This is a genomic window from Duffyella sp. Ts4, from assembly GCF_051851875.1.
Taxonomy (GTDB): Bacteria; Pseudomonadota; Gammaproteobacteria; order Enterobacterales; family Enterobacteriaceae; genus Duffyella; species Duffyella gerundensis.
On the sequence record NZ_JBLYPN010000012.1, the window covers coordinates 57,672 to 115,342 of the forward strand.

The following is a 57,671-nucleotide window of genomic DNA, read 5'->3' on the forward strand; positions in this document are numbered from 1 at the left end:
TCACTTATCTGGTGAAACAGCAGAAAATGCAGGCCTACAGCGAAGGCAAAAGCAATCGCGTGACCACGGTGTTAGTGCCGTCGCAGCTGCAGGATAAAAACGGCTCCGCAAGCAGCCAAAAGAAGAGTAACTGATTCGTATGGCAACTTTAATCGCAGAACATCTGGCGAAAGCCTACAAAGGTCGGCGCGTTGTTGAAGATGTCAGCCTTGAGGTCAAATCAGGCGAGATTGTTGGCCTGCTTGGCCCGAACGGCGCTGGCAAAACGACCACTTTTTACATGGTGGTCGGCATCGTGCCGCGTGATGCCGGGCGCATTGTGATCGATGATGAAGATATCAGTATTCTGCCACTGCATGCGCGTGCACGCCGCGGCATCGGCTACTTGCCGCAGGAAGCCTCGATCTTCCGCCGCCTGAGCGTGTACGACAACCTGATGGCGGTGCTGCAGGTGCGCAACGATCTGACCACGGAACAGCGCGAGGATCGTGCTAATGAGCTGATGGAAGAGTTTCATATCGAACATCTGCGTGACAGCATGGGCCAGGCGTTATCCGGCGGAGAACGTCGCCGCGTTGAGATTGCCCGGGCGCTGGCTGCGAATCCAAAATTTATTCTGCTGGATGAGCCTTTTGCCGGTGTCGATCCCATCTCGGTTATCGATATCAAGAAAATTATTGAGCATCTGCGTGACAGTGGCCTTGGCGTGTTGATTACCGATCATAACGTGCGTGAAACGTTGGCGGTCTGTGAACGCGCCTATATCGTCAGCCAGGGCAGCCTGATTGCCCACGGTACGCCGGATGAAATCCTCGCCGATGAACAAGTTAAGCGGGTTTACTTGGGCGAAGAGTTCAGACTCTGATAAGGTGTTGGTAACCGGTATGTTTGTTTAGGAACGTTAATCCTGACTATGAAGCAAGGTTTGCAACTCAGGCTCAGCCAACAACTTGCGATGACACCGCAACTGCAGCAGGCGATACGTTTGCTGCAACTCTCTACGCTTGAGCTCCAGCAGGAGCTACAGATGGCACTGGAGAGTAATCCCCTGCTTGAGCAAGCCGATATTCATGAAGAGATAGATTCACGGGAAACCCAGGAAACCGAGGCGCTGGACACCCGCGAAGCGCTGGAACAGAAAGATATGCCGGAAGAGTTGCCGCTGGATGCCACGTGGGATGAGATTTACACCGCGGGCACACCTTCCGGCACCGGTACCGATTACCACGACGATGAGCTGCCCGTGTATCAGGGCGAAACCACGCAGACGTTGCAGGATTATCTGATGTGGCAGGTTGAGCTCACTCCCTTTACTGATACCGATCGCGCCATTGCGACCTCCATCGTTGATGCTATCGACGACACCGGCTATTTGACCGTCACGCTGGAAGAGATTCGCGATGGCGTAGGCAGCGACGATCTGGCGCTCGATGAAGTTGAAGCGGTGCTTAAGCGCATTCAACGCTTCGACCCCGTTGGCGTTGGCGCCCGCGATCTGCGCGATTGCCTGCTGGTTCAGCTGTCACAATATGATGCTGATACGCCGTCACTGAAAGAGGCGCGTCAGATCGTCAGCGATCATCTTGATCTGCTGGCTAACCACGATTTTCGCAGCCTGATGCGCGTAACGCGTCTGAAAGAAGAGACGCTGAAGTGCGCAATGCAGCTGATCCAGTCGCTGGATCCGCGCCCCGGCCAGTCAATTAATACCTCCGAACCCGAATATGTCATTCCTGATGTGCTGGTGCGCAAGATCGGCAACCGCTGGCAGGTCGATCTCAATGCCGACAGCCTGCCGCGTTTGCGGGTAAATCAGCACTATGCCGCGCTCGGCGGATCCTCACGCAACGATAGCGATAACCAGTTTATCCGCAGCAATTTGCAGGAAGCGAAATGGTTAATCAAAAGTCTGGAGAGCCGCAACGACACGCTGCTGAAGGTCACACGTTGCATTGTGGAGCAGCAGCAGGCGTTTTTTGAACAGGGCGAAGAGCACATGCGCCCGATGGTGCTGGCGGATATCGCGCAGGCAGTCGAGATGCATGAATCGACCATTTCGCGCGTCACCACGCAGAAATACTTGCACAGTCCGCGCGGCATCTTCGAGCTTAAATACTTTTTCTCCAGCCATGTGAATACCGAAGGTGGTGGAGAAGCCTCATCAACGGCGATTCGCGCGCTGGTGAGAAAGCTGATATCTGCTGAAAATCCCGCTAAGCCGCTGAGCGACAGCAAGCTGACTTCCCTGCTCTCCGATCAGGGCATTATGGTTGCGCGCCGCACCGTGGCAAAATACCGTGAGTCTTTGTCTATCCCACCCTCGAACCAGCGCAAGCAATTGGTTTGATCAGCAACGAGAAGGAAGACCTATGCAACTAAATATCACCGGGCAACACGTTGAAGTTACGGCTCCTCTGCGCGAATACCTCAACACCAAGTTTGCCAAGCTTGAGCACTACTTCGACCGAATTAATCAGGTTTACATTGTGCTGAAAGTGGAAAAAGTGATGCAAATTGCTGAGGCAACATTGCATGTCAATGGGGGTGAGCTACATGCGACAGCTGAAGCGGATGACATGTATGCGTCGATTGACAGCCTGGTCGATAAGCTGACTCGTCAGCTGAACAAGCATAAAGACAAACTCAAACAACATTAATTTTATAACCGCATGATGGATCAACGAACGGCAGCTTGGCTGCCCGACGCAAGGGGCGAATTTATTCGCCCCCTTTTTCCATTCAGGCAAAATGCCACCTCAGTTTTTGCTGCTTTTCCCGTCTTAAGGCGCGTAAAGTAAATGGCTGCATCCGTGGCACGTGAACACGTAAGTGAAACTATGATGAATAACGATCTGACCCTGGAACTCCGTTCTGTTCTTTCCATCGACTGTACCCGCAGCGGCGTACATTGCCAGAGCAAGAAGCGGGCACTGGAAATCATCAGCGAACTGGCGGCGAAGCAGCTGAACTTGCCGCACCAGACGATTTTTGAATCCATCCTGACGCGCGAGCGTATGGGAAGTACAGGCATTGGTAACGGCATTGCGATTCCTCATGGCAAGCTGGAAGAGGATACGCTGCGTGCAGTGGGCGTCTTTATTCGTCTCGATCAGCCCATTGCGTTTGACGCGGTGGACAACCAGCCGGTTGATCTGCTGTTTGCGCTGCTGGTGCCAGCAGACCAGTGCAAAACGCACTTACATACCCTCTCTTTGGTGGCCAGGCGTTTGGCCGATAAGAGCATTTGTCGTCGCCTGCGTGCGGCCCAAAGCGATAATGAGCTGTATGAAATCATTACAGAATCTCAGGATGAGTCGCAATCTTAATGCCGGGTTAAACAGGAGAGAGAATTCATGGTGCTGATGATTGTCAGTGGCCGCTCTGGATCGGGCAAATCGGTGGCGTTACGTGCCCTGGAAGACATGGGCTTTTACTGTGTCGATAACCTGCCGGTTGTGCTGCTTCCCGATTTAGCGTCATCGCTGGCGGAGCGAAATATCTCTGCCGCAGTGAGCATTGATGTTCGCAATATGCCGGAATCGCCTGAGGTATTTGAAAAAGCCCTCACCAGCCTGCCGGACAGCTTTTCGCCGCAACTGCTGTTTCTGGACGCCGACCGCAATACGCTGATTCGTCGTTACAGCGATACGCGTCGCCTGCATCCTCTTTCCAGTAAAAATCTCTCTCTGGAGAGCGCCATTGATGAAGAGAGCGATCTGCTGGAGCCTTTACGCTCACGCGCCGATCTGATCATCGATACCTCAGAGATGTCAGTGCATGAACTGGCTGAGATGCTGCGTACTCGGCTGCTGGGCAAGCGTGAGCGCGAACTCACTATGGTGTTTGAATCCTTTGGCTTTAAACACGGTATTCCCATCGATGCCGACTACGTTTTCGACGTGCGCTTCCTGCCCAATCCCCACTGGGATCCAAAGCTGCGACCGATGACCGGGCTCGATCGCCCCGTCGCTGCCTTTCTTGATCGCCATACCGAAGTGCACAACTTTATTTATCAAACCCGCAGCTATCTTGAATTGTGGTTGCCAATGCTGGAAACCAATAACCGCAGCTACCTGACCGTGGCCATCGGCTGTACTGGCGGTAAGCATCGCTCGGTTTATATTGCCGAACAGCTGGCTGATTACTTCCGTTCGCGTGGCAAAAATGTGCAGTCACGTCATCGCACACTGGAAAAACGCAAATCATGACCGTTAAGCAGACCGTTGAGATCAAAAATAAGCTGGGCATGCACGCACGTCCGGCAATGAAACTGTTTGAGCTGGTGCAGAGTTTTGATGCTGAAGTGCTGCTACGTAATGAAGCGGGCACCGAAGCAGAAGCCAGCAGCGTTATTGCGCTGCTGATGCTTGATTCCGCCCAGGGTGGACATATTGAAATAGAAGTACAGGGCCCGCAGGAAGAAGTGGCTTTAGCCGCAGTGATTGAGCTGTTTGAGTCGGGTTTTGACGAAGAGTGATATCGCGCACCGGCAGCCTTCCGGTGCGCGTGGGCCTACATCAGCTTGTGCTGAACCAGAAAACCTTCACCGCCTAACTGGCGCATCTGCTGCATAATCCACTGCTGACGCTGGCGAACGTAGGCGCCCGGCGCGTCGGCACGAAAGCGCAGCGGATTGGGCAATACCGCTGCCAGCAGCGCGGCTTCGGAAATGGTCAGCTTACTGGCGGGTTTGTGGAAATAACGCTGTGATGCCGCTTCCACGCCAAATACGCCTTCACCAAATTCAGCGACGTTGAGATAAACTGTCAGAATACGTCGCTTGCTCCAGACCGTTTCAATACCGACCGTTAAGCCAGCCTCCAGTCCTTTGCGCACCCAGCTGCGCCCATCCCATAAAAAAACATTTTTAGCCGTTTGCTGAGAAATGGTCGACGCACCGCGCATGCGCCCTTTTTCGCCTTTGTCGAGGACTGATTCAATTGCATCAACGTCAAATCCCCAGTGTGTCGGGAACTTTTGGTCCTCTGAAGCGATAACCGCCAGCGACATCCACGGCGAAATCTCATGAGTTCCTGCCCAACTGGAATGCGCAACGTAACTCACATCACCGGTCAACCAGGCCGCAAGCTGTCGTTCAACCATCACGGCTGAAAACGGTACCGGAACGAATGAAAACAGCAAAATGCTAGCAATCCAGATCGCTAATACAGAGAGCACTGTCCGTACCAGCAACCGTTTTATCTTCTCCAGCCTGCCTTCCTTATGTTTAGCCATGTTAACGCTTACCTTTCATGTTGCCGGAGCTTATCAATTACTGAACCTTTTGGAACGTTTAAGCGATGTTATGCATTGATTTTAGGTGAGAAACGCCTGGAGCGGAAGTGCAAATAAACGCCAACGGCATGCGTTGCGTTTGTAATATCTTGTCGTATCTCATGCACTTCCTGAAATAAGGAATCGGTTCCATGCCGTTTTATTAATCAGTACAACGCTTTTTGGTTTTAATGATTACGGTGAAGTCACTGCAAAACGAAACATTCACTTTTCTTATTTATCATGTTGCACCATAGAGGATAATCGTCATTGAAAAGTTGATAAATGGTGTAAAGAAAATCTGCCAGAGACGGCAGAACATCGTTAAACTCTGAGCAAGAAAGCTTATGATAACGATGGATAAGTGTTTTTTAACAGGTAGAAACTTACTTTGTTACGTGGAACATTGTTAAGCCACGGAGCCAACAGCATCGAAACGTTTCTTTATAGAAAAATCATGTTATTCAGATAATTACAAAAAAATAAAGTGGCTTATAACCTGCTGGCATTTGCATATATCCTGTGACGCAGATCCCGTAAGGGAAGCCTTTAACGGCATTTAACAAAATAATTACATTCGCTGAAATTTCAGGCAGAGAAATCAATAAAATGATTCACAGCTTGACTGTGTTGCCAAATTAATGTTTTCTGTACGGAGACGCTGCTCTACATCACAGATTTTAATCAATCTTGTCGCAGCGTTTTACATATTTGCTAAGGTATTTATCAGGCACTACCCAATACCAAACTGATGCCCTGTGATAACAGATATTAATAACGGCTTCAGTACCCTTTTCCCTGGTGTTGGCGCAGTATTCGCGCACCCCAGCTCAGCTGGGGTCATTTTTTTCTACCGTCTCAACCCACGCTTTCAACACGTCCACGTCGTTTCGCCACTCCTGGTTGAGCTCGTCGACCCACTCCTGAACATTGTCCCACCATGCAGGCAATTCCGGGCTTTGAATCTGTTTAGCGAGCTGCTGCAAATGCAGTAATCCCACGGCACCTGCCGCGCCTTTGATTTTATGGCCCTCTTCGGCAATGCCCTTTTGATCGCGCGCCATCATGTTAGAGTCCAGCACCGCCAGATATCCCGGCATCATCTGTTCAAACATCGCCAGGCTTTGACGAATTAACCCCGGCCCGACCAGGTCGATATACTGCTCCAGCACGGGAATATCGAGCAGCGTCAACCGGCTGTCCTCTTCCTCGATCTCAGTAACGTCACCGTCGTCATCATGATAATCCCAGTACTTCTTGATGATCGCCGTCAGCGCCGGTACCGCCAGCGGCTTACTCAGCACATCATCCATGCCCGCTTCCAGATATTCTCGTTTATCTTTGAGCACGTTAGCGGTTAATGCCACCAGCGGTGGCAGCTGCGCCTGAGGATGCTGACGATGGATTTCACGCGCAACGTCCAGTCCAGTCATATCAGGCAGTTGGATATCCAGCAGCACCAGATCAAACTCATCCACCTGGAACATACGCAGCGCCTCGCCGCCGGTCATCGCCACTTCTACGCTACAGCCGAGTTTTTCCAGCACCGAGCGCGCAACGACGACGTTGAGTTCAATATCCTCCACCAACAGGACGTGAAGTGCGGGCAGAGGCATCTCTTCTTCTGACTGTTCATCTTCCACTTCATCCGCAATCCGCGGTGCCTGAACGGTGACGGTAAAGCAGGATCCTGTGCCCGGCGCGCTTTGTACGGTGATATCACCGCCCATGCTTTGCGCCAGCCGCCGCGATACCGCCAGCCCGATACCGGTGCCGGTTGCCGGTTTGCCGCCGTGCTGGTCTTTCACCTGGTAATACATGGCGAAAATTTTATCCTGCTCATCCTGCGGAATCCCCATGCCTGAGTCGATGACATCAAAGCGTAGCGTTTCGTCCGGCTGATAATTGACCCGCACGACAATCTCGCCCTGTTGGGTAAATTTCACCGCATTGCCAATCAGGTTCCACAAAATCTGTCGCAGCCGGGTGCCATCAGTAATGATTTTATGCGGCACCGGCGATTCAGGCTGTAATACAAATTTCAGCCCTTTCGGCTGAGCCAGCAGGCCAGAGAGATTTTCAAGATCGGCGAGGAAGCCGGTAAAGTCCACCGGCTGATTATCAAGCTGCACCTTACGGCGCTCGATTTTGTCCATTTCAATCACATCGTTAAAGATGTTGCCCAGCGTAATAGCCGAGACGTGAATGGTCTTCAGATAATTTAGCTGCTCCTGATTTAGCTCGGTATCCAACAAAATACGACTCAGGCCAACGATGCCATTAAGCGGCGTACGCAGTTCGTGGCTGATCGTAGAGATAAAGGTGGTCTTCTCACGGCTGGCGTTCTCCAGCGCGTCCTGATAACGCTTACGTTCGGTAATATCGCGTCCAAAGCCCATCAGGCCACTGCGTTTGCCGACGCGATCGTAATAAGGCACCTTACGAATTTCGAAACAGGCTTTGCGGCCATCGGGATATTGCAGCCACTGTTCATAGGTGAGCGAGACATTATGACGAAACACCTTCTCATCGGTTTCCAGCACCTTAGTCGCCGCTTCATCATCATAGACATCTTCCGGCGTCAGCCCGATCAGCTGCTTTTCACTTTTGCCGGTCAATAATTCCATGGCGCGATTACAGCCGGAAAACTGCTTGTCGATGTTGCGATAAAACACCAGGTCAGGCGAGGCATCCAGAAATGAGCGTAAAAAAGAGGATTGCTGTTCAAGTTCGATTTGGGCCTGCTCGCGGCGCGCCATCTCTTCAGTGAGCTTTTCCATCGCCTGACGTCGCGCTTTTTCCGCCTTGATACGATCGGCGATCTCCTGATTCAGCTGGGTAATGGTGAGCTGCATCTGTTGGTTTAACTCAAGGTCGCGATTGCGCATCTCCTCCAGTTTATCTACCAGCCGCGCCAGGCGCTGTCGCGACTCTTCCAGTTGCTCCACCACCACAGAAAGAAAGTAGACCGCCCAGGGAGTAATCAGCAGGCCAAAAAAAACAGAACGTACCATGTCGATGCTTTCTACGTGACCGCGCAGCACCAGGGTCACCGCCATTTGCACAATCATCGCCAGCACCACCAGCGCCGATGCCAACAGCAGAGAAAAACGCACCAGGCCAAGTTTGACCATCAAATCAACATAGTACTGTGCCAAAAGGCGAATTTGTTTCATGATTAATCCCTGTTCAAAGCAAGTCACCATCATAGCGTATTTTATTATCGGCACCATTGACGCAAACCCGCGCCGTTGCACTCTTTAAGTGCATTGCCGGCTTAGTTTGCCTGCTGGCAACGCTCTGGAGACAAAGGGCTTGACTAATTATGATGACCGCTTACATTGATAACCCGCTCGTTTGTGAGCAATCTCGCTGTAATTCCACTCTTTTTGTGCAGTAACGCCGTTACCTGCGCCTGATTCTTATTTTCCGAACGAATAAAAATTCATCTTTTTCGCTGTTTTAATCACCCACTACGTAATTAATTTTACTAATGCAAAAACGCAGTTTGATTCAAAACGATGCCCGGGTGAAAAACAGATTGTTAGCAGGCAGCGACGCAGCTAATCAGTGTATTATGCTGTAAAACACGCCAGCACCAGCATGGTGCAGAGATTCCGGCGCTGCACTACAGTGGGACGATTCACTCTGCACCGAATTGAAATAGACCTTCGATTGCCACTAATTTCATCTTAAATACTTTTAAAATCAAAATCATACGCACACAAAGAGCGATAAACAGCTGATTAACGTCGCTATTTGACCTGTGTGCGCTTTCCCGATAAGTTGGAAATCCGCTGGAAGCTTTCTCGACGGATGTTCCATCCGCCATAATTATGCAGTAATTGAGATTCCCTCTGAAGCAAGTCCGCAATACTTGTGACACCGACATAAAAGGCCATCAGGAAAGAGGCGAGTAGCGAAGTGACTATCCCTTCGCCATAACAATCGCGCCTCTTTGCTACGCCTGAGCGCCGTCGGAAATGGGGATCCACAGAGCCTGGGGAGGTTCACTGATATGTTGTACGATAAATCCCTTGAAAAGGATAACTGTGGTTTCGGCCTGATCGCCCACATAGAAGGCGAACCTAGCCATAAGGTGGTGCGTACCGCTATTCACGCGCTCGCCCGTATGCAACACCGTGGCGCGATCCTTGCTGACGGCAAGACCGGCGACGGCTGTGGTCTGTTATTACAGAAACCCGATCGCTTTTTCCGCGTAGTGGCCGAAGAGAAAGGCTGGCGCCTGGCAAAAAACTACGCCGTTGGCATGCTGTTCCTTAACCAGGATCCGGAAAAGGCTGAGGCGAGCCGCCGCATTGTGGAAGAAGAAGTTCAGCGTGAAACGCTGTCGGTAGTGGGCTGGCGCGATGTGCCGACCAATCAGGATGTGCTGGGTGAAATCGCCCTTTCCTCTCTGCCACGTATTGAACAACTTTTTATCAATGCTCCGGCTGGCTGGCGCCCGCGCGACATGGAGCGCCGCCTTTATATGGCGCGCCGTCGCAGCGAAAAACGCATCGAAGCGCTGGCTGACAAAGAGTTCTACATCTGTAGCTTCTCTAATCAGGTCAATATTTATAAAGGGCTGTGCATGCCCGCCGACCTGCCGCGTTTTTATCTCGATCTGGCAGATCTGCGTCTGGAATCGGCCATTTGCCTGTTCCACCAGCGCTTTTCTACCAACACCGTTCCGCGCTGGCCGCTGGCGCAGCCGTTCCGCTACATGGCGCACAACGGTGAAATCAATACCATCGCCGGTAACCGCCACTGGGCGCGAGCGCGTGCCTATAAATTCGATACGCCGCTGATTCCCGATCTGCAGAACGCCGCGCCTTTTGTCAACGAGACCGGCTCTGACTCCAGCTCAATGGATAACATGCTGGAACTGTTCCTGAGCGGCGGCATGGATTTGATCCGTGCGATGCGCTTACTGGTGCCGCCAGCCTGGCAAAATAATCCGGACATGGATCCGGAACTGCGCGCCTTTTTTGACTTCAACTCCATGCACATGGAACCGTGGGATGGCCCGGCGGGCATCGTGATGTCCGATGGCCGCTATGCGGCCTGTAACCTGGATCGTAACGGTCTGCGTCCGGCGCGCTATGTCATTACTAAAGACAAGCTGATTACCTGCGCCTCGGAAGTGGGCATCTGGGATTATCAGCCCGATGAAGTGATCGAGAAAGGTCGCGTTGGCCCTGGCGAACTGATGGTCATCGATACCCGTGCTGGCCGTATTCTGCACTCAGCGGAAACCGACAACGATCTGAAAAGCCGCCACCCTTACAAAGAGTGGATGGAGAAAAACGTCAAACGTCTGGTGCCGTTTGAAGATCTGCCCGACGATCGGGTGGGCAGCCGCGAGCTGGATGACAACCTGCTGGTGACCTTCCAGAAGCAGTTTGGTTACAGTGCCGAAGAGTTGGATTCGATTGTTCGCGTACTCGGCGAAAACGGTCAGGAAGCGGTAGGATCGATGGGCGATGACACGCCATTTGCCGTGCTCTCCAGCCGACCGCGCATTATCTATGACTATTTCCGCCAGCAGTTTGCGCAGGTGACTAACCCGCCGATCGATCCGCTGCGTGAAAATCATGTGATGTCGCTGGCGACCAGCATCGGTCGCGAAATGAACGTGTTCTGTGAAGCAGAAGGCCAGGCGCATCGCGTAAGCTTTAAATCGCCTATCCTGCTCTATTCTGACTTCCAGCAGCTCACGACCATGCAGGGCGAATACTATCGCGCCGATACGCTGGATTGCACCTTTGATCCGGCGCTGCAGTCGCTTGAGCAGACCATTCACCAACTGTGTGAGCAGGCGGAAAGCATGGTGCGTAACGGTACCGTGCTGCTGGTGCTCTCTGACCGCGCGATTTCGGCCACGCGTTTGCCGGTTCCGGCACCGATGATTGTCGGTGCGGTACAGGCTCGGCTGGTGGATAAAAATCTGCGCTGCGACGCCAACATCATTGTCGAAACGGCCAGCGCCCGCGATCCGCACCATTTCGCTGTGCTGCTGGGCTTTGGCGCGACGGCAATTTATCCCTATCTCGCCTATGAATCGCTGGCGAAGATGGCCGACAGCGGCGTAATCGAAAAAGATTACCGCAGCCTGATGTTGAACTACCGTAACGGTATCAACAAAGGCCTCTACAAAATCATGTCCAAAATGGGCATCTCGACCATCGCCTCTTATCGCTGCTCGAAGCTGTTTGAAGCGGTGGGTCTGCATGCCGATGTCTCTGGCATCTGCTTTAACGGCGTGGTCAGCCGTATCAGCGGTGCGAACTTCGCTGACTTTGAGCAGGATCTGGTTAACCTGGCGAAACGTGCCTGGCTGGCGCGTAAGCCGCTGGATCAGGGTGGATTGCTGAAATACGTTTATGGCGGTGAATACCACGCCTATAACCCGGATGTTGTTGGCACGCTGCAAAAAGCGGTGAACAGCGGCGAGTATGCGGATTATGAACTTTACGCGAAGCTGGTTAACGAACGTCCGGTTGCAGCGTTACGCGATCTGCTGCAGCTGCAATCCTCCGGTGAATCGGTGCATATCGATCAGGTGGAATCTGCCAGCGAATTGTTCACACGCTTTGATACCGCAGCAATGTCGATCGGTGCGTTGAGCCCTGAAGCTCATGAGTCGTTGGCTGAAGCGATGAACAGCCTCGGCGGTTACTCTAACTCCGGCGAAGGCGGCGAAGATCCGGCACGTTACGGCACCAATAAAGTGTCACGCATCAAGCAGGTGGCTTCTGGCCGTTTTGGCGTTACGCCAGCCTATTTGGTGAATGCCGATGTGATTCAAATTAAAGTTGCTCAGGGTGCAAAACCGGGCGAAGGCGGCCAGCTGCCGGGCGATAAAGTTACGCCGTATATCGCTAAGCTGCGTTATTCCGTGCCTGGCGTTACGCTGATTTCGCCACCGCCGCATCACGATATCTATTCCATCGAAGATCTGGCGCAGCTGATTTTTGACCTTAAGCAGGTCAATCCAAAGGCAATGATTTCGGTGAAGCTGGTTTCCGAACCCGGCGTTGGCACCATTGCCACCGGCGTGGCAAAAGCCTATGCCGATCTGATCACCATTGCTGGCTATGATGGCGGCACCGGTGCCAGCCCGCTGAGTTCAGTGAAGTACGCGGGCTGTCCGTGGGAGCTGGGCCTGGTCGAAACCCAGCAGGCGCTGGTTGCTAACGGCCTGCGACACAAAATCCGTCTACAGGTTGATGGCGGTTTAAAAACCGGTCTTGATATCATCAAGGCAGCCATTCTTGGTGCCGAAAGCTTCGGCTTTGGTACCGGTCCGATGGTGGCGCTGGGCTGCAAATACCTACGTATTTGTCACCTCAACAACTGCGCAACGGGCGTGGCAACGCAGGATGAGAAGCTGCGGAAAAACCATTACCACGGCCTGCCTTATCGCGTGACGAACTATTTTGAGTTTATTGCGCGTGAAACTCGCGAGCTGATGGCGGAACTGGGCGTGAAGCGCCTGGTTGATCTGATTGGTCGCACCGATCTGTTGAAAGAGCTGGATGGTTTTACCGCTAAACAGCAGAACCTCGATCTGTCGGCGCTGCTGAAGACCGCGGAGCCAATGCCGGGCAAAGCAGTATATTGCACCGAAAGCAGTAACCCGCCTTTTGATAATGGTGTGCTGAACAAAGCGTTGCACGATCAGGCGCTGCCGTATGTTGAAGCGAAGCAGAGCAAAACGTTTTACTTTGATATTCGCAACACCGACCGTTCGGTAGGCGCGACATTGTCCGGTGCGATTGCCGCATTGCATGGCGATCAGGGCCTGGCTGCCGATCCGATCAAGGCACATTTTTCTGGTACTGCCGGTCAGAGCTTCGGCGTCTGGAATGCGGGCGGCGTAGAGTTGACGCTTACCGGTGATGCCAATGACTATGTCGGTAAAGGTATGGCGGGCGGCATGTTAGCCATTCGCCCACCGGTTGGCTCAGCTTTCCGTAGCCATGAAGCGACTATCGCGGGCAACACCTGCCTGTATGGCGCAACCGGCGGCAAGCTATTTGCTGCAGGACGTGCCGGTGAGCGCTTCGCCGTACGTAACTCTGGTGCCATTACCGTGGTGGAAGGCATTGGCGATAACGGTTGTGAATACATGACCGGCGGCATTGTCTGCGTGCTGGGTCGCACCGGCGTTAACTTTGGCGCAGGTATGACCGGTGGTTTTGCCTATGTGCTGGATGAAGATGGCGAATTCCGCAAGCGCGTAAACGCCGAGCTGGTGGAAGTGCTGAGCGTGGATGATCTGGCGATTCATGAAGAGCACCTGCGCGGCCTGATTACCGAGCACGTCCAGCAGACCGGATCTTCACGCGGTGAAGAGATCCTCGCCAACTGGCATGCATGGTCAGCGAAGTTTGCTCTGGTTAAACCGAAGTCCAGTGATGTTAAAGCATTGTTGGGTCACCGTAGTCGTTCCGCAGCAGAGCTGCGGGTGCAAGCGCAGTAAGAGGTTGAGATGAGTCAAAACGTTTATCAATTTATCGACTTGCAGCGCGTTGATCCGCCGAAAAAACCGCTGAAAATCCGTAAGATTGAGTTCGTAGAAATCTACGAACCCTTTTCCGAAAGTCAGGCCAAGGCGCAGGCAGATCGTTGCCTGTCCTGTGGCAACCCTTATTGTGAATGGAAGTGTCCGGTACACAACTACATTCCTAACTGGCTGAAACTGGCCAATGAAGGCCGCATTATTGAGGCCGCTGAGCTGTCGCATCAAACCAACAGCCTGCCAGAAGTGTGTGGCCGCGTCTGTCCGCAGGATCGTCTGTGTGAAGGATCCTGCACGCTAAACGATGAGTTTGGCGCCGTGACCATCGGTAACATCGAGCGCTATATCAATGATAAAGCGCTGGAAATGGGCTGGAAGCCCGATCTGTCTCACGTGAAACCTACCGGCAAACGGGTGGCGGTCATCGGTGCCGGTCCGGCCGGACTGGCGTGCGCCGACGTCTTAACGCGTAATGGCGTGAAAGCGGTGGTTTACGATCGTCATCCTGAAATCGGTGGTCTGCTGACCTTCGGCATCCCGGCCTTTAAGCTGGAAAAAGAGGTGATGATTAAACGCCGCGATCTCTTCACCGGCATGGGTATTGAGTTTCAGCTCAACACTGAAGTTGGCCGTGATGTGCAGATGAGCGACCTGATCAATGACTTCGATGCGGTATTCCTCGGCGTCGGCACCTATCAGTCGATGCGCGGTGGTCTGGAAAACGAAGATGCGCCGGGCGTTTACGATGCGCTGCCGTTCCTGATTGCTAACACGATGCATACCATGGGCTTCGCTGAAAAAAGCGAGCAGCCTTACACCAGCATGGAAGGCAAGCGCGTGGTGGTACTGGGCGGTGGCGATACTGCGATGGACTGCGTGCGTACGTCAATCCGTCAGGGCGCAACGCACGTAACCTGTGCCTATCGTCGTGATGAAGAGAACATGCCGGGTTCACGTCGCGAAGTGAAGAATGCGCGGGAAGAAGGCGTAGAATTCCAGTTTAACCTGCAACCGCTGGGTGTGGAAATCAATGCCAACGGTCGGGTAAGCGGCGTGAAAGTTGCGCGTACCGAAATGGGCCAACCGGATGAGCATGGCCGTCGTCGTGCAGAAATCGTGCCGGGCTCTGAGCATCTGCTGCCTGCGGATGCGGTGGTGATGGCGTTTGGTTTCCGTCCACACAAAATGCACTGGCTGGCCGACTTCAGCGTCGAGCTTGACGGTCAGGGACGTATCATCGCACCGGAAGGGCCTGAAAAAGCGTTCCAGACCAGTAACCCTAAAATCTTTGCTGGCGGCGATGCAGTGCGCGGCTCCGATCTGGTGGTGACCGCCATTGCTGAAGGCCGTAAAGCGGCAGAAGGTATCATGGATTATCTGGAAGTGTAATATGTTCACGGGCGGCGAGTGCGTCGCCCAAATCTGCGGATAAAGGCCATAAAAAAACGGACCCTGAGGTCCGTTTTTTATTTCACAACACGCAGTGCCGGTCGTCCACCACCGCGCGGCGGCGGCTCGTCATCAGAATGATCGTCTTCGTTACTGCCCGCATCGTCAGGCTTGTCGCCATCAATCACAGACATTACGGTTTCATCCTGAGCCGTATCATGATCCAGCTCATCAGCCCCTTCGTAAGCCGGTTCCGGTTCAAACATCGTTCCGGCTCCGTTTTCACGCGCATAAATTGCCATCACGGCCGCCAGCGGCACGGTCACCTGACGCGGCACGCCGCCGAAGCGCGCGTTAAAACGCACATCGTCGTTGCCCAACTCAAGGTTGCCGACGGCGCGTGGCGCGATATTCAATACGATTTGACCATCGCGCGCATATTCCAGCGGCACCAGCACGCCTGGCAGATTGATATCCACGACCAGATGTGGCGTCAGCTGGTTATCCAGCAGCCATTCATAGAATGCACGCAGCAAATAGGGACGACGAGCGGTAAGTTGCGTCATATCCATAGCGTTAGCCTCGGGCTTGCAGGCGCATTTCACGTTCAGCTTCAGTCAGAGAAGCGAGGAAAGAATCACGTTCAAACACACGATTCATATAGCCTTTCAGATCTTTCGAGCCGGTACCGACCAGTTCAATGCCCATTTGCGGCAAACGCCACAGCAGCGGTGCAAGATAGCAGTCAACCAGGCTGAACTCTTCGCTCATGAAGTATGGCGTGCGTGCAAACAGTGGCGCGATAGCCAACAGCTCTTCGCGTAGTTGCTTACGCGCGCCTTCTGCTTCCTGCGCCGAACCGTTAACGACAAGGCGCATCAGGCTATACCAGTCTTGCTCGATGCGATGCATCATCAGACGGCTCTCGCCACGCGCAACCGGATAAACCGGCATCAACGGTGGATGCGGAAAACGCTCATCAAGGTATTCCATGATGATGCGTGATTCATACAGGGTCAGCTCACGATCTACCAGCGTTGGCACGGTGCGATACGGATTGAGGTCAATCAGATCCTGCGGCAGATTATCCGTTTCAACCTGCTCGATCTCTACGCTGACACCTTTCTCAGCCAGTACGATACGTACCTGATGGCTGAAAATGTCAGTCGGACCAGAAAACAGCGTCATTACCGAACGTTTGTTGGCAGCGACAGCCATGAAAACCTCCAAGTTTATCCAGAAAAGTACTGCGAGTAGCCAGCCATAAGGCAGGTAACCTGCTTGACATCACCGCACGCAGCCGGGTTGCTGCTGTCCCCTATCCTGACAGGACGTTTGTATTCAGCAGACGGGCTAAGCGGGCGCAAAGTGACAGAGAGTTTACCAGATTTTAAGTACGTTGTGGGCGCGGCACGCAATATTTGCGCGGCAGGCCGCACACAGTGCCTTTAGATTCAGCAGGTTAGCGTTTTTGCTGCGTGCATAAAAAAACCCGCCGAAGCGGGTTTTTCGTAACAATCCTCTGCCGAAGCAGGAATTATTAACGCTTGGAGAACTGAGGACGACGACGTGCTTTACGCAGGCCGACTTTCTTACGTTCAACCTGACGAGCATCACGAGTAACGAAGCCTGCTTTACGCAGTTCGCCACGCAGAGATTCGTCATATTCCATCAGAGCACGAGTGATGCCGTGACGGATTGCGCCTGCCTGACCAGAAATACCACCACCTTTAACAGTGATGTACAGGTCAAATTTACCAACCATATCAACCAGTTCCAGCGGCTGACGTACTACCATGCGCGCAGTTTCGCGGCCGAAGTACTGTTCCAGTGTACGCTGGTTGATTACGATGTTACCACTGCCCGGCTTGATAAAGACGCGAGCGGCAGAGCTTTTGCGGCGACCAGTGCCGTAGTTTTGAGTTTCAGCCATTGCCTGTAATCCCGATTAAATGTCAAGAACTTGCGGTTGCTGTGCCGCATGGTTGTGCTCGTTGCCCGCGTAAACTTTCAGTTTACGGTACATAGCACGGCCCAGCGGGCCCTTTGGCAGCATGCCTTTAACCGCGATTTCAATCACACGCTCAGGACGGCGGGCAATCATCTCTTCGAAGGTCGCCTGCTTGATACCACCGATGTGGCCGGTGTGATGATAATAGATCTTATCGCTACGCTTGTTACCGGTTACGGCAACTTTCTCAGCGTTAAGAACGATAATGTAATCACCAGTATCGACGTGCGGAGTATATTCCGCTTTATGCTTGCCACGCAGACGGCTCGCCAGTTCAGTCGCCAAACGACCTAAAGTTTTGCCTGTTGCGTCAACAACATACCAGTCACGTTGGACGGTTTCTGGCTTAGCTGTAAAAGTTTTCATCTAAAAGCTTACCCAAATTAAGTTACACGTTGGTGAAATCCCAAACGCTTGAATAAACGGTTGAGGCTCACACGACCATCTTGACCAGCAAGCCCACCCCTTCGGATAGAGTTACCGGAGCACATCGAGTTTTGGGAAAAAAACTGATGTCGTAACGTGGGGTCGCAAGATTATAGGGAAGTCGGTGCTAAAGATCGAACCTTTTCTGCGTTTAATTTATACCTTTCTGCCGCGGCATTTTAGGGCAGATGCGGCAGGCGCAAATACTCTTCGCTTTGCATCTCCTGAAGACGCGATACGCAACGCTGATACTCAAATTTCAGCCGCGTACCCTGATAGATTTCAAACAGCGAGCTTTCCGCGGCGACCACCAGTTTTACGTGGCGTTCATAGAATTCATCCACCAGCGCCAGAAAGCGGCGCGCCTGATCTTCGGTTTTATAAATCATCACCGGCACATCAAACAGCAGCACGCTGTGAAAACGCCGCGACAGCTCAATGTAATCATGCTGGCTGCGCCCTTCCCCGCAAAGCGTGACAAAATCGATCGCCAGCACGCCCTCACGAACCCCTTTGGTCGGCATCGCGCGATGATTGATCTCCAGCACTGGCGCTTCTTCCCGTCCGCCGCCGGAAAGCGCTTTAAACATTCGATCCATCTCTTTTGCGCTCGCCTCGTTCAGCGGCGCATTCCATAAATGCGCCGAGGTCAGCGTGCGCAGGCGATAATCGATGCCGGCATCAACGTTCATGATGTCGCAGTGCTGCTTGATCTGTTCAATGGCTGGCAGAAAGCGCGCGCGCTGCAGGCCGTTGCGGTAGAGATCGTCTGGCGGAATGTTCGAGGTGGCAACCAGCGTGATACCGCGCGCAAACAGCGCCTCCATGAGCGTTCCCAGCAGCATGGCATCGGTGATATCAGAGACAAAGAACTCATCAAAGCACAGCACGTCGGTTTCCGCCTTAAAGCGGTCGGCGATGACGTTTAGCGGATCGCTCTGGCCCTGCAGCTGTGTCAGTTCCTGATGCACGCGCAGCATAAAGCGATGGAAGTGCAAACGTAGCTTACGGTCGCCAGGAATTGACTGAAAAAAGAGATCCATAATCCAGGTTTTACCGCGACCCACGCCGCCCCACATATAGAGGCCACGCACGGGCGTTTGCGCCGCGCTTTTCTCTTTGCCAATCAACTTATTTAGCCGACCAAACAGCCCTTTTGCAGGCGCAGCATCGGCAGGTTTTAAAGCGACTAACGCCTGTTGAATCGCGTCCAGACGGCTAATCGCCTCACGTTGAACCTCATCAGGTTTGAATTCATTACTGGCCAACGCCTGTTCGTAAAGCGCTAAAGGTGACGGGCTATGCATGATGCTCTCTGCTTCCATGAAAAATGGGTCAACGCCGGGTTGATCGTCGAAAAAAAGGCCGTTCTACACTAAGCGATACCGCGGCAGGATTCCACATCGGTAAGATTACCGGTTATAGTGACACTGTGGTATGCCCTACGGACAACGAAGACAATATGGGAGTCATTATGACCTGGGAATATGGGCTGATTGGTTTAGTGATTGGCATTATTATCGGCGCGGTTGCTATGCGCTTCGGCAACAAGAAGCTGCGCGAGCAGCGTAGTTTGCAGTATGAGCTGGAAAAATCTAAATCGGAATTAGCAGATTACCGTGAAGAGCTGACCAATCATTTCGCCCACAGCGCTGAGCTGCTGGATAATATGGCGCGCGATTATCGTCAGCTTTACCAGCACATGGCAAAAGGTTCGAACGATTTACTGCCTAATTTACCGGGTGAGAAAAATCCCTTTGCGTATCAACTGACCGAAGCGGAAGCGGATAACGATCAGGCGCCGGTGCAGATGCCGCGCGACTATTCTGAGAGTGCGTCAGGCTTGCTGCGCAGCGAACGTTCACCTCGCGATTAAGCAGATTTTCAGGGCGCCTTCAGCGCCCTTTTGCATACCGGATACCACAGTGTTTGCCAATGTAAGGCGAACCTTCGTTATATTCCACCTTACGCAGCGAGAGCGTTGTCACGATGAAAAAGAAATCACTTTTGTTTAGCGCATTAGCATTGAGCATCGGCATCAATCTCGGTGCGATGCCGTCAGCCATGGCGACATTACCGGCGCAGATTCAGGGTCAGGCGCTGCCAAGCCTGGCACCGATGCTGGAGAAAGTCCTGCCTGCGGTGGTCAGCGTGCATGTTGAAGGCACCGCCACGGAAGACCGCCAGGAGATTCCTGAACCGCTGAAGCGTTTCTTTGGCCAGCAGCCGGGCGATAATCAGCCGCAGCCTTTTGAAGGCTTAGGTTCCGGCGTGATCATTGATGCGGCTAAAGGTTATGTGTTGACCAATAATCACGTGGTCAATGGCGCAGACAAAATCAGCGTTCAGCTCAGCGACGGCAATGAATATGATGCCAAACTGATCGGTCATGATGAGCAGACCGATATCGCGCTGATTCAGATTCAGGGCGCTAAAAACCTGACGCAAATTAAAGTGGCTGATTCTGATGCGCTTAAAGTTGGCGACTTTGCCGTGGCTATCGGCAATCCGTTCGGCCTGGGCCAGACGGCAACCTCGGGCATTATCTCTGCGCTGGGCCGCAGCGGGTTGAACCTCGAAGGGCTGGAAAACTTTATCCAGACCGATGCGGCGATCAACCGGGGTAATTCTGGTGGCGCGCTCATCAATCTTAATGGCGAACTGATTGGTATTAACACCGCCATTCTCGCCTCCAGCGGCGGCAACATCGGCATTGGCTTCGCCATTCCGGGCAACATGGCGGTTGAACTGGCGAAGCAGCTGATTGAGTTTGGCGAGGTTAAACGCGGTCAGTTGGGCATCAAAGGCACCGAACTAACGCCAGACATCGCCAAAGCATTTAACGTCGATGCGCAGCGCGGAGCTTTTGTCTCAGAAGTGCTGCCGCAGTCAGCGGCGGCAAAGGCGGGCATCAAAGCAGGCGATATCATTACCTCGCTGGATGGCAAAACCATCAGCAGCTTTGCTGAGCTACGCGTGAAGATTGGCACCACCGCGCCGGGCAAACAGGTAAAAGTCGGCCTGGTACGTGAAGGCAAGCCGCAGAGCGTCACGGTGACGCTGGAACAGAGCGCGCAATCTACCGCCAGCGCGCAGCTGATGTCGCCAGCGTTGCAGGGTGCAACCTTAAGCGATGGTCAGACCAAAACCGGTGACAAAGGTGTGAACGTTGATGCCGTCGACAAAGGCACGCCGGCTGAACAGATCGGTTTGCAGAAAGGTGACGTTATCGTCGGCGTTAATCGCAGCCGCGTGCAGAATCTGGCAGAGATGCGTAAATTCCTCGATGCCAAACCGGCGGTCATGGCGCTTCACGTCGTACGTGGCGAAGAGACCATTTATTTACTGTTGCGATAAGTCTCAGGAAGCGGACACAACAAGGTGTGTGTCCGCTTAACTCATGTTATTCTGCCTTCCGTTCATTCCTGGCTTAAATTACACCATGTTTATCAAACTATTGCGCTCAGTGATCCTTGGCCTGATTGTCGCAGGCATTTTGCTGTTGGCTCTGCCTGCCCTGCGCCTCGGCGGCACCCTCGTGCCCGCAAGTGAAGATAGCGCAGACGAAACGCCGCTAAGCTTTAACCAGGGTGTACGCCGTGCCGTGCCAGCGGTGGTGAACGTCTACAACCGCAGTGCCGGCAATGGCGGCAGCGCACGCGCTACCACGGTGCTCGGCTCTGGCGTAATCATGAACGCCAAAGGCTATATCCTGACCAATAAACATGTCATCAATGATGCCGATCAGATTATCGTGGCCCTGCAGGATGGCCGCTTTTTTGAAGCGATGCTGGTGGGTTCTGACAGCCTGACCGATCTAGCCGTGCTGAAAGTGACTGCATCGACCCTGCCGGTCATCCCCATCAATACGCAGCGTGTCTCGCATGTTGGCGATATCGTGATGGCGATTGGTAACCCTTACAATCTTGGACAAACGGTGACGCAGGGGATTATCAGCGCTACCGGCCGCGTTGGACTCAGCCCATCCGGGCGCCAAAATTTCATCCAGACCGATGCTTCCATCAATCACGGCAACTCTGGCGGTGCACTGGTCAATTCACTGGGCGAAATGGTGGGCATTAATACGCTCTCTTTCGACAAGAGCAACGACGGTGAAACACCCGAAGGTATTGGCTTTGCCATTCCCACGCAGTTAGCCACCAAAATTATGGATAAGCTGATTCGCGACGGTCGGGTCATTCGCGGCTATATCGGCATTACCGGCCGTGAGGCGCCACAGCTGCACGGCCAGGGCAGTAATATCGATCGTATTCAGGGCATTATTGTCAGTGAGGTTGCGCCGAATGGCCCCGCCGCGAAAGCCGGCATTCAGGTCAACGATGTGCTGGTTAACGTTAACGGCAAACCGGCGATTTCTGCGCAGGAAACCATGGACCAGGTTGCCGAGATTCGCCCCGGTTCTGTGATCAACGTCGACGTGATCCGCAACGAACAAAAACTGACGCTGCCGGTGACTATCCTCGAATACCCCACGCAAAATTAGCCTTCAGGCATAAAAAAAGGAGCCCCGCGGCTCCTTTTTATTTCTGGCTAGCGCTTACTTAACAAACTCTTCGCCCTGCTGAATATCTTTTTTCAGCGTATCCAGCATGCCATCCAGCGCCTGCTGTTCAGCACTGCTCAGCGTGCCAATGGGCTTGCGCTCAACGATACCGTTTTTGCCCAGCAACAGCGGCTGAGAAAAGAAGCGCGCGTGTTCGCCATCGCCTTCGACATAGGCGCATTCCACCACGTTGCTTTCACCCTGCAGCGCACGCACCAGCGCGAGACCGAAACGTGCCGCGGCCTGGCCCATCGACAGCGTGGCCGATCCGCCACCTGCCTTGGCTTCCACCACTTCGGTACCGGCATTCTGAATGCGTTTAGTCAAATCGGCCACTTCCTGCTCGCTGAAGCTGACGCCTTCTACCTGCGACAGCAGCGGCAGAATGGTTACGCCAGAGTGACCGCCGATCACCGGCACGTTAACCTGATCTGGCTGCTTACCCTTCAGTTCGGCAACGAAGGTGTTGGCGCGAATAATATCCAGCGTGGTGATGCCAAACAGACGGTTTTTGTCATATACGCCCGCTTTTTTCAGTACTTCAGCGGCGATCGCCACCGTGGTATTGACCGGGTTAGTGATGATGCCGATCAACGCTTTCGGTGCCGTGGCCGCAACCTGCTCAATCAGGTTACGCACAATGCCAGCGTTGACGTTAAACAGATCGGAACGGTCCATGCCTGGCTTGCGTGCCACACCGGCGGAAATCAATACCACATCCGCACCTTGCAGCGCTAGCGTTGCATCTTCACCACTGAAACCGGTAATTTTTACCGCCGTTGGGATATGGCTCAAGTCAACCGCCACACCCGGTGTCACCGGCGCGATGTCATAGAGAGTGAGTTCTGAACCCGCGGGTAACTGGGTTTTAAGCAGGAGCGCGAGCGCCTGTCCAATGCCGCCTGCTGCGCCGAGAACTGCAACTTTCATCCTAAACTCCTTATAATGGTGAGGCGGAAAAGTGCGAAGAATCCCTTTTCACAGGACCCCCGTCAACCTGAACGCCAGTGGCGAGTGCGACAGGTGCTTTTGTCTGTTGTCGCACTCATTCAGACAATCGGTATTTATCTGTCTTGATTGTGAGCCGGTGTGAATGCCATGCCGTCCCACTGAATGAACATCAGCAATTTTATAACAATTTGTTCACTTTTTCCTCTGACCCAGCGCACAGTTAACGCACTTGATTCATAAAACATTTTTGTTAAGATGCGCCGCCTGAATAATTTCCTCGTAATACCCAGCAGACTGTTTGCATAAAAATTCATTTATATGCATAATAATACAGTAACCACCCCGTGAACTGGCCCATTTCACTCTTAATTTCGGTAAAATATGCGTAATCCATCCAAGCAGGAAGATCTGGTCAAGGCGTTTAAAGCCTTATTAAAAGAAGAGAAATTTAGCTCTCAAGGCGAGATCGTATTAGCGCTGCAGGAAGAGGGCTTCGAAAATATCAATCAATCCAAAGTGTCGCGCATGCTGACCAAGTTTGGTGCCGTACGCACGCGCAATGCGAAAATGGAGATGGTTTACTGCCTGCCCGCTGAGCTGGGCGTGCCCACCACCACCAGTCCGCTGAAAAATCTGGTGCTGGATATTGACTACAACGATGCACTGGTCGTGATTCATACCAGTCCAGGTGCAGCGCAGCTGATTGCCCGCCTGCTGGACTCACTGGGTAAAGCGGAAGGCATTTTGGGCACCATCGCCGGAGATGACACCATCTTTATCACGCCAGCACGCAGCTTTACCGTGAAACAGCTGTATGACGCAATCCTGATGCTGTTTGAACAGGAACTGTAATTGCTCTGCCGACAGCCAGGCTGTCGGCGCCCTTTTCGCATCTGCCTCTTTCTTTACCTCCCTTTCACCACTACCACGCTAATACGCTGCTTCACGGGCTAAAAAGCAGTGTAATCTTCCATGATCTGCCTCAACGCAGATCAATATATGGCAGCAGAGAGCACAAATAGCGCAATTTAACTATCTTCATGATTTTTGAAGGATTGATGAGCAGCAGTGCGAAATATAAGCATTTTTTATAACCTGTAGTTATTAAAAATCGACAACCGCCTAAAGTATCCCACCAAAATATTATTAGCCGAATAATGATTTCCTGCGTTATTAGATATACACTTATTTTCGTGATGAGAATCACAGTAAGCAATCTAATAAAAAACATTAACGAGGAATCTCACATGAACGTTAAAACCACTCTTGCTGCACTAAGCGTACTTTCTGTGCTCTCTTTCGGCGCCAGCGCAGCCGACCTGGTCACCCGCGAGCAGGCACAAAATCTGCAGTCTGCGGGCACCGTGAGCGTTAGCGGTCTCGACAGTTCGCCAATGACTATTCGTCAGGCGCTGTCCGATAAAGCCGATGCGCAGGGCGCCAGCAAATATCGCATTATTGAGGCGTATAACAACGGCAACTACCACGCTACCGCTGAACTCTATAAGTAACAGCGCGCGGTAGTTTTTTGAACGACATCACTCTCTCTGACGACCTGACCTACTCTGTTTAGCCTGCAGGTTGTTGACCCGAATGAGGAAAGACACCATGAAAATTAAAGCGACACTTGCAACGTTAAGTCTGTTATCCCTGCTTAGTTTTGGCGCTTCGGCGGCTCAGCTGGTGACCAGCCAGCAGGCAGCGGATCTGCAGCCAGCAGGAACGATCAGTATCAGCGGCATCGGTGGTGCGCCAACAGATTACCGTGCGGCCCTGTCACAAAAAGCTGATGAGCAAGGCGCCAGCGCCTATAAAGTGATTGAAGCACGCACCGGTGACAGCTACCACCTGACTGCTGAACTCTACAAATAAGTTTCCCCGTCACCTTGTGACGAAGATTTTGCCCCGCCATGCGGGGCATTTTTTTGCGTGGTGTTAACGAATGGAAAACAGCAGGCGGCCTTCCAGTTCCGCTTCGGCCTCTTCAAACAGCAGAATCAAAGCGCCATAGCGACGTTTCTGTCCGGCGCCAAGATGGATAAACTCAACTTCCATTGGCAGCGGCATGGCAGGCCCCATCACCGCATCCCATAGTTCATCGAGATCGTAAAATGTCTCTCCATGCGCAAAGCGTTCGCTAAACTGCCGCAAGAAATGGCTCTGGTCGACAATCTCGTTAAAATCAAATGTCGTTTTATTCATGATGGCCGCTCCCGCCATACAATCGGGCAGCTTGCGCTGCCCGGGATTTAGAGTCCGCCGATGTGCAGCGCTTTGACCTGTAAATACTCTTCCAGCCCCAGCACCGATCCTTCACGACCCAGTCCCGACTCCTTAACGCCACCAAACGGCGCCAGCTCGGTAGAAACGGCACACTCGTTGATACCCACCATGCCACTTTCCAGCGCCGCAGCGACCCGGAACACGCGCTGCAGGTTCTGGGTGTAGAAGTAGGCGGCCAGGCCATATTCAGTGTCATTGGCGCGACGAATCACCTCTTCTTCGTCATCGAAGCGGAAACAGGCAGCCACTGGTCCGAAGGTCTCGTCGCGGGCCAGCTTCATATTTTCACTGGCGTCGGCAATCACCGTCGGCTGCCAGAAGTTGCCGCCCAGCGCATGCCGCGCGCCACCTGCCATAATGCGTCCGCCGTTAGCCACGGCGTCCTGCACATGTTCTTCAACTTTTTCCACCGCTGCCGCATTGATTAACGGCCCCACGACTACCCCTTCCTCCATGCCGTTGCCGACCTTGAGTGCCTTAACTTCATCAGCCAGTTGGGTCACAAAGCGATCGTAGATAGCGTTATGAATAAAGAAGCGGTTCACGCTAACGCACACCTGACCTGCATTGCGGAATTTATTGGCAATCGCGCCTTTTACTGCCGCATCGATATCAGCATCCTCAAACACGATGTAAGGCGCATTTCCACCCAGCTCCATTGAGACTTTCTTCATGGTTTCCGCCGCGTTGCGCACCAACAGCTTGCCAACGGCGGTAGAGCCGGTGAAAGAAATTTTGCGTACTACGCTGCTGGCCATGATTGCATCGCTGATGGCATGCGTATCGCCGGCCACCGCATTCAGCACGCCGTCCGGTATGCCCGCCTGTTTTGCCAGCTCAAGCAGCGCAAAGGCGGAAAGCGGCGTATTATTGGCTGGTTTGATCAGGCCGGTGCAGCCCGCGGCGAGCGCCGCACCCAGCTTGCGTGTCAGCATGGCCATCGGGAAATTCCAGGGGGTGATCGCGGCGACCACACCTACCGGTTCCCGCGTGGCCAGAATGCGCGATCCCGCTTTGGCCGGAGGAATAATCTCGCCGTTGGCGCGCTTTGCCTCTTCGGCAAACCACTGAATAAAGCTGGCAGCATAGTCCACTTCCCCTTCTGCCTCTTTCACCGGCTTGCCCTGCTCGGCGGTCATCAGCTCTGCCAGCCAGCGCTTGTTCTCGATTATCAGCTCGTACCAGCGATACAGATATTCAGAACGCGCCTTGGCGGTTTGTGCACGCCATCCGGGGAAAGCCTGCTCAGCGGCAGCAATCGCCTGCTCGGTTTCCTGTTTGCCCGCGTTGGCAACCCGGGCAATGACCTCGCCGGTGGCCGGGTTCAATACATCAAAGGTGCTGCTCAGGCTCTGCCAGCGGCCATTGCTAAGGTAGCCGGTCTGGAAAAGCGGGTGATCGTGCAGGGACTGTGACATTTCTCCTCCTGGCGGAATTTACCATCATGTTTTCATCATTATAGTGGTGAATCGTGACGGCCGCGGCAGTGAGGCTGGCAGTGCGGCAAGAAAGTGGACAAAAAAAAGCCGCCCGCAGGCGGCTGACGATCATATTTTTATCATGGTGCTTTGATAGCGCTGCAGGATATCTGCCAGCCGGTGCACCGGTTCGGTGACGGTTGGCGGCGCGGCATACTGTGCCAGCTTTTGCTGGTAGATCTCCAGCTCTTGCAACAGCCGCTGATAATAGTACAGCCGTTTATCGTCGCTGCGTGCGGCAATGACCCGATCGGCGGTGTAGCGCATCTGCTTATGCCAGGCGGAGAGATCGTCATTCACCGGAATCTCCGCCGCACGCAGCCGCTGATGGCCGATAATCAGGGTCAGCGCCAGACGGAACTTGTTAATATCACCGGGAAACAGGTTCAACAGCAGGAACAGCTGTTGATAAAGCGCCGGTAGATGATTTTCACGACGACGCGCCTGATTGGTGGTCATCGCCGCCACCGCAGCATACATAAAGCGGTTCAGCAGCTTGCGGCCGGTGCGCGCCTTCGACTTATCGCGAATCAGCAGAATCACCAGCAGCGCCACAAAACAGCCAATCACCTGGCCAAGCGCATTGTCGAGAAACACGTTGACGCGAAACGTCATTGGGTTATCCAGCACCAGAATATTGAGCGTGCCGACCAGTGCGCCCAACGTGCCGATTTGTCGCCGCTGGATAAAAATTCCCCCCACAAACGCCAGCAGGCCGATCGCAATCGACAGCAACAGCGCGCTCTGCTGCGTAGCGGGCAGAATATACATGAAGTAGATGCCGCCCAACGGCAGCGCGACGGTCATACCGTAAAGAAAATCTTTGGCGATCATCAGGGGATTCGGCATGCGCATGGCTAACGCAGTGATCACCGCCAGCATCACCATACAGCCGCTGCCCGAGGTCCAGCCGGAATAGAGCCAGAACAGCGAACCCGCCGCCGTGGCAACAAAGGTGCGAATGCCGTTAATCATCGCGTGATGGGTTTCTGCCGAGCGGGCTTTTATCACCACTTCGCCCTGCAAAATCTGCTCTTCGATATGGCTGATACGGCTGTTGGTTTGAATGCCTTTCATCAGCAGCGTGTACTGCGATGCAGCGCCCACCCAGCTGGCCAGCGTAAGCGGCAGGGATTTACTGCTACTGGCGGTAATCACCCGGCGCAACACCTTCAGCCGTTTGCGCACATCGTTAACATCGTTGACCTCGCGATCCAGCAGCAAGCGATACTGCGGCGCGATGTAATCCGGACGGCTGTTCTGCACCAAAAAAGTTTCAGCAGCCTGAGTAATCAGCGTGAGCGAGAGCGTATTCAGCATATGTAAGCGGCGACTGACCCGCTGCCAGCGTGCCGATTCCATCATCAGCTGGCTGCGCATGCCGCCCAGCGCGGTGGTCCGACGCACCAGCCCGCTCCACGCCTTATCCACGGCGTCTTTATCGTCGTGCGCAACGCACAGTTGTAGCAGTTTATAATGATCGACCAGCAGCGATTCCACTTCGCGATCGATCACTTTTTTGATCGATCGCGGGGAGAAGATCATGTCCGCGACAATGGCGCAAACAATACCCAGCACGATCTCGCTACAGCGCTCCACCGCATATTGCGGCGCCAGCGTCAGCGCGCCATTGGCGTCGGCGGTGACCACGATAATCAGCGCCGTATAGCCCGCCAGGCCAAGTGCATAAGAGTTTTCTACCCGAATCAGTGACGACAACCAGACGCAGATGCCCGCCCACAGACAGCAGAGCAGTAGCATTACCACCGGTGCGCGAATCGTGCCAATCATGATGGCAAGTGCCGCGATACAGCCGAGAAACGTGCCGATAATACGCAGCACGCCACGGTAACGCAGCGCGCCCGAATAGGGATCACCACCGGCAGCAAAAGCCGTACCGCCAGCCACAATGGCAGCGGTCATCACCGCCCAGCGCGGCGTTTCCAGATTGAAATGAAATCCAATCATCAACGCCGCAACAACGGCAAAGGTCAGCTTGATCGGAAAGCGCAGCGTTTCAAGTTGCATCATCGCCCGGCCTAACCAAACTCACGCAGGCGATTGAAAAAGCGCATCACCGGCGAAGCAGGTTTTTGCTGGCGATCTTCCGGCCCGGTCACTACAACGGTTGCCGTGGTGCCCGAAGGATAGAGATTGCCGATCTGCTCATCAAGATGGATACGCACCGGCACACGCTGCGCCAGACGAACCCATTCCAGATTAGAATCGACCGTGGCCATGCCTTTGCTATCGACGCTGCTGCTGCTGTTGGTAATACCTGCTGCGATGCTGTTCACCGTGCCATGCAGCACGCGGTTACTGCCCAGCGGCGTGATTTCAGCGCGGTAGCCAGGGCGAATGCCATCGAGCTTGGTCTCTTCCATATACGCCAGCACGTAGAACGAATGTTGTTTCACCAGCGCGACGGCAACCGATCCGCGAGTGATAAACTCACCCTCGAAGGCGTTCAGGTTGGTTACCCAGCCGTCAGAAGGCGCACGCACGGTGGTACGTTGCAGATCCAGCGCGGCTAAATCACGCGTAGCGGCAGCTTTTGCCAGCTGATGCTCGGTGGTTTGCAAATCGTTATTGGCCTGCTCAATCTGCTCGCGTGACATCGCCTGCACGCCAAGCTGGTTGCGACGTGACGCTTCTCGCCGCTTTTCACTGGCGATAGCCTGGTAATACGCGACGTCGGCCTGGGCTTCATCCAGCGCCTTCTGAAAACGTGGACGATCGATCACAAACAGCACATCGCCTTTCTTCACCAGCTGGTTGTCATGCACCGGCACTTCGGTGATCAGCCCAGTAACATCGGGCGCAATGGCCACCACATCGGCGGTAAATTTGGCATCCCGCGTCCACGGCGATTCGGTGTAGAACACCCAGGCACGAAAAATAATGACGGCGGCGATGATCACCAGAATAACGGTCACCGCATAACGCGCGACTTTTCTTATAAGCGCTTTCACTTAAACCTCAGACCAGCAGACAGGAAACGACGTAAAACACACAGCAGTACAGCGCCGTATTGAACAGGGCCGGATGCCAGACCATATCGTAAAGACCGGTAGGCGTTAACACACGGCGTACCAGCCAGAACAGCGCCAGCGACAGAATCAACTCAACGAAAATGGGCGGGAAAGAGAGCCCAAATACAACGATAACCGGAAGCACACTCATCTTTTATCCTTAAACAAACCATGCCGGGAACGCCCTGCGATCGACGCGCTCTCCTGGAATCAGGATAAATACGCACAGCGGTAACTGCATACACTGCAGTAAAGGGATTACCGTGACGCAATGAATAATAGCTTAGCCTCAGCCAACTAAAACGAGAGAAAAGCGTAAAGGGTTTTCGCGGCGTTGCTATAGTAACGCGGCTGACTATATGTTTTCTACCAATTGTGATCTAAATCACTTTTAAGCCAGAGTGAATAATGGAACGACTAAAAAGTATGTCGGTGTTTGCCAAAGTGGTTGAATTAGGTTCGTTTACCGCTGCTGCGCGCCAGATGCAAATGAGCGTCTCGTCAGCGAGCCAAATCGTGGCAAAACTGGAAGATGAGCTACAGGTAAAGTTGCTGAACCGCAGCACACGCAGTCTTGGCCTGACCGAGGCGGGCAAAATTTATTATCAGGGCTGCGGTCGAATGCTGGCGGAAGTACGGCAGGTCCATGAACAGCTCTATGCCTTTAACAACATGCCGATTGGCACGCTGCGCATTGGCAGCTCCTCGACCATGGCACAGAACGTGTTATCGGTGATGACGGCAGATATTCTGCGTGAATATCCGGGCCTGACGGTCAATGTAATGAGCGGCATTCCCGCGCCCGACCTGATCGCCAACGGGCTCGATCTGGTGATTCGGGTTGGCGCACTGCAGGATTCCAGCCTTTTCTCACGGCGGCTTGGTTCGATGCCGATGGTGGTGTGCGCCAGCAAACACTATCTCAGTCAGCACGGCACGCCGGAAAAACCTGCCGATGTGGATAAGTTCTCCTGGCTGGAATACAGCGTGCGGCCCGATAACACCTTTGAACTGATCTCGCCAGAAGGTCTGGTCACGCGCCTGGCACCGCAGGGACGCTTTGCCACCAACGATTCGCAAACGCTGATTCGCTGGCTGAATGCCGGTGTTGGCATCGCGTATGTGCCGCTGATGTGGGTAATTGATCAGATTAATGCCGGTGAAATCGACATTCTATTTCCGCATTATCAGTCGCATCCGCGGCCGGTCTACGCGGTGTATACCGAAAAGGATAAGCTGCCGCTCAAGGTGCAGGTGTGCATCGACTATTTAACGGATTATTTTCAGCAGGTGGGAGCGGTTTATCAGGCTCATCGGGCAGGATAATAAAACGGCGGGCAACATGCCCGCCGTAGTTTGTCAGGCGGTGCCGCCGACGGTGAGTTTGTCGAGCTTCAGCGTTGGCTGACCAACGCCCACCGGCAAACTTTGTCCCTCTTTACCGCAAACGCCCACGCCTTTATCCAGCGCCAGATCGTTGCCGACCATAGAGATTTGCTGCATCGCTTCGATGCCGGAACCGATCAGAGTTGCGCCTTTCACCGGCTTCGTCACCTTACCGTTTTCAATCAGATAGGCTTCAGAGGTCGAGAAAACGAACTTGCCGGAGGTGATATCCACCTGGCCGCCGCCGAAGTTAGGCGCGTACAGGCCGAACTCCACGCTTTCGATGATCTCCTGCGGCGTGGATTGACCCGCCAGCATATAAGTGTTGGTCATACGTGGCATCGGCAGATGTGCATAGGATTCACGACGGCCGTTACCGGTCGGCGGAACGCCCATCAGACGCGCGTTCAGCTTGTCCTGCATATAACCTTTGAGAATGCCGTTCTCAATCAGCACGTTGTATTGGCCGGGAACGCCTTCATCATCAATAGCCAGCGAACCGCGCAGGCCGTCAAGGGTGCCGTCATCAACCACGGTACAGAGTTCAGACGCCACCAGCTTGCCCATCTGGCCGCTAAACATCGAGGTGCCGCGACGGTTAAAGTCGCCTTCCAGGCCGTGTCCAACCGCTTCATGCAGTAGTACGCCAGGCCAGCCAGCGCCCAGCACCACCGGAATCGATCCGGCCGGGGCGGCGACAGCAGAGAGATTAACCAGTGCCATGCGCACCGCTTCGCGCGCCCAGGCTTCCGCCCGCACTTCGCCATTTTCATCGGCGAGGAAAAACTCATAGCCGGAACGACCGCCGCCGCCACTGGAGCCACGCTCACGCTTGCCGTCATCTTCGACCTGCACGCTCACGGAGAGGCGCACCAGTGGACGCACGTCGGTAGCCAGCGTGCCATCAGTGGCGGCAACCAGCACCAGTTCATAGACGCCGCTCAGGCTGGCGCTGACTTCCTGCACGCGCTTATCGGCGGCGCGTGCCGCACGATCGACCCGGTGTAACAGATCGATTTTCTCTTCGCGGGTCAGGCTGCTCAGCGGATCGCGCGTGGGATACAAGGCGCGATGGTTCACTGCCGACAGCGTATGCGCTTTGCCGTTGCCCTGTTCACGTACGATGCTGCGTGCTGCTTCAGCACTCAGCGTGAGCGCATTCAGGGTGATCTGGTCCGCATAGGCAAAACCGGTTTTTTCACCGCTGACGGCGCGTACCCCGACGCCCTGATCGATATGATAAGAGCCATCTTTAATGATGCGATCTTCCAGCACCCAGGATTCATGGTAGCTGGACTGGAAATAGAGGTCGGCATAATCCAGGCGACGTTCTGAAAGCTGCCCCAGCAGGGCATACAGATCTTGCTGATTAATATTGTTAGCAGTCAGTAACTGCTCACTTACCAGATTCAGACTCATCGTTTCTCACTTGTTAATTAGCCATCAGTACAGCCTGCGGGAATTCCTCAGCGCCGTCAAATCACTTCGCGGAGGCGCCTTTGGTTTCGCGCGGCGCCCGCGATACTTCATCAATTTCAGGTTTATCAACCGGCCCGCTGATGTGATAACGCAAGACTGAAATTTTGTTCCAGAGCGGTGCCAGCGCTTTGCTGGCGGCGTACACCGCGGCACCGACTACCGGATTAATAGCAAAGGCGGTAGCGACGCCCACCGTGGCGGAAATTTCTGGTGCGACCACCGCTTCCATATCAATGCGGCGCCGCACTAAATCGACCTTGCCCTGCATCGCAATATCGGCTTCGATGCCGTCAACGAGCAAATTATCGGTTTGTAACTGACCGTCTTTAATCCACGCGGTACCGTTAATACTATCAAAATAGAACCCCTGGCCGAACGTATCGCTGAAATCGAGACGAAGCTTACGCACCAGCGAATCGACGCTGATCAGCCGCAGCACCTGCCCGGCGCTGCCGGTATCGACATCAGCAACATAGCCTTTGCCAAGATGGGATTTTAATACACCGGTTAATGTCGCTTCCGAAGGTTGCCACGGCGTAGAGCGCCAGTGCAGATCGTAGTGCAGGTTGAACGGCGCATCGTGCAACGGCGAGTTAACGCCGAACCAGTTAGCCGCCTCATTGATGCTTTTACCGCTGAGCTTGCCTTTCAGCGAGGTGCGCTGGTTGCCTGGACGGTTTACCCATTCACCCTCAACCGCCAGCTTCGCGCTACCGGTGTCGATCAAACCGTTAGTAAGCGCTAACGTATCACCATTGATGCGTGTCTCAGCCTGAATGCGACCCACATTCTGGCCGCGCAGCCAACACTCATCACACGCGAGACGCAGCGCGGGCCAGCCGCTGAAATCAATGGTGCTGTCGCCGCCGCCGGTGCTGCTGGCCTCAGCCGTTTTCCATTCAGGATTGTAGTAAAGATAGTCGAGATGCAGTTGCCAGTTGTTGCTGCCCGGAGCCGCGAGACTGCCGCGAATCTCTTTGCCTTTTGCCGTGGCCTGCATGCCGCCCGCCATCAACTGATTCAGGGTAATTTCCAGATCGTGCCACTGCTGGCCGCCGAGGGTCAGCGCTGGCGTACGTAATACTATGTCGCCCGGCAGGCCCTTGCCCGGTAAGGCTTTATCGCCGCCGGACGTGCCGCCAGCCTTGCTTAATCCTGCCATCATGCCCAGCCAGGCTTCACCGTTCAGCGCCGGGAGATTGACGATCATAGCTGGCCGTTCCGGCAGTGCAGGCGTGCTTTTTGCCTCGTTCAACCAGATGCCACGTTCAACGCGCAGGCCATTCTGCAACAGCCAGCGGCTGTTAAAGCGGTGGCGGCGATCGACGCTGCCGCTGAGGGTAAAGCTGTTCAGGTCGCCTTTGACACTGACCTCAACCGGCAAAGCACTGCCCGCTGCTTTATCGAGTGGCGCAGGTAAGTGACTACTTACATTTTTACCTTCCGCCTTCACATCCACGCGATAGCTGGCGCCGCCCTGATGGGGCAGATCGACCGCTACCGTGCCCTGCCACGGCAAATTGCCCTGAAGTTTTTGCGCCACTGCCGCAGGCAACAGCGTGACTTTGCCCGGTTGCCAGTCACCCAGCAGATTGACGTTGATCGCCATATCCTGCTTGTTTTCCTGGGTAGTAAATTTCACGCTCAACGGTTGACCAAACCAGTTGCCGTTCAGCTCTTCACTCTCAAGATTGCCATTATTGAAGCGGAAACGGCCGCTGAGGTTCTTTACCGTGCTGTCGAGCGGCTTGATATAGAGATCGTTATTGTTCAGCACCACGTTGCCGCTGGCGTGCACCTGCTGACCATCCAGCGGGATGTCGAGATTGAGCTTTCCGCGGGTTTTGCCTTTGACCTGCAGTTCCTCCAGTGCGCTGCCCAGTGAGCTTTTCAGCGGCGTTTGCTGGAAATAATCGCCGATATCCTGCCCTTCACCGCTGACGTTACCGGTGATAATCAGTTTCTCTTTCAGGTAATCGGGAATGATGGCGCTGATGTCGGTGACGCTGACCTTGCCCAACATCGCCTGCTGCGCTTTCATCCATAACCCATCATTCAGGAAATCGAGATCGATATCGAGGTTCTCAATATCGGGCCAGCCAGGCTGGAAAGCGTAGGTCGCGTGGCGTAGCGGCACGGTGACTTCAAACATGCCGTCGTTGTGTTTGAACGGAAAGAGCTGCGGATTCCCGGCAAACAGCAGAGTCGCATTGCTGACCTGGCCGCCTTTTATCGCCCCGCTGAGATAACGCGTCAGGTTCGACCCCAGCAACGGCTGCGGGAAATAGCGCCACGCATCGCCGGCGTTGGTGACGTTAATGCCAGCAAGGATATCGAGCTGAGGCACGGCATTCTGCGGCTGTTGATAGCGGAAATCGCCGCGCGCGTGCAGCGATCGCGCCTGTACGTCCAGATCGGTGCCCTCTAACGTCAGACTGTCGCCGCTGTGCTGCCAGCCGATTGCGCCGGTGGCCTGTTTAATTTCCAGCGGAGCTTTGAACAAGGTGCCGTAAGGCAACGTGGCGTTGTTGATGGCAAGATCAAGCCGACCATGCGCAGCGCTGCCGGTCAGGCTACCAGCGAAATGCTCCATGCCCGGCAGCAGCTTCCAGTGTTGCCAACTCAGGTCGTGCCAGTGCGCGATAAAGCGCGTCTCTTCCGGCTGCGAAAGGGGCACATCCAGCGCCAGCGCATCGATTACGCCGCGTGGCTGCAACTGCTGCCAGTTTTCCAGCAGCTGCGGCGACAGGCGGGAAAACAGCGGAATCAGCGGCGCCAGCCGTTGCAAATCCAACTTAGTCGCACGAGCGCGGAACTCTGCCTGTCGATCCGGACCAGGTAACAAACCGCTCTCCGGCTGCCAGAGCAGCGAGAAGTGGCCTTCAGGCCAGGCGATGCCATCGGTGCGCAATCGTGTCTGCGGCACGGTCAGGCTCCAGCCATTTTTAAAACGGCTGAGATGGGCCGTCAGGTTATCCACCGTCATCTGATGGGTCTGCTGCTGTTCACCTAGCCATTGCGCGCCACCCTGCTTCAGCTGCACGTCGCCCTGATACAGTTCGCCCTGCCGCAGCTCGGCCCAGGCCGCCAGACTAAAGCGCGCGCTTTTTAAGGTGGTATTGTCCTGCATCCATTGGCCCAGCCATGGCCGCACATCCACATCATCCGCCTGCATCCAGAGGCGACCGTTGTTCAACAGGCCGTTGCTGTCATCGAGATTAAGCCGTACCTGTACCACGCCATGTTGACCAGTGAAGCTCGATAAGCTCACTTCCCCTTCCGCACGGTGTCGCGCTTTTTCATTCAGCCAGCTCAGCCGTGGTATAGACAGGCGGGCGTGCTGGCCGGATGGCGTCAGAAAGCTGATGCTGCTGTCGCGCAGATCGAAATGGTCGAACTGGCGCAGAAAGAGATCGCTGAGCTGGCCGGGTTTTAAGGTGTGATGCTGGCTGTCGCTGGTGAGCAGCGGCGTGTTGGTGTGCAGTTGAAGCTGCCAGAAAGTGAGCTGACGAAACTGCCAGCGGGCGTGAAGCAGAGATTGCCAGATATCCAGCGCCAGCGTGACGCGCGAAATCTTCAGCGAATCGCCTTCAGGTAACGTGACGTTGATGTCACGCACATCCAGCGTGGGGCCAAAGTTTTCCCATTTGCCGTGCAGCGAGGCCGCATCGACCGGTGTGCCGCTGGCAGAGGAGATCGCCCTGAGGATCGGCTCACGCCAGTTATCCATCTGCGGCATCAACAGACGCAGGCCGCTAACCAGCAACGCCACGATGACAATTAAGGTGGCTGCCGTCAGTAGCAGGATTCTGGGCAGCTGCCTCACTTATCTCTCCTTGTTTTGTGCATTCTCAATACGAAAGTCGTCAACAACCTACATCATCACCACGTCAAACTGTTCCTGAGTATAGAGTGGTTCAATCTGCACTTTGACCTGCTTACCAACAAAAATTTCCACTTCTGCCAGCGCATGGGATTCATCGCTCTTCAGCGCTTCGCCTACCGCCGGGGAAACATAGACCAGGAAACGGTCGGACTCGTAGGCATGATGCACGCGGACGATTTCACGCATGATCTCATAGCAGACGGTTTCCACCGTTTTTAGCGTGCCGCGCCCTTTGCATACCGGGCAATCGTGGCACAATACATGCTCAATGCTTTCGCGCGTGCGCTTACGGGTCATTTCCACCAGGCCCAGCGCCGAGAAGCCGCTGATGCCGGTTTTGACCCGATCTTTACTCAGGGCACTTTCCAGCGAATGTAAAACCCGACGGCGGTGATCTTCATTACTCATGTCGATGAAGTCGATGATAATGATGCCGCCCAGATTGCGCAGTCGCAACTGCCGGGCAATCGCCTGCGTCGCTTCGGTATTGGTGTTAAAAATAGTTTCATCGAGATTACGGTGACCGACAAAGGCTCCGGTATTAATATCGATGGTGGTCATCGCTTCGGTCTGATCGATGATCAGATAACCGCCCGACTTCAGTTCAACCTTGCGTTCCAGCGAGCGCTGAATTTCGTTCTCAACGTCGAACAGGTCAAAAACCGGCTGTTTGCCATTATAAAGCTCCAGCTTGTCGGTCATTTCCGGGATATATTCCGCGGTAAATTCACGCAGCAGCTCCCAGGTTTGCCGGGAATCGACGCGAATGCGATCCAGCGCGGCACCGGCAAAATCGCGCAGGATACGCTGCGCCAGGGCGCGTTCACCATACAGGCGGCAGCGCGTCTGGTTACGTTTTTTACGCTCGATCACTTTGGTCCACAGGCGCTTAAGGAACGCGGCATCCTGCGCCAGCTCCTCTTCACCAATGCCTTCCGCCGCGGTGCGGATAATAAAACCGCCCTGCTCATCGCAATAGTTGGCGACCACCGCCTTCAGACGGTTGCGCTCGGCTTCACTCTCGATACGCTGCGACACGCCGACGTGTGAGGCACCAGGCATAAACACCAGATAGCGCGACGGCAGCGTAATGTCTGTGGTCAGACGGGCACCTTTCGTGCCGATCGGATCTTTCACCACCTGCACCATCAAATCCTGCCCCTGATGCACCAGCTCGACAATATCGCGCACGTTGAATTTTTTCTGCTCTTCACCAGCAACGCATTCAGTGTGCGGCATGATGTCAGAGGCGTGCAAAAAGGCGGCTTTATCCATGCCAATATCGACAAAGGCAGCCTGCATACCCGGTAAAACCCGGCTCACGCGCCCTTTGTAGATATTGCCAACGATGCCACGACGCGCTTCGCGTTCAATATGAATTTCCTGCAGGATGCCGCCATCAATATAGGCAACCCGGGTTTCTGAAGGCGTGACATTGACCAGTAATTCAGCCGTCATTTTATCCTCTCAAGGCACGCAGGGCGTGAAAATGGCTAACCAGTTCGCTGGTTTCTACCAACGGTAATCCCACGACGGCATGATAACTGCCATTAATTTTACGGACGAAGTTGCCGCCAATGCCCTGAATGCCGTAGGCACCCGCTTTGTCCATCGGCTCACCGGTGGCAACGTAGGCGGCAATATCGTCTGCGGTTAAGGTGCGGAACGTCACTTCCGTGGTCACCAGGCAATCAAGCTGCTGCTGCCGATCGGCCAGCGCTACTGCGGTCATCACCCGGTGCGTCTGGCCGGAAAGCATAGCCAGCATCGCGGCAGCATGATCGGCGTCGCGCGGTTTTTCAAGAATTTCACCTTCCAGCACCACCAGCGTATCCGCGCCCAAAACTGGCAGATCGGTAGGTGCCACCGCCACGCCCGCGCGCGCTTTATCCAGCGCCAGACGACGCACATACTGCTCGGCAGTTTCGTGATCGTCACGCTGCTCAACCACGCTGGTGATCAAACGCTCAAATTGCAGGCCAAGCTGCGTTAACAGTTCACGTCGACGCGGTGAACCGGAGGCGAGATAGAGGGATAGCATACTTTTCCTTATTGAACGGCAAACTGACGGCGGATTTTTCTCATCAATAAGAATAGCCAGGGCCAGAGGATCCCGTCGATGACGCTGCTCCAGAATATTTCCGGACGAAACGAGATATCGATCACAAGAAATTCAGCCCAAAAAACAATGACATCCATGGCAAGCGACAGCACCATAACCATTAATGCCTGCTGCCACAACGCGAGGTTGCGGAAAAGCTGGAATTTGAAGGCCACCAGGTAAGCGATGATGCTTAATGCCAGTGCTCTCACACCTAAGGTGGAGCCGGCAACCAGATCCATGATGCCGCCCATCAGGAAGCCGGTGCCGACGCTAACCCGGTGTGGCAGCGCCAGCACCCAATAAATCAGAATCAGCAACAGCCACGATGGCCGGAACATATAGAGCTGTTCCGGCCAGGGCATAATTTGCAATATCAGCGCCATAAGAAATGAGAGCCAGATAACCCAGCGACCATGGCTGCGATAGCTGCTCAAGGCTGACCTCCGCGCGTGGTGGCCGGGGTACCGTTGCTGGCGGGCGCTGTGGTTGCCGCTGCGGGTGCAGGTGGCCCCATTTCACCGGCTGGCGGCAGCACCTGCGGCATCATCTGCATCAGGCGTTCGTTGGCCACGCGGTGCACCTCATCCGGTGCCATCGGCATATCGCCATGTTTGTCAGCGCCCCACAGCAGCAGCAGATAGCGTAGACGCTGTAATCCTGCGGTTGGGCGTGCCTGAATAACGGTGTAAGCGCGCTGGGTATCCACCTTCACGGAGGACACCACGCCAACCGGATAACCTTCCGGGAAACGGCCCCCAAGGCCTGACGTGACCAGCACATCGCCCACCCGAATGTCGGTATTGCCCGGCAGGTGCTCAAGCTGCAGATCTTCGGTGCAGCCATTACCCGCGGCAATCACGCGAATATCGTTACGCAACACCTGAATCGGTAATGCATGAGAGGCATCGCAAATCAGCAGCACGCGGCTGGAGACTTTGCCCACGGCAATCACCTGACCGACCACGCCTTTATCACTGATCACCGGCTGCCCTTCATAGACGCCGTTCACGCTGCCTTTATCAATTACGGCCTGATCGGTATAAGGATCGGTGCCGGTAGAGATCACCTGCGTAACCATTTTTTGCTCATCCTGACGCAATGGCGAGCCCAGCAGTTCACGCAGACGTGCGTTCTCCTGCTTGTATTGACCCAGCATCAGGATTTCACTGTTCTTCAGAAATAGCTCTCGATGCAGCGCTTTGTTTTCCAGCTCCAGCTGCTGCCGGGAGGCCAGGGTGTCTGAAACGCTATCCAGAATCTGTCGTGGCCCGTTGGCCAGAAAATAGAATGGGCTAACTGCGGTATCCATGTAGTTGCGTATCTGGGTAAACGACCCCACCCGACTGTCGGCAATGATGATGCCTATAGCAACCAAAACCGCCAAAAACAGGCGCAACTGCAGGGAAGGTCCTCTGCTGAAAATCGGCTTCATAAATTCTGCGTAGTCCTCGGCAACAAAAAAGGGAGTGCGGATCCACTCCCCTGAGCCATGCGCGCCAGTGCCTGACCGGCCGCTGCTGGCGCGCGTAGCCTGATTGAGGCAATTATTCTTCGCTGAACAAATCGCCGCCGTGCATGTCGATCATTTCCAGCGCTTTACCACCGCCGCGGGCGACGCAGGTAAGCGGATCTTCAGCCACGACTACCGGGATACCTGTCTCTTCCATTAACAGACGATCAAGATTGCGCAGCAATGCGCCACCGCCGGTCAATACCATGCCGCGCTCAGAGATATCTGAGGCCAGCTCTGGCGGACACTGTTCCAGGGCAACCATTACCGCGCTAACGATACCGGTTAAAGGTTCCTGCAGCGCTTCCAGAATTTCGTTGGAGTTCAGGGTGAATCCGCGCGGTACGCCCTCAGCCAGATTACGGCCGCGCACTTCGATTTCACGCACTTCGTCGCCCGGATACGCCGAGCCGATCTCATGTTTGATGCGCTCTGCAGTCGCTTCGCCGATCAGCGAGCCGTAGTTACGACGCACATAATTAATGATCGCTTCATCAAAGCGATCGCCGCCGATACGGACAGATGAAGAGTAAACCACACCGTTCAACGAGATCACCGCGACTTCGGTCGTACCGCCACCGATATCGACCACCATCGAACCGGTCGCTTCGGATACCGGTAGGCCTGCGCCAATCGCAGCAGCCATCGGCTCTTCAATCAGGAAGACTTCACGTGCACCGGCGCCCTGCGCTGATTCACGGATAGCACGGCGCTCAACCTGCGTTGCGCCAACCGGCACACACACCAGCACTCGCGGGCTGGGACGCATAAAACTGTTGCTATGCACCTGCTTGATAAAATGCTGCAGCATCTTTTCAGTAACGAAGAAGTCGGCGATGACGCCATCTTTCATTGGACGAATAGCGGCAATATTGCCGGGTGTGCGACCCAGCATCTGTTTGGCATCATGGCCAACGGCCGCCACGCTCTTTGGGGAGCCGGCACGGTCCTGGCGAATGGCAACAACAGATGGCTCGTTCAACACGATGCCCTGTCCTTTCACATAAATCAGGGTATTCGCAGTACCCAGGTCGATGGACAGGTCGTTAGAAAACATGCCACGAAATTTTTTAAACATACTAAAGGATAATCCTGCAAGCTGGGGGCGGAAAATAAAATCCGCTTACTTTACCAACCACCGGGTGCAGCCACAAGGCGCAAAAACGTTCTGCTCCGGTGAAAAATTACGCATGCCGCGACCTGATACATAACCCCGAAAACGAAACCACAAGGTAAGGCTTGCATCACGGCTTAATTTCTCATTTCACAGGCTGGTAAGCGGACACAATAAACACAAATTTTAACATTTCTGGTCTGCATCGATAACGATGCATCCGTGAACGCCACCACCACTGCGCGGCTATTCTACGTGAAAGCGGTGCTTAAAGACGGTAGCTCTGTGAATATTTTTTCACATTGCTGTTTACCGGCTCGGATGAGGCAAAAAAATCACCCTGTCCACCTGACACGCCCAAATCACTGAGCGTTTGCCATTCAGAACGGGTCCGAACACCGGTGGCAAAAACGCGCGTTGGCGTGTCTTTACAGACCTCAAGCAAACTTTGTACAAACAGCTGGTTTTCGGTGCGTCGATCGATATTTCTGACCAACCCCGGATCAAGCTTGATCAGCTCAACGTTAAACTGTTTGATATAGGCACTACTGACGACCGTCAGTCCCGCCTGATTAACTGCCAGTCGGCAACCGAAGCCGGTCAGTAAACGAAATACTGGCTGTAAAAGATTGATATGTAGACCAACATCGGCTTCTGCAAGTTCAAATAAAAATCGTTTTCTTTGCAATTTTGTACATTGCAACAGCATGGCCTTCAGCCAGCGCTGAAACGGCCGCTGCAGCAGCGCATCGCTGGTGACCGGCAAGGCGAAGACCTCTTCCGGCCAGATAGCCGATAGCGCGATGATGCGCGAAACCATCAGCCGATCAAAGGCTTCCGCCATGCCAAGTTGCAGTACCAGCGGCATAAACTCAGCGGCTAACAGCTCTTTATCGCCATCAAAAATGCGCGCCAGAATCTCGCGATGATGCACTTTGCCACCCGCCAGTACCGCCGGCTTTTGATATAACCGTGGCCCACCGCGGCTGAGCGTATTTTCCAGCAGCGTGCGCCATTTTACGCTGCCACGTCCCATTTCAATGGTGTTGCCTTCACCCACCGACCAGCCATTTCCACCTTGCAACGAAGCGTGGCGGGTCGCAGATTCCACGTTTTCCATCACCTGCTGGGTCAGCTGGCCGCTGCGAAAGGCGCTGATGCCGATATGAATCATGTCATCGCGATCCATCATCTGCGTAGGCGGTAGCGCATCCACCGCTTTGATCAGCTGCGCCGCAATGCCGTCCGCCTCTTTCAGGGTGCGGTGCGGCAGCAAAACGGCAAAGTCACTGCGGAAATAGCGGGCCAGCAGCGCACCGGGATAGCGCAGCACAAAGGTCGACAGCATATTGACCAGGTCAAAAAGATAATCTTTCGCCTGCTGATGGCCCCAGTCGTCCAGCAAGGTATCGAAATCGGGCAGGCGAATCATCATCACCACGCCATGCGTGCCGACATCCTCAGGGTCTTCCAGTAGCGTTGCCAACTGATTGTCAAAAAACAGACGATTATTCAGGCCAGTGCGCGCATCCTGAGCCGCAAAAGCACGAATCAGGGTATCAATACGGGTGCGCTGCTCGCCCGCTGCGCGCAAATCTGCCAGTAACAGATCCAGTGCGGCGCTCGCTTTAGGTGGCCACTCCAGAATTGAGCCGCGCTCAACGCTGCCGCGCTCACCGCGCATCACGCGGCTGGCGCGTTGCTCAAGGCGCTCCATGCCTTTTAACTGGCGATAGAGCCAGCGATGGGTCAGCAGCAGCAGCATCGACATCACCAGGCCAACAATGGCGATAGCGCTCAGCGTAAAAGTCCCGACCAGCGACTGAAACCAGGTGCGGGTCGGATCCAGCACCTGAACGCGCAAGGTCATACCGGGCTGCAACGGCAACGGTACGTCAAACTGACGAAAGCGGTTGGGTTCGTCCTCAAGCATGGCGTTTTGATGGCGCGCCAGCGTCAGCACGGCCTGCGAGGTATTACGGATTTCCAGATGTTCAATATTCAGCGGCGGCATCACTTTCTCCAGCCAGCTAGCCATTTGAGGTGCGGTCTGCGTGGAAAAAGCGGTATTCACTTCAGCGGCCAGCGTCTGTACGCGCTGTTCCACCCGTTGGTTGAGGATATAAAGAAAGCTTGCCAGACAGCCCACCAGCATCAGAATCATCGCCAGCGCACTTAATAACGTTATAAACGCAGATAGTTTGGTGGTTATTCGCATCCCTGTGCCTGTAAACGCGCTTATCAACAGATTGCTGCTGCAAGCACGCGTTAAAAGTGTCGTAAAGGTGTGCCGGTGGCGCACAAAGTAACACAAATTATGTCGTGAAAAATGATTGTGCCACGCGGTTACCGCGCGGCAAACCCTCCAGCGGCTATCAACAACAGATGATCGCATCTGGCTATTATTCAGTCTATTCTGATTGCAGCGGCTTATGGCCAGGAAATTTCACATTTTGTGGATAAAAGTCGCCAGCCATCACGCTTTTATTCATGCTCAGCACACTGCTCTTGCCACAGGAAAATGCCATGAAGCCGGTCAACCGTTTAACTGAATCTGATGTCACGCCAGAAGCGATTTTTAATCAGCAGCGCAGAAAACTCATGAAAACGCTGGGCCTGGGCGCGGCAGCGGCGGCTCTCCCTCAGGCCGCTCATGCTGATTTACTGAGCTGGTTCAAAGGCAACGATCGCCCGCCCGCCCCCGCTGGCCGTGCGCTCGACTTCAGCAAGCCTGAGGCCTATCAGGCAGACCTGACGCTGACGCCTGAAGATAAGGTCACCGGCTATAACAACTTTTACGAGTTTGGGCTCGATAAAGCTGACCCGGCTGCTAACGCTGGTAGCCTGAAAACCGAGGACTGGAAAGTGCGTATTGACGGCGAAGTCGCCAAACCGTTGACGCTGGATATGGATGATATCTTCAAACGTTTTCCTATGGAGCAACGCATCTATCGCATGCGCTGCGTGGAAGCCTGGTCAATGGTCGTGCCGTGGATTGGTTTCCAGCTTGGCAAACTGATTCAGGCCGCAGAGCCGACCAGCAACGCACGCTTCGTCGCATTTAAAACGGTTTACGCGCCGGATCAGATGCCAGGACAGAAAGATCGCTTTATTGGCGGCGGCCTTAATTATCCTTACGTGGAAGGCCTGCGACTGGATGAGGCGATGCACCCGTTAACCCTGCTGACTACCGGCGTGTATGGCAAAGCGCTGCCACCGCAGAATGGGGCACCGATTCGCCTCACCGTGCCGTGGAAATATGGCTTCAAAGGCATTAAGTCGATTGTGCATATTTCGCTGACGCGCGATCGCCCGCCAACCACGTGGAATGAATCCGCGCCCAACGAGTACGGTTTTTTCGCCAATGTGAACCCGCACGTTAACCACCCGCGCTGGTCGCAGGAGAGTGAACGCTTTATCGGTGCCGGTGGCATCCTGGATGTAAAGCGTCAGCCTACTCTGCTGTTTAATGGCTATGCAGACGAGGTCGCATCGCTTTATCGTGGCCTTGATTTGCGGGAGAACTTTTAGGTGCGTTTAAACCTTAAACAGATCGGCTGGCTTAAAGTGGCGCTGCATCTGGCTGGATTTTTACCGCTACTGTGGTTGATTCTGGCGATTGACCAAAACTGGCTGAGCGCCGACCCGGCCAAAGATATCCAGCATTTTACCGGCCGTATGGCGCTAAAGTTTCTTCTGGCTACGCTGCTGGTGGCGCCGTTGAGCAGAATGGGCAAGCAACCATTATTGATTCGTACCCGACGTCTGCTCGGCATTTGGTGTTTTGCCTGGGCATCGCTGCATCTGACCAGCTACTGGCTGCTGGAACTGGGTATCAACAATCTGGCGCTGCTGGGGCGGGAATTACTGACGCGCCCTTATTTAACGCTGGGAATTATCAGCTGGTTTATCCTGCTCGCGCTGGCCGTGACCTCTTTCCAGCGCGCGCAGCGTAAACTGGGCAAACGCTGGCAAACGCTGCACAACGCCATTTATCTGGTGGCGATTCTCGCGCCGATCCACTTTTTATGGTCGGTAAAAACTGTCTCCCCGCAGCCGGTGATTTATGCACTGCTGGCAGCAATTCTGCTCGCCTGGCGTTATAAAAAGTTTCGCCGCTGGTTTTCACGCTAGCCTGTTTTTCAGTGACATCGCCCCGCTTTTTGATGATTAACCGTAATGTCTCAGCACGTTACGGTTGATCAACTTCGCAGATAAGACCAGTATTTAGCTGCTAATTGCCCCGAAATCATTATAATGCCCGGCTTCGCATTCAAGATATGGCTTATTTTGGGTGCATAAGGTGACAAATTGATTTTTGCGCGGTATTTTACGCGATGCCTTAGATATTGCAGGAGATAGCAGCACAATGGCGCATAAGTTTCACATTCTGCTTTTAAACGGCCCCAACCTCAATCTGTTGGGCACCCGCGAACCGGAAAAGTACGGTTCAACCACGCTGGACGCGATTGTTAACCAATTGACCACCAGCGCCAGCGACATTGATGTGAAACTCAGCCATCTGCAATCGAATGCAGAGTACGTCCTTATCGATCGTATTCATCAGGCGAGAGAGGATGTTGATTATATCATCATCAATCCGGCTGCATTTACGCACACCAGCGTCGCTCTGCGTGACGCCCTGCTGGCGGTGAATATTCCTTTTATTGAAGTTCATCTGTCCAACGTTCATGCACGTGAGCCCTTTCGTCATCATTCCTATCTTTCTGATATTTCTGCCGGTGTAATCTGTGGCCTTGGCGCCGACGGTTATAACTGGGCTTTACAAACGGCAGTAAAACGCCTTTCCAACATAAATTAAACAGAGTACGGAACCACACTCATGGATATTCGTAAGATTAAAAAATTGATCGAACTGGTTGAAGAATCGGGCATCTCCGAGCTGGAAATTTCTGAAGGCGAAGAGTCTGTTCGTATCAGCCGTGCACCGGCTAATACCGGCTATCCCATGATGCAGCAGGCGTACGCGATGCCAATGGCTCAGCAGCAGCCAGGCCTTGCCGCCGCTGTGGCACCTGCCGCGCCTGTCGCCGAAGCACCTGCTGCTGAAATCAGCGGTCACCTCGTGCGTTCACCTATGGTAGGTACCTTCTACCGTACCCCAAGCCCGGATGCGAAAGCGTTCGTTGAAGTGGGCCAGAAGGTTAGCGCCGGTGATACGCTGTGCATCGTTGAAGCGATGAAAATGATGAACCAGATCGAAGCCGACAAGTCTGGCGTGGTGAAAGCCATTCTGGTCGAAAGCGGCCAGCCGGTGGAGTTTGACGAGCCGCTGATCATCATCGAATAACGGGGCCTACCATGCTGGATAAAATTGTCATTGCCAACCGCGGCGAGATTGCGCTGCGCATTTTACGCGCATGCAAAGAGCTCGGTATCAAAACGGTGGCGGTTCACTCAAGCGCTGACCGTGATCTGAAGCACGTGCTGCTGGCAGACGAAACCGTCTGCATCGGCCCGGCACCGTCGGTCAAAAGCTACCTGAATATTCCTGCGCTGATTTCGGCTGCCGAGATCACCGGCGCGGATGCTATTCACCCAGGTTATGGTTTTCTGTCCGAGAACGCCGACTTTGCTGAGCAGGTTGAACGTTCCGGCTTTATCTTTATCGGCCCGAAAGCAGATACCATTCGCCTGATGGGCGATAAAGTTTCTGCCATCAACGCGATGAAAAAAGCAGGCGTGCCGTGCGTGCCGGGTTCCGACGGTCCGTTGACCGACGATATGGAAAAAAACCGTGCCTTTGCTAAACGCATCGGTTATCCGGTGATCATCAAAGCCTCTGGCGGCGGCGGCGGTCGCGGTATGCGCGTCGTGCGCGGCGATAAAGATCTCGAAACCTCTATCAACATGACCCGTGCGGAGGCGAAAGCTGCCTTTAACAACGACATGGTGTACATGGAGAAATACCTCGAGAACCCACGTCACGTTGAAATCCAGGTTCTGGCTGATGGCCAGGGCAAAGCGATCTATCTGGCAGAACGCGACTGCTCCATGCAGCGTCGTCACCAGAAAGTTGTCGAAGAAGCGCCAGCGCCAGGCATCACCGCCGAGCAGCGTCGCTTTATCGGTGAGCGTTGCGCCAAAGCCTGTGCGGAAATTGGCTATCGCGGTGCCGGTACCTTTGAATTCCTCTACGAAAACGGTGAGTTCTACTTCATTGAGATGAACACCCGTATTCAGGTTGAACATCCGGTAACCGAAATGATTACCGGCGTTGACCTGATTAAAGAGCAGCTGCGCATTGCCGCAGGCCAGGGCTTGTCCCTGACGCAGGATGAAGTGGTCATTCGCGGTCATGCCGTGGAATGCCGTATCAACGCTGAAGATCCAAATACCTTCCTGCCGAGCCCGGGTAAAATTACCCGTTTCCACGCGCCGGGCGGGTTTGGCGTTCGTTGGGAGTCGCATATTTATGCCGGCTATACCGTGCCGCCTTATTACGACTCCATGATCGGCAAGCTGATTACCTATGGGGAAACCCGTGAGGTGGCGATTGCACGCATGAAAAACGCGCTGGCTGAACTGATCATCGACGGCATTAAAACCAACGTTGAACTGCAGATGAAAATCATGTCCGATGAGCACTTCCAGCAGGGTGGAACCAATATCCACTATCTGGAGAAAAAGCTCGGGTTGCAGGAAAAGTAATCGCGTTCTGAGTACCCTGAAGGCCGGTTATCCGGCCTTTTGTTTTTCCAGCTTTCGGCGTTTCGCATTGAGGATGTGCTGATGGATGCGCGCTTTATCCAGGCTAACAGAGAGGCTCGTTGGTCGCTGCTGTTGGCTGTCGCTTATCTGACCGTTTGGGGCCTTTGCGCCTGGCTGGGTGGCAATCAACCCGGCATTGCCGGTTTGCCGCTCTGGTTTGAACTCTCCTGCCTGTTTGCTCCCGTGCTGTTTATCGTGCTTTGCGCATTGATGATTCGTCTGGTATTCAAAAATATCCCGCTGGAGGAGCCGCATGGACGTTAACATTATCCTGCCGCTGTTCGCCTATTTGCTGCTGGTGGCCGCCCTTTCGGTGTGGGCAATGCGTAAACGTCAGCAAGGCAGCTTTTTAACGGAATATTTTTTAGGCAGTCGCTCGATGGGCGGCTTTCTGCTGGCGATGACATTAACCACCACTTATATCAGCGCAAGCTCCTTTATTGGTGGGCCCGGTGCGGCCTATAAATATGGTCTTGGCTGGGTGCTGCTGGCGATGGTGCAGGTGCCGGCCGTCTGGCTGTCGCTGGGTATCCTCGGCAAAAAATTTGCCATTCTTGCCCGCCGGCATAATGCCATTACGCTGAACGACATGCTATATGCGCGTTTTCGCAGCCCGCTGTTGATTTGGCTGGCCAGCCTGAGCCTGCTGGTGGCCTTTGTTGGTGCCATGACCGTACAGTTTATTGGCGGGGCCAGGCTGCTGGAGACGGCTGCCGGCATTCCCTACGATACCGGCCTGATCATCTTCGGCGGCACCATTGCGGTCTATACCGCTTTCGGCGGCTTTCGTGCCAGCGTGCTGAACGATGCTATGCAGGGTATTGTGATGCTGGCTGGCACCTTTTTGCTGCTGTTCGCCGTGATTCACGCAGCTGGCGGCCTCTCTACCGCCGTGGAAACCTTACAGCGCATCGATCCTAAGCTGACTCAGCCGCAAGGCGTGGGCGATATCATTAATCCCGCCTTTCTGGCCTCGTTTAGCGTGCTGGTCTGTTTTGGCGTGATCGGTTTGCCGCATACCGCCGTGCGCTGCATCTCTTACAAAGACAGCCGGGCCGTGCATCGTGGCATTATCATCGGTACTCTGGTGATGAGTGTGCTGATGTTCGGTATGCACCTCGCTGGCGCGCTGGGTCGTGCGGTGTTGCCCGATCTTACCGTTCCGGATCAGGTGATCCCCCGGCTGATGATCACCGTATTGCCGCCCTTTGCTGCCGGGATCTTTCTCGCGGCGCCGCTGGCGGCGATCATGTCGACGATCAATGCACAATTGCTACAATCCTCCGCCACGATCGTGAAGGATCTCTATCTGCGTCTTTATCCTCAGCAGATCACCAATGAGCCGCGGGTAAAATTACTGTCTGCCAGCATCACTTTTTTACTCGGGTTGCTGCTGCTGATCGCGGCATGGAATCCACCGGATATGCTGATCTGGCTTAACCTGCTGGCGTTTGGTGGCTTAGAGGCGGTATTTTTATGGCCGCTGGTGCTGGGTCTGTACTGGAAAAAAGCCAACGCAGCGGGCGCGCTCAGCGCCATGATCGTCGGGGCGCTGAGCTACACCCTGCTGGCCAGCTTTAAGCTGCAGCCGGGCGGATTTCATCCGATTGTGCCTGCATTAACGCTCAGCCTGCTGGCGTTTTTAGTGGGCAACCTGTTTGGTCAGACGCCGCACGAGGCGGATGGCGACGACTTTGCATAAATAAAGAGAATTGCTATGCCATGGATTCAAATCAAGATTAATACCACCGGCGCGCATGCTGAAGAGCTGGGCGATGCGCTAATCGAACTGGGCGCCGTTTCGGTGACTTTTCAGGACACCCATGATAATCCGGTTTTCGAACCGCTGCCGGGTGAAACCCGTTTGTGGGGCGATACCGATATTATTGGCCTGTTCGATGCCGAAACCGACATGGAACCGGTGGTACAGAGCATGGGTCAGCATCCGCTGTTAGCGGTGGATTACCATTACAAAATTGAGCAGATTGAAGATAAAGACTGGGAGCGTGAGTGGATGGAGAACTTTCATCCCATGCGTTTTGGCGAACGTTTGTGGATCTGCCCGAGCTGGCGCGACGTACCCGATCCTGACGCGGTTAACGTCATGCTTGATCCGGGTCTGGCATTCGGCACCGGTACCCATCCCACTACTGCGCTCTGCCTTGCCTGGCTTGATGGTCTGGATCTGGCTGGCAAAACGATCATCGACTTTGGTTGTGGATCCGGCATTTTAGCCATCGCCGCGTTGAAACTGGGCGCTGCTCAGGCGATCGGGATCGATATCGATCCGCAGGCGATTCAGGCAAGCCGCGATAACGCTGAACGCAACGGCGTGTCGGACCGACTTTCCCTCTATCTGCCGCATCAGCAACCTGACAATCTCAGCGCCGATGTGGTGGTAGCTAACATTCTGGCGGGTCCTCTGCGCGAGCTGGCACCGCTGATTGGTGTGCTACCGAAAGCGGGAGGACATTTAGGCCTGTCGGGCGTTCTGGCGAGCCAGGCGGAAAGCGTGTGCGAAGCCTATGCCGATCGCTTTCAGCTCGATCCAGTAGCAGAACGCGAAGAGTGGTGCCGCATTACCGGTATCCGCGCCTCCGCCTGAGACCTGTCTCAAAACGCCCTGCGGTGCTCGCCACAGGGCGTTTCTTTACAATCGTTTGGGTACTATCCCCGCCAGAAATTAGTGCTGTTTCTGCGCTGTTGTTATACCGCGCATTCGGTTATTAACACTGGGGAAGTCTCTGAAATGAAATTAAAATATACGCTCTGTGCTCTGGCTATTTCCGCTGCACCTTTCTCCTGGGCCCACGATCATCACTGGTCTTATGAATCACCCGATCAATGGGGCGAAATCGACGCCGATTTTGCTACCTGCAAAAACGGCCAAAACCAGTCACCTATCGATATTCGTAGCGCGGTAAACGGTCAGCTACAGCCGCTGGCGGTGAAATATAACGCTAAGCAAAAATCGATTGTGAACAATGGCCACACCGTGCAGATCAACGTGCAGGATGGCGATGATATCAAGGTTGATGACGAAACGTTTACCCTGCGCCAGTTCCATTTCCATACGCCAGCAGAAAACATGATTAACGGCGAATCCTTCCCGCTTGAAGTGCATTTTGTGCACAGTAGCGCTCAGGGCGGCCTGGCGGTAATGGGCGTGATGTTTAAACCCGGCGCAGTGAATCCTACTTTGGAGGCGATCCTGCGCAGCGTGCCTGCAAAGGTGAATGAAGAGAAACGCTTGAATAAGCCGCTTGATCTTTCGTCACTGAAACCGGTAAACAAACAGTACTATCGCTACAGCGGATCGCTGACGACCCCCCCTTGCACAGAAGGCGTACGCTGGCTGGTAATGAAATATGCGGTTTATGCTTCGCCTGCCCAAATTGCCTCGTTTGAAAAAATCCTCGGCGAGCATGGTAACAGCCGTCCGGTACAGACGCTCAACGGCCGTGTAATTGTGGAATAATCCTGCTAAATCCTGATAAAACATCATGATATTTACCGCCAAATGTGCTGTACATAAGGCTATTTGGCGGTTTTTATCGGGTGATTAGGCTTAAAAAAAAAGAAATTATTTGTATACTTTTTCACCTTAAAATCACATAACTCGTTGTTATAAATAATTAAAAAAAAGTAACGTCCCGTTGTTATTCTCTTCCTGCTGCTTTCTGTACCCAATTGTTCAAAACTTGGCCTTTCATCTTCTGAAAAAAATGCGTAATATACGCCGCCTTGCGAACAGTTATGGTCACTTCTTTTTCATGCGCATTGGACACCACCAGCTCCGTAATCGACTGATTGCCGCCCCGATGGCCGGGATAACAGACCGGCCCTTCAGGACATTGTGTTATCAGTTAGGCGCCGGAATGGCAGTGTCTGAGATGCTTTCGTCGAACCCGGAGGTTTGGGCAAGCGATAAGTCGCGTTTGCGCATGGTTCATAGTGACGAGCCTGGAATACGCACCGTGCAAATTGCCGGTTGCGATCCCGATGATATGGCACAGGCAGCGCGCATTAATGTGGCTTCCGGTGCTCAGATTATCGATATAAACATGGGCTGCCCGGCGAAAAAGGTGAATCGCAAGCTGGCAGGTTCGGCACTGCTGCAACACCCTGAGTTAGTGAGATCGATTCTTCTCGCGGTGGTGAATGCAGTTGACGTGCCCGTTACGCTGAAGATACGTACCGGCTGGGATACTGAAAATCGCAATTGCGTAGAGATTGCCCAATTGGCCGAACGGTGTGGCATTCAGGCCCTGACCATTCATGGACGCACTCGCGCCTGTTTGTTCAACGGCGAAGCTGAATACGACAGCATTCGGACAGTTAAGCAGAACGTTTCCATTCCGATTATCGCGAATGGGGACATTACTGACCCGCATAAAGCCAAAGCAGTGCTGGACTATACGGGGGCTGATGCCCTGATGATAGGCCGCGCTGCCCAGGGAAGACCGTGGATCTTCCGGGAAATCCAGTACTACCTGGACACTGGGGAGTTGCTTGCTCCTCTGCCAATGGCAGAGATAAAGCACTTGCTGATTGGACACATACGGGAACTGCACGACTTTTACGGTCAGCGCAAGGGATACCGTATTGCCCGAAAACACGTCTCCTGGTATCTCCAGGAGCACGCCCCTGACGACCAGTTTCGGCGCACATTCAACGCCATTGAGGATGCCAGCGAACAGCTGGAGGCGTTGGAGGCATACTTCGAAAATCTTGCGTAAACGAAATAAAGAGCTGAAAGAACTATGTTCGAACAACGCGTAAATTCTGACGTACTGACCGTTTCTACTGTTAACTCACAAGACCAGGTGACCCAAAAGCCACTGCGTGATTCAGTTAAACAGGCACTGAAGAACTATTTTGCTCAACTGAATGGTCAGGATGTTAACGATCTCTATGAGCTGGTATTGGCTGAAGTGGAACAGCCTCTGTTGGACATGGTAATGCAGTATACCCGTGGCAACCAGACCCGTGCTGCTCTGATGATGGGCATCAACCGCGGTACGCTGCGCAAGAAATTGAAAAAATATGGCATGAACTAAGTTCATGACCGGAAAAAAAAGGCGCGCCTTCGGGTTAGCGCCTTTTTTTTAATCACTATTCTGCCGATTGAAATGTCTGAATCGTGTAAAAATTCCGCTTGTTATTCAACTTTTGATTCATCATGCTGTCCAACGATCTGTATCGCGACTGATGTACATCTTTATGCGTTACCGTCATCCATTACTGCATAACGAGATATCGATGAAATCAGCACCTCGCTTTTCCCGCCATATGCTCCATCCACGTTACTGGTTAACCTGGTTTGGTCTTGGCCTGCTTTTCTTACTGGTACAGCTGCCGTTTCCTTTGTTAGAGAAACTGGGTATCTGGCTGGGCCGTACGTCCATGAGGTTTCTGAAACGCCGTATGCGCATTACGCAGCGTAATCTGGAGCTCTGCTTCCCGGACCTGAGTGAAGCCGAACGCGATGCGCTGATCGTCCACAATTTTGAATCTCTCGGTATGGGCCTGATGGAAACCGGGATGGCCTGGTTTTGGTCAGATGAACGCGTCAAACGCTGGTTCACCGTCAACGGGTTGCATAACCTCAAAAGCGCGCAGGAAAAGAAACGCGGCGCATTAATTATTGGCGTGCACTTTATGTCACTTGAATTAGGTGGCCGCGCGATGGGTCTGTGCCAGCCCATGATGGCCATGTATCGTCCGCATAACAACAAACTGATGGAATGGGTACAGACCAAAGGTCGTACGCGTTCTAATAAAGCGATGATTGATCGTCGTGATCTGCGTGGCATGGTAAAAGCGCTGAAACAAGGTGAAGCGGTTTGGTTTGCCCCGGATCAGGATTACGGTCCGAAAGGCAGCGTGTTCGCTCCGCTGTTCGCGGTTTCTCAGGCCGCTACCACTAGCGGCACCTATATGCTGGCGCGCATGGCAAAACCAGCGATGATCACCGTCGTACTGATTCGTAAAGAACAGGGTCAGGGATATGAGCTGGTTATTCAGCCTGAGTTGCAGGACTATCCGCTGGATAATGAACATGAGGCCGCAGCCTACATGAACAAAGTGATTGAACGCGAAATCCTGCGCGCGCCAAGCCAGTATCTGTGGCTTCATCGCCGCTTCAAAACGCGCCCTACGGGCAAAGCATCGCTTTACTAAGCCTGATTAGCGTTATCAAAGCCCGCCGATGTGATCGGCGGGCTTTTTTTTTGCAATTTTTCAGCAACGCCCTTCTCGTTTCGCGTCAGCGCTCACATCGCCTCTATCTGGTGAAACTTTTTGCACCAAATGTGATCCTGTCGACTCACGCCGCACCGCTTTAGTGCGCGATATTAAGTGAACTTTCCAGTTACGTCAGGTTATTAACAGATATTTTCAACAAATTCATACTGCTTCAAACCTGGCATTGCCTTTGCAAAGTCGTGGGTGGCTAACCACCTCAGACAGCAAAAGCGCGCATTAAGGTGCGCTGCTCACCATAACAATATGCTTCGCCACACAGGATGCTTTATGAAAAAAATGATGCTTACCACTTTGGTTGCGGCCGCCTCTCTGCTTACGCTGGCTAATCAGGCTCATGCAGGCACAACGCTGGATGCCATTAAAAAGAAAGGTTTTGTTCAGTGCGGCATTAGTGATGGCCTGCCTGGATTCTCCTATGCTGATGCCAGCGGCAAATTTACCGGTCTCGATGTGGATGTCTGCCGTGCTGCCGCTGCCGCTGTATTTGGCGATGCGACAAAAGTGAAATATACACCGCTGACTGCAAAAGAACGTTTCACCGCGCTGCAATCTGGCGAAGTCGATATTCTTTCACGTAACACCACCTGGACATCAGCGCGCGATGGCGGCATGGGCTTCTTGTTTGCCGGCGTGAATTATTACGATGGCATCGGCTTTTTGACTCACAACAAAGCAGGCCTGAAAAGTGCTAAAGAGCTGGATGGCGCCACCGTCTGTATTCAGGCCGGGACCGATACCGAGCTGAACGTCGCCGACTTCTTTAAATCCAACAAAATGACCTACACGCCGGTGACGTTCGATCGTTCGGATGAGTCGGCAAAAGCACTGGATAGCGGACGCTGCGATACGCTGGCTTCCGATCAGTCTCAGCTTTATGCGTTGCGTATCAAATTGGGCAAACCGGATGAGTTCATCGTCTTACCTGAAGTGATTTCAAAAGAGCCTCTGGGTCCGGTAGTGCGTCGTGGCGATGATGACTGGTTTACCATCGTAAAATGGTCGTTCTTCGCGATGCTGAATGCCGAAGAGATGGGCATCAACTCTAAAAACGTCGATCAAATGGCCGCTAAGCCAACCACGCCGGATATGGCACATCTGCTCGGTGCAGAGGGCGACTTTGGCAAAGACCTGAAGCTGGATAATAAGTGGGCTTACAACATCATTAAGCAGGTAGGTAACTATCAGGAAAGCTTTGACCGTAACGTGGGTAAAGACAGTGCGCTGAAAATTGCACGTGGTCAGAACGCGTTATGGAATCAGGGTGGCATTCAGTACGCTCCGCCAGTGCGTTAATTTCTGCTCGCTCTTGTTTATCACCGGACGCCTTTCTGGCGTCCGGAACAGTAATGTCGTCACTGAGGTTGCATCATGTCTCAACGCCCAACCGTGAAAAGGGATTTCTCATTTTCCAACCCTGCGGTTCGCGCCTGGGTGTACCAAATCATTGCGGTAGCCGCTGTGATACTGGTTGTGGGTTATCTGGTTCATAACACTATCGTTAACCTGGCTAATCGCGGCATTACGTCGGGTTTTGGTTTTCTCGAGCGCACTGCCGGTTTTGGCATTGTTCAACATCTGATTGAGTATTCAGAAAGCGATACCTACGCGCGCGTGTTTCTGGTCGGATTGACCAATACGTTGCTGGTATCAGCGCTGTGTATCGTTTTCGCCTCGATCCTGGGTTTCTTTCTCGGTCTGGCCCGCCTGTCGGACAACTGGCTGCTGAGAAAAATTTCAACCATCTACATTGAGACGTTCCGTAATATTCCACCGCTGCTGCAGATCTTCTTCTGGTATTTTGCTGTGCTACGTAATCTGCCTGGCCCGCGTCAGGCACTTAGTGCATTTGATTTAACCTTCGTCAGCAACCGCGGACTCTATATTCCCTGGCCACAATATGCACCGGGCACGCTGCCGTTTTTAATCGCCCTGCTTCTGGCCATCATTGGCACCATCGCGATATATCGCTTTAACCGTCAACATCAGGTTAAAACCGGCCAATTGCGTCGTACCTGGCCCACAGCCATTGCTATGTTGCTGGTATTTCCGGCGATAGCCCATGCCATATTTGGCGCGGCCATGCACTGGGATATTCCAGTTTTGCGCGGCTTTAACTTCCGTGGCGGCTTTGTGCTGATCCCTGAACTGGCTGCGCTGACGCTGGCACTCTCTATTTATACGTCATCGTTCATCGCTGAGGTTATTCGCTCAGGGATTCAGTCAGTGCCTCACGGCCAACATGAGGCGGCACGCTCATTAGGATTGCCTAATCCAGTTACGCTACGACAGGTAATCATCCCACAGGCGATGCGCGTCATTATCCCGCCGCTAACCAGCCAGTATTTAAACATCGTTAAAAACTCCTCACTGGCAGCGGCGATCGGCTATCCCGATATGGTGTCATTGTTTGCCGGTACGGTGCTCAATCAAACCGGACAGGCGATAGAAACCATTGCGATTACCATGGCGGTTTATCTGATTATCAGCCTGATTATTTCACTGTTAATGAATATCTATAACCGCAAAATTGCGCTGGTTGAGCGCTAAGAGAATAAATATGACGGTGACAACGCATCAACCACAGGCAGCACCAGCCAGCTTTCCTTCACGGGCATGGCGCTGGGCACGCAAAAATCTGTTCTCCAGCTGGGGCAATAGTCTGCTAACCCTGTTTTGCCTGTGGATCATGTGGATGGTTATTCCTCCGGCGCTGAATTGGCTGATTTTTCAGGCTAACTGGTTGGGTACCACCCGTTCAGACTGTACTAAAGAGGGGGCCTGCTGGGTTTTCATTCATGCACGTTTTGGCCAGTTTATGTATGGCCTCTATCCGCATGAACTGCGCTGGCGCATTAACCTTACTCTAATAATTGGCCTGCTTTCCCTGATACCGATGTTTGTAAAAAGCATGCCGCATCGCGGACGCTACATTGCTGGCTGGATTATCGTTTATCCAGTCGTGGTTTGGTTTCTGCTGTACGGGGGATTCTTCGGCCTTGAGCGGGTTGAAACTCGCCAATGGGGCGGCCTGACGCTGACGCTGATTATTGCCGCGGTAGGTATTGCCGGTGCATTGCCGCTGGGCATTTTACTGGCGCTGGCTCGTCGCTCACGTATGCCAGTAGTACGCACACTATCGATCATTTTCATCGAGTTCTGGCGCGGCGTTCCACTGATAACCGTGCTGTTCATGTCATCCGTCATGCTGCCTCTTTTTATGGCGGAAGGAACATCGATCGACAAACTGATCCGTGCATT

52 protein-coding genes (2 of these 52 cut by a window edge) are annotated in these 57,671 nt (G+C 53.8%); 31 read left to right on the forward strand and 21 right to left on the reverse strand.

The features are described 5' to 3' along the window. From lptA to npr, 7 genes are all read left to right on the forward strand, one after another. Nucleotides 1-134, forward strand: the end of a protein-coding gene (gene lptA, locus ACJY2L_RS15795) for a lipopolysaccharide ABC transporter substrate-binding protein LptA (protein ID WP_439214456.1). The gene continues 412 nt to the left of window position 1, outside the view; 134 of the gene's 546 nt are visible here — the last part of the coding sequence; the start codon falls outside the window, past its left edge; the stop codon is at nucleotides 132-134. A 5-nt stretch (nucleotides 135-139) separates the two neighbouring features. Further along, nucleotides 140-865: an LPS export ABC transporter ATP-binding protein gene (gene lptB / locus ACJY2L_RS15800; RefSeq protein ID WP_067427492.1), complete on the forward strand. Its 726-nt coding sequence runs from the start codon at nucleotides 140-142 to the stop codon at nucleotides 863-865. A gap of 48 nt (nucleotides 866-913) precedes the next feature. Further along, nucleotides 914-2,347, forward strand: a complete 1,434-nt coding sequence (gene rpoN / locus ACJY2L_RS15805) for an RNA polymerase factor sigma-54 (protein ID WP_439214457.1) — start codon at nucleotides 914-916, stop codon at nucleotides 2,345-2,347. A gap of 22 nt (nucleotides 2,348-2,369) precedes the next feature. Then, entirely contained in the window at nucleotides 2,370-2,657 is a 288-nt protein-coding gene (gene hpf / locus ACJY2L_RS15810; protein ID WP_067427488.1) for a ribosome hibernation promoting factor, read from the forward strand. Nucleotides 2,658-2,840: 183 nt separating this feature from the next. Further along, nucleotides 2,841-3,326: a PTS IIA-like nitrogen regulatory protein PtsN gene (gene ptsN, locus ACJY2L_RS15815; RefSeq protein ID WP_187485911.1), complete on the forward strand. Its 486-nt coding sequence runs from the start codon at nucleotides 2,841-2,843 to the stop codon at nucleotides 3,324-3,326. Between the two features lie 27 nt (nucleotides 3,327-3,353). Continuing rightward, complete coding sequence (gene rapZ, locus ACJY2L_RS15820; RefSeq protein WP_067427486.1) at nucleotides 3,354-4,208, forward strand: RNase adapter RapZ; 855 nt, start codon at nucleotides 3,354-3,356, stop codon at nucleotides 4,206-4,208. After that, nucleotides 4,205-4,477: a PTS phosphocarrier protein NPr gene (gene npr / locus ACJY2L_RS15825; RefSeq protein WP_067427484.1), complete on the forward strand. Its 273-nt coding sequence runs from the start codon at nucleotides 4,205-4,207 to the stop codon at nucleotides 4,475-4,477. The genes rapZ and npr overlap by 4 nt, the downstream gene beginning before the upstream one ends. Before the next feature lie 35 nt (nucleotides 4,478-4,512). Here npr and mtgA read toward each other — a convergent pair whose 3' ends face one another. After that, a complete protein-coding gene (gene mtgA / locus ACJY2L_RS15830; protein WP_067427483.1) occupies nucleotides 4,513-5,235 on the reverse strand; it encodes a monofunctional biosynthetic peptidoglycan transglycosylase in 723 nt (240 codons plus the stop codon). Nucleotides 5,236-6,104: 869 nt separating this feature from the next. Beyond that, nucleotides 6,105-8,450 (reverse strand): aerobic respiration two-component sensor histidine kinase ArcB, encoded by a 2,346-nt coding sequence (arcB, locus tag ACJY2L_RS15835; protein WP_067427481.1) that lies wholly within the window; start codon nucleotides 8,448-8,450, stop codon nucleotides 6,105-6,107. A gap of 842 nt (nucleotides 8,451-9,292) precedes the next feature. Between arcB and gltB the strand changes: the two genes are divergently transcribed. Further along, nucleotides 9,293-13,762 (forward strand): glutamate synthase large subunit, encoded by a 4,470-nt coding sequence (gene gltB / locus ACJY2L_RS15840; protein WP_067427479.1) that lies wholly within the window; start codon nucleotides 9,293-9,295, stop codon nucleotides 13,760-13,762. Between the two features lie 9 nt (nucleotides 13,763-13,771). Further along, the gene (locus tag ACJY2L_RS15845) at nucleotides 13,772-15,190 is read left to right on the forward strand and encodes a glutamate synthase small subunit (RefSeq protein ID WP_439214458.1); all 1,419 of its coding nucleotides are present in this window, start codon (nucleotides 13,772-13,774) and stop codon (nucleotides 15,188-15,190) included. Nucleotides 15,191-15,267: 77 nt separating this feature from the next. Here the strand turns inward: ACJY2L_RS15845 and sspB are convergent, their stop codons facing one another. The 5 genes from sspB to zapE all read right to left on the reverse strand — a co-directional run bounded on the left by sspB (nucleotide 15,268) and on the right by zapE (nucleotide 18,934). Further along, nucleotides 15,268-15,762 (reverse strand): ClpXP protease specificity-enhancing factor, encoded by a 495-nt coding sequence (gene sspB, locus ACJY2L_RS15850; RefSeq protein ID WP_264273079.1) that lies wholly within the window; start codon nucleotides 15,760-15,762, stop codon nucleotides 15,268-15,270. Nucleotides 15,763-15,766: 4 nt separating this feature from the next. Further along, the gene (gene sspA, locus ACJY2L_RS15855) at nucleotides 15,767-16,408 is read right to left on the reverse strand and encodes a stringent starvation protein SspA (protein ID WP_067435083.1); all 642 of its coding nucleotides are present in this window, start codon (nucleotides 16,406-16,408) and stop codon (nucleotides 15,767-15,769) included. 322 nt (nucleotides 16,409-16,730) lie between these two features. Continuing rightward, nucleotides 16,731-17,123: a 30S ribosomal protein S9 gene (rpsI, locus tag ACJY2L_RS15860; protein ID WP_067427473.1), complete on the reverse strand. Its 393-nt coding sequence runs from the start codon at nucleotides 17,121-17,123 to the stop codon at nucleotides 16,731-16,733. Between the two features lie 15 nt (nucleotides 17,124-17,138). Next, entirely contained in the window at nucleotides 17,139-17,567 is a 429-nt protein-coding gene (gene rplM, locus ACJY2L_RS15865) for a 50S ribosomal protein L13 (RefSeq protein ID WP_067427471.1), read from the reverse strand. Nucleotides 17,568-17,806: 239 nt separating this feature from the next. Then, complete coding sequence (zapE, locus tag ACJY2L_RS15870; RefSeq protein WP_067427469.1) at nucleotides 17,807-18,934, reverse strand: cell division protein ZapE; 1,128 nt, start codon at nucleotides 18,932-18,934, stop codon at nucleotides 17,807-17,809. Nucleotides 18,935-19,101: 167 nt separating this feature from the next. On the opposite strand from zapE, the gene zapG reads away from it, so the two are divergent. The 3 genes from zapG (at nucleotide 19,102) to degS (ending at nucleotide 22,131) form a co-directional block, all read left to right on the forward strand. Further along, nucleotides 19,102-19,503 carry a Z-ring associated protein ZapG gene (gene zapG / locus ACJY2L_RS15875; protein ID WP_067427467.1) on the forward strand — a complete coding sequence of 134 codons (402 nt, stop codon included), beginning with the start codon at nucleotides 19,102-19,104 and terminating at the stop codon, nucleotides 19,501-19,503. A 113-nt stretch (nucleotides 19,504-19,616) separates the two neighbouring features. Then, complete coding sequence (degQ, locus tag ACJY2L_RS15880) at nucleotides 19,617-20,984, forward strand: serine endoprotease DegQ (protein WP_439214459.1); 1,368 nt, start codon at nucleotides 19,617-19,619, stop codon at nucleotides 20,982-20,984. An 85-nt stretch (nucleotides 20,985-21,069) separates the two neighbouring features. Continuing rightward, nucleotides 21,070-22,131, forward strand: coding sequence for an outer membrane-stress sensor serine endopeptidase DegS (degS, locus tag ACJY2L_RS15885; protein WP_067435080.1), 1,062 nt, complete (start codon nucleotides 21,070-21,072; stop codon nucleotides 22,129-22,131). Nucleotides 22,132-22,185: 54 nt separating this feature from the next. Here degS and mdh read toward each other — a convergent pair whose 3' ends face one another. Continuing rightward, a complete protein-coding gene (gene mdh, locus ACJY2L_RS15890; RefSeq protein ID WP_439214460.1) occupies nucleotides 22,186-23,121 on the reverse strand; it encodes a malate dehydrogenase in 936 nt (311 codons plus the stop codon). A gap of 402 nt (nucleotides 23,122-23,523) precedes the next feature. Between mdh and argR the strand changes: the two genes are divergently transcribed. From argR to yhcN (ACJY2L_RS15905), 3 genes are all read left to right on the forward strand, one after another. Then, the gene (gene argR / locus ACJY2L_RS15895; protein ID WP_067427461.1) at nucleotides 23,524-23,994 is read left to right on the forward strand and encodes a transcriptional regulator ArgR; all 471 of its coding nucleotides are present in this window, start codon (nucleotides 23,524-23,526) and stop codon (nucleotides 23,992-23,994) included. A 395-nt stretch (nucleotides 23,995-24,389) separates the two neighbouring features. Then, nucleotides 24,390-24,653 carry a peroxide/acid stress response protein YhcN gene (yhcN, locus tag ACJY2L_RS15900; RefSeq protein ID WP_439214461.1) on the forward strand — a complete coding sequence of 88 codons (264 nt, stop codon included), beginning with the start codon at nucleotides 24,390-24,392 and terminating at the stop codon, nucleotides 24,651-24,653. Between the two features lie 97 nt (nucleotides 24,654-24,750). Then, nucleotides 24,751-25,014, forward strand: coding sequence for a peroxide/acid stress response protein YhcN (yhcN, locus tag ACJY2L_RS15905; protein WP_067427455.1), 264 nt, complete (start codon nucleotides 24,751-24,753; stop codon nucleotides 25,012-25,014). Nucleotides 25,015-25,077: 63 nt separating this feature from the next. Here the strand turns inward: yhcN (ACJY2L_RS15905) and ACJY2L_RS15910 are convergent, their stop codons facing one another. The 5 genes from ACJY2L_RS15910 to aaeX form a co-directional block, all read right to left on the reverse strand. After that, nucleotides 25,078-25,344, reverse strand: a complete 267-nt coding sequence (locus ACJY2L_RS15910; RefSeq protein ID WP_187487528.1) for a hypothetical protein — start codon at nucleotides 25,342-25,344, stop codon at nucleotides 25,078-25,080. Between the two features lie 47 nt (nucleotides 25,345-25,391). Further along, on the reverse strand, nucleotides 25,392-26,843 hold the full coding sequence (locus tag ACJY2L_RS15915) for an NAD-dependent succinate-semialdehyde dehydrogenase (RefSeq protein WP_439214462.1): 1,452 nt from the start codon (nucleotides 26,841-26,843) through the stop codon (nucleotides 25,392-25,394). Between the two features lie 129 nt (nucleotides 26,844-26,972). Continuing rightward, nucleotides 26,973-28,931, reverse strand: coding sequence for a p-hydroxybenzoic acid efflux pump subunit AaeB (gene aaeB, locus ACJY2L_RS15920; protein ID WP_067427449.1), 1,959 nt, complete (start codon nucleotides 28,929-28,931; stop codon nucleotides 26,973-26,975). 11 nt (nucleotides 28,932-28,942) lie between these two features. Continuing rightward, complete coding sequence (aaeA, locus tag ACJY2L_RS15925; protein ID WP_067427447.1) at nucleotides 28,943-29,875, reverse strand: p-hydroxybenzoic acid efflux pump subunit AaeA; 933 nt, start codon at nucleotides 29,873-29,875, stop codon at nucleotides 28,943-28,945. A 7-nt stretch (nucleotides 29,876-29,882) separates the two neighbouring features. Beyond that, on the reverse strand, nucleotides 29,883-30,086 hold the full coding sequence (gene aaeX, locus ACJY2L_RS15930) for a p-hydroxybenzoic acid efflux pump operon protein AaeX (protein WP_187485737.1): 204 nt from the start codon (nucleotides 30,084-30,086) through the stop codon (nucleotides 29,883-29,885). Between the two features lie 257 nt (nucleotides 30,087-30,343). Between aaeX and aaeR the strand changes: the two genes are divergently transcribed. Then, nucleotides 30,344-31,261 (forward strand): HTH-type transcriptional activator AaeR, encoded by a 918-nt coding sequence (gene aaeR, locus ACJY2L_RS15935; protein ID WP_439214463.1) that lies wholly within the window; start codon nucleotides 30,344-30,346, stop codon nucleotides 31,259-31,261. A gap of 33 nt (nucleotides 31,262-31,294) precedes the next feature. Here aaeR and tldD read toward each other — a convergent pair whose 3' ends face one another. The 8 genes from tldD to csrD all read right to left on the reverse strand — a co-directional run bounded on the left by tldD (nucleotide 31,295) and on the right by csrD (nucleotide 43,632). Continuing rightward, nucleotides 31,295-32,740, reverse strand: coding sequence for a metalloprotease TldD (gene tldD / locus ACJY2L_RS15940; protein ID WP_439214464.1), 1,446 nt, complete (start codon nucleotides 32,738-32,740; stop codon nucleotides 31,295-31,297). A 61-nt stretch (nucleotides 32,741-32,801) separates the two neighbouring features. Then, nucleotides 32,802-36,626 (reverse strand): AsmA2 domain-containing protein YhdP, encoded by a 3,825-nt coding sequence (yhdP, locus tag ACJY2L_RS15945; RefSeq protein ID WP_439214465.1) that lies wholly within the window; start codon nucleotides 36,624-36,626, stop codon nucleotides 32,802-32,804. A 48-nt stretch (nucleotides 36,627-36,674) separates the two neighbouring features. Continuing rightward, nucleotides 36,675-38,144: a ribonuclease G gene (gene rng / locus ACJY2L_RS15950; RefSeq protein WP_187485734.1), complete on the reverse strand. Its 1,470-nt coding sequence runs from the start codon at nucleotides 38,142-38,144 to the stop codon at nucleotides 36,675-36,677. A gap of 1 nt (nucleotide 38,145) precedes the next feature. Then, nucleotides 38,146-38,727 (reverse strand): Maf family protein, encoded by a 582-nt coding sequence (locus tag ACJY2L_RS15955; protein WP_067427433.1) that lies wholly within the window; start codon nucleotides 38,725-38,727, stop codon nucleotides 38,146-38,148. Nucleotides 38,728-38,735: 8 nt separating this feature from the next. Next, nucleotides 38,736-39,224 carry a rod shape-determining protein MreD gene (mreD, locus tag ACJY2L_RS15960; RefSeq protein ID WP_067427431.1) on the reverse strand — a complete coding sequence of 163 codons (489 nt, stop codon included), beginning with the start codon at nucleotides 39,222-39,224 and terminating at the stop codon, nucleotides 38,736-38,738. Then, entirely contained in the window at nucleotides 39,221-40,222 is a 1,002-nt protein-coding gene (gene mreC / locus ACJY2L_RS15965) for a rod shape-determining protein MreC (RefSeq protein WP_067427429.1), read from the reverse strand. The genes mreD and mreC overlap by 4 nt, the downstream gene beginning before the upstream one ends. A 112-nt stretch (nucleotides 40,223-40,334) precedes the next feature. Then, complete coding sequence (mreB, locus tag ACJY2L_RS15970) at nucleotides 40,335-41,378, reverse strand: rod shape-determining protein MreB (RefSeq protein ID WP_003855260.1); 1,044 nt, start codon at nucleotides 41,376-41,378, stop codon at nucleotides 40,335-40,337. Between the two features lie 304 nt (nucleotides 41,379-41,682). Then, complete coding sequence (csrD, locus tag ACJY2L_RS15975) at nucleotides 41,683-43,632, reverse strand: RNase E specificity factor CsrD (RefSeq protein ID WP_439214466.1); 1,950 nt, start codon at nucleotides 43,630-43,632, stop codon at nucleotides 41,683-41,685. Nucleotides 43,633-43,940: 308 nt separating this feature from the next. Between csrD and msrP the strand changes: the two genes are divergently transcribed. From msrP to ACJY2L_RS16050, 15 genes are all read left to right on the forward strand, one after another. Further along, a complete protein-coding gene (gene msrP / locus ACJY2L_RS15980; RefSeq protein WP_187487523.1) occupies nucleotides 43,941-44,945 on the forward strand; it encodes a protein-methionine-sulfoxide reductase catalytic subunit MsrP in 1,005 nt (334 codons plus the stop codon). Then, complete coding sequence (msrQ, locus tag ACJY2L_RS15985) at nucleotides 44,946-45,548, forward strand: protein-methionine-sulfoxide reductase heme-binding subunit MsrQ (protein ID WP_067427423.1); 603 nt, start codon at nucleotides 44,946-44,948, stop codon at nucleotides 45,546-45,548. It begins immediately after the preceding gene. Nucleotides 45,549-45,783: 235 nt separating this feature from the next. After that, entirely contained in the window at nucleotides 45,784-46,236 is a 453-nt protein-coding gene (aroQ, locus tag ACJY2L_RS15990; protein WP_187485910.1) for a type II 3-dehydroquinate dehydratase, read from the forward strand. Nucleotides 46,237-46,257: 21 nt separating this feature from the next. Then, nucleotides 46,258-46,725 carry an acetyl-CoA carboxylase biotin carboxyl carrier protein gene (gene accB, locus ACJY2L_RS15995; protein WP_067427419.1) on the forward strand — a complete coding sequence of 156 codons (468 nt, stop codon included), beginning with the start codon at nucleotides 46,258-46,260 and terminating at the stop codon, nucleotides 46,723-46,725. Between the two features lie 11 nt (nucleotides 46,726-46,736). Continuing rightward, nucleotides 46,737-48,086, forward strand: coding sequence for an acetyl-CoA carboxylase biotin carboxylase subunit (gene accC, locus ACJY2L_RS16000; protein ID WP_067427417.1), 1,350 nt, complete (start codon nucleotides 46,737-46,739; stop codon nucleotides 48,084-48,086). 81 nt (nucleotides 48,087-48,167) lie between these two features. Beyond that, nucleotides 48,168-48,410: a YhdT family protein gene (locus ACJY2L_RS16005; protein ID WP_067427416.1), complete on the forward strand. Its 243-nt coding sequence runs from the start codon at nucleotides 48,168-48,170 to the stop codon at nucleotides 48,408-48,410. Beyond that, nucleotides 48,400-49,848 (forward strand): sodium/pantothenate symporter, encoded by a 1,449-nt coding sequence (gene panF, locus ACJY2L_RS16010; RefSeq protein ID WP_439214467.1) that lies wholly within the window; start codon nucleotides 48,400-48,402, stop codon nucleotides 49,846-49,848. Before ACJY2L_RS16005 ends, panF begins: the two co-directional genes overlap by 11 nt. A gap of 15 nt (nucleotides 49,849-49,863) precedes the next feature. Next, nucleotides 49,864-50,751, forward strand: a complete 888-nt coding sequence (gene prmA / locus ACJY2L_RS16015) for a 50S ribosomal protein L11 methyltransferase (protein WP_439214468.1) — start codon at nucleotides 49,864-49,866, stop codon at nucleotides 50,749-50,751. Between the two features lie 144 nt (nucleotides 50,752-50,895). Continuing rightward, the gene (locus ACJY2L_RS16020; RefSeq protein ID WP_439214469.1) at nucleotides 50,896-51,624 is read left to right on the forward strand and encodes a carbonic anhydrase; all 729 of its coding nucleotides are present in this window, start codon (nucleotides 50,896-50,898) and stop codon (nucleotides 51,622-51,624) included. A 295-nt stretch (nucleotides 51,625-51,919) separates the two neighbouring features. Further along, a complete protein-coding gene (dusB, locus tag ACJY2L_RS16025; RefSeq protein ID WP_067435074.1) occupies nucleotides 51,920-52,885 on the forward strand; it encodes a tRNA dihydrouridine synthase DusB in 966 nt (321 codons plus the stop codon). A 24-nt stretch (nucleotides 52,886-52,909) separates the two neighbouring features. Beyond that, complete coding sequence (gene fis / locus ACJY2L_RS16030; protein ID WP_000462905.1) at nucleotides 52,910-53,206, forward strand: DNA-binding transcriptional regulator Fis; 297 nt, start codon at nucleotides 52,910-52,912, stop codon at nucleotides 53,204-53,206. A gap of 202 nt (nucleotides 53,207-53,408) precedes the next feature. Then, entirely contained in the window at nucleotides 53,409-54,329 is a 921-nt protein-coding gene (lpxP, locus tag ACJY2L_RS16035) for a kdo(2)-lipid IV(A) palmitoleoyltransferase (RefSeq protein WP_067427408.1), read from the forward strand. Nucleotides 54,330-54,680: 351 nt separating this feature from the next. Continuing rightward, nucleotides 54,681-55,706, forward strand: coding sequence for an amino acid ABC transporter substrate-binding protein (locus ACJY2L_RS16040; protein WP_067427406.1), 1,026 nt, complete (start codon nucleotides 54,681-54,683; stop codon nucleotides 55,704-55,706). Nucleotides 55,707-55,781: 75 nt separating this feature from the next. Then, nucleotides 55,782-56,960, forward strand: a complete 1,179-nt coding sequence (locus ACJY2L_RS16045) for an amino acid ABC transporter permease (protein ID WP_209500748.1) — start codon at nucleotides 55,782-55,784, stop codon at nucleotides 56,958-56,960. Nucleotides 56,961-56,970: 10 nt separating this feature from the next. Continuing rightward, on the forward strand, nucleotides 56,971-57,671 hold the 5' portion of the coding sequence (locus ACJY2L_RS16050) for an amino acid ABC transporter permease (RefSeq protein ID WP_439214470.1). Its footprint extends 400 nt past the window's final position; only the first 701 of its 1,101 coding nucleotides appear in the window; it begins with the start codon at nucleotides 56,971-56,973; its stop codon lies beyond the right edge, outside the window.

Bases quoted from the DNA above. Each gene is read 5' to 3' on its own strand.
- zapG (WP_067427467.1), top strand. From the start codon at position 19,102: ATGACCTGGGAATATGGGCTGATTGGTTTAGTGATTGGCATTATTATC.
- yhcN (WP_067427455.1), top strand. From the start codon at position 24,751: ATGAAAATTAAAGCGACACTTGCAACGTTAAGTCTGTTATCCCTGCTT.
- arcB (WP_067427481.1), bottom strand. From the start codon at position 8,450: ATGAAACAAATTCGCCTTTTGGCACAGTACTATGTTGATTTGATGGTC.
- mreB (WP_003855260.1), bottom strand. From the start codon at position 41,378: ATGTTTAAAAAATTTCGTGGCATGTTTTCTAACGACCTGTCCATCGAC.
- msrP (WP_187487523.1), top strand. From the start codon at position 43,941: ATGAAGCCGGTCAACCGTTTAACTGAATCTGATGTCACGCCAGAAGCG.
- lpxP (WP_067427408.1), top strand. From the start codon at position 53,409: ATGAAATCAGCACCTCGCTTTTCCCGCCATATGCTCCATCCACGTTAC.
- aaeB (WP_067427449.1), bottom strand. From the start codon at position 28,931: ATGCAACTTGAAACGCTGCGCTTTCCGATCAAGCTGACCTTTGCCGTT.
- hpf (WP_067427488.1), top strand. From the start codon at position 2,370: ATGCAACTAAATATCACCGGGCAACACGTTGAAGTTACGGCTCCTCTG.
- rpoN (WP_439214457.1), top strand. From the start codon at position 914: ATGAAGCAAGGTTTGCAACTCAGGCTCAGCCAACAACTTGCGATGACA.
- mtgA (WP_067427483.1), bottom strand. From the start codon at position 5,235: ATGGCTAAACATAAGGAAGGCAGGCTGGAGAAGATAAAACGGTTGCTG.
- aaeR (WP_439214463.1), top strand. From the start codon at position 30,344: ATGGAACGACTAAAAAGTATGTCGGTGTTTGCCAAAGTGGTTGAATTA.
- aroQ (WP_187485910.1), top strand. From the start codon at position 45,784: ATGGCGCATAAGTTTCACATTCTGCTTTTAAACGGCCCCAACCTCAAT.
- rpsI (WP_067427473.1), bottom strand. From the start codon at position 17,123: ATGGCTGAAACTCAAAACTACGGCACTGGTCGCCGCAAAAGCTCTGCC.
- npr (WP_067427484.1), top strand. From the start codon at position 4,205: ATGACCGTTAAGCAGACCGTTGAGATCAAAAATAAGCTGGGCATGCAC.
- zapE (WP_067427469.1), bottom strand. From the start codon at position 18,934: ATGCATAGCCCGTCACCTTTAGCGCTTTACGAACAGGCGTTGGCCAGT.
- ACJY2L_RS16045 (WP_209500748.1), top strand. From the start codon at position 55,782: ATGTCTCAACGCCCAACCGTGAAAAGGGATTTCTCATTTTCCAACCCT.
- sspB (WP_264273079.1), bottom strand. From the start codon at position 15,762: ATGGATATGACGCAACTTACCGCTCGTCGTCCCTATTTGCTGCGTGCA.
- csrD (WP_439214466.1), bottom strand. From the start codon at position 43,632: ATGCGAATAACCACCAAACTATCTGCGTTTATAACGTTATTAAGTGCG.
- ptsN (WP_187485911.1), top strand. From the start codon at position 2,841: ATGAATAACGATCTGACCCTGGAACTCCGTTCTGTTCTTTCCATCGAC.
- mdh (WP_439214460.1), bottom strand. From the start codon at position 23,121: ATGAAAGTTGCAGTTCTCGGCGCAGCAGGCGGCATTGGACAGGCGCTC.
- ACJY2L_RS16020 (WP_439214469.1), top strand. From the start codon at position 50,896: ATGAAATTAAAATATACGCTCTGTGCTCTGGCTATTTCCGCTGCACCT.
- ACJY2L_RS15955 (WP_067427433.1), bottom strand. From the start codon at position 38,727: ATGCTATCCCTCTATCTCGCCTCCGGTTCACCGCGTCGACGTGAACTG.
- degQ (WP_439214459.1), top strand. From the start codon at position 19,617: ATGAAAAAGAAATCACTTTTGTTTAGCGCATTAGCATTGAGCATCGGC.
- aaeX (WP_187485737.1), bottom strand. From the start codon at position 30,086: ATGAGTGTGCTTCCGGTTATCGTTGTATTTGGGCTCTCTTTCCCGCCC.
- prmA (WP_439214468.1), top strand. From the start codon at position 49,864: ATGCCATGGATTCAAATCAAGATTAATACCACCGGCGCGCATGCTGAA.
- fis (WP_000462905.1), top strand. From the start codon at position 52,910: ATGTTCGAACAACGCGTAAATTCTGACGTACTGACCGTTTCTACTGTT.
- yhcN (WP_439214461.1), top strand. From the start codon at position 24,390: ATGAACGTTAAAACCACTCTTGCTGCACTAAGCGTACTTTCTGTGCTC.
- rplM (WP_067427471.1), bottom strand. From the start codon at position 17,567: ATGAAAACTTTTACAGCTAAGCCAGAAACCGTCCAACGTGACTGGTAT.
- ACJY2L_RS15915 (WP_439214462.1), bottom strand. From the start codon at position 26,843: ATGTCACAGTCCCTGCACGATCACCCGCTTTTCCAGACCGGCTACCTT.
- tldD (WP_439214464.1), bottom strand. From the start codon at position 32,740: ATGAGTCTGAATCTGGTAAGTGAGCAGTTACTGACTGCTAACAATATT.
- degS (WP_067435080.1), top strand. From the start codon at position 21,070: ATGTTTATCAAACTATTGCGCTCAGTGATCCTTGGCCTGATTGTCGCA.
- accB (WP_067427419.1), top strand. From the start codon at position 46,258: ATGGATATTCGTAAGATTAAAAAATTGATCGAACTGGTTGAAGAATCG.
- ACJY2L_RS15845 (WP_439214458.1), top strand. From the start codon at position 13,772: ATGAGTCAAAACGTTTATCAATTTATCGACTTGCAGCGCGTTGATCCG.
- ACJY2L_RS16005 (WP_067427416.1), top strand. From the start codon at position 48,168: ATGGATGCGCGCTTTATCCAGGCTAACAGAGAGGCTCGTTGGTCGCTG.
- panF (WP_439214467.1), top strand. From the start codon at position 48,400: ATGGACGTTAACATTATCCTGCCGCTGTTCGCCTATTTGCTGCTGGTG.
- argR (WP_067427461.1), top strand. From the start codon at position 23,524: ATGCGTAATCCATCCAAGCAGGAAGATCTGGTCAAGGCGTTTAAAGCC.
- ACJY2L_RS16040 (WP_067427406.1), top strand. From the start codon at position 54,681: ATGAAAAAAATGATGCTTACCACTTTGGTTGCGGCCGCCTCTCTGCTT.
- rapZ (WP_067427486.1), top strand. From the start codon at position 3,354: ATGGTGCTGATGATTGTCAGTGGCCGCTCTGGATCGGGCAAATCGGTG.
- accC (WP_067427417.1), top strand. From the start codon at position 46,737: ATGCTGGATAAAATTGTCATTGCCAACCGCGGCGAGATTGCGCTGCGC.
- ACJY2L_RS15910 (WP_187487528.1), bottom strand. From the start codon at position 25,344: ATGAATAAAACGACATTTGATTTTAACGAGATTGTCGACCAGAGCCAT.
- sspA (WP_067435083.1), bottom strand. From the start codon at position 16,408: ATGGCTGTCGCTGCCAACAAACGTTCGGTAATGACGCTGTTTTCTGGT.
- rng (WP_187485734.1), bottom strand. From the start codon at position 38,144: ATGACGGCTGAATTACTGGTCAATGTCACGCCTTCAGAAACCCGGGTT.
- dusB (WP_067435074.1), top strand. From the start codon at position 51,920: ATGCGCATTGGACACCACCAGCTCCGTAATCGACTGATTGCCGCCCCG.
- lptB (WP_067427492.1), top strand. From the start codon at position 140: ATGGCAACTTTAATCGCAGAACATCTGGCGAAAGCCTACAAAGGTCGG.
- gltB (WP_067427479.1), top strand. From the start codon at position 9,293: ATGTTGTACGATAAATCCCTTGAAAAGGATAACTGTGGTTTCGGCCTG.
- mreC (WP_067427429.1), bottom strand. From the start codon at position 40,222: ATGAAGCCGATTTTCAGCAGAGGACCTTCCCTGCAGTTGCGCCTGTTT.